At 72.0% G+C, this 57,502-nt stretch carries 52 protein-coding genes (1 of these 52 cut by a window edge); 25 read left to right on the forward strand and 27 right to left on the reverse strand.

The genetic code is table 11. The features are described 5' to 3' along the window. The 7 genes from AB0H21_RS14840 to AB0H21_RS14870 form a co-directional block, all read right to left on the reverse strand. Window positions 1–1,669, reverse strand: the 5' portion of a protein-coding gene (locus tag AB0H21_RS14840; RefSeq protein ID WP_358516437.1) for a glycoside hydrolase family 3 N-terminal domain-containing protein. It extends 74 nt beyond the left edge of the window; the window shows 1,669 of its 1,743 coding nt (coding positions 1–1,669); the start codon lies at window positions 1,667–1,669; its stop codon lies off the left edge, out of view. Window positions 1,670–1,955: 286 nt separating this feature from the next. Next, window positions 1,956–3,632: a phosphoenolpyruvate--protein phosphotransferase gene (gene ptsP, locus AB0H21_RS14845; protein ID WP_358516438.1), complete on the reverse strand. Its 1,677-nt coding sequence runs from the start codon at window positions 3,630–3,632 to the stop codon at window positions 1,956–1,958. 106 nt (window positions 3,633–3,738) lie between these two features. After that, window positions 3,739–3,996, reverse strand: a complete 258-nt coding sequence (locus AB0H21_RS14850; RefSeq protein ID WP_358516440.1) for an HPr family phosphocarrier protein — start codon at window positions 3,994–3,996, stop codon at window positions 3,739–3,741. A gap of 60 nt (window positions 3,997–4,056) precedes the next feature. After that, window positions 4,057–4,713, reverse strand: a complete 657-nt coding sequence (locus AB0H21_RS14855; RefSeq protein ID WP_358516441.1) for an HAD family phosphatase — start codon at window positions 4,711–4,713, stop codon at window positions 4,057–4,059. 111 nt (window positions 4,714–4,824) lie between these two features. Then, the gene (locus AB0H21_RS14860; protein ID WP_358516443.1) at window positions 4,825–5,277 is read right to left on the reverse strand and encodes a PTS glucose transporter subunit IIA; all 453 of its coding nucleotides are present in this window, start codon (window positions 5,275–5,277) and stop codon (window positions 4,825–4,827) included. A 92-nt stretch (window positions 5,278–5,369) separates the two neighbouring features. Continuing rightward, a complete protein-coding gene (locus AB0H21_RS14865; RefSeq protein ID WP_358516445.1) occupies window positions 5,370–5,606 on the reverse strand; it encodes a PTS glucose/sucrose transporter subunit IIB in 237 nt (78 codons plus the stop codon). Between the two features lie 40 nt (window positions 5,607–5,646). Next, the gene (locus tag AB0H21_RS14870; RefSeq protein ID WP_358516447.1) at window positions 5,647–6,681 is read right to left on the reverse strand and encodes an SIS domain-containing protein; all 1,035 of its coding nucleotides are present in this window, start codon (window positions 6,679–6,681) and stop codon (window positions 5,647–5,649) included. Window positions 6,682–6,837: 156 nt separating this feature from the next. Here AB0H21_RS14870 and AB0H21_RS14875 point away from each other — a divergent pair, with 156 nt between their 5' ends. The 3 genes from AB0H21_RS14875 (at window position 6,838) to AB0H21_RS14885 (ending at window position 9,616) form a co-directional block, all read left to right on the forward strand. Further along, on the forward strand, window positions 6,838–7,578 hold the full coding sequence (locus tag AB0H21_RS14875; protein WP_358516449.1) for a GntR family transcriptional regulator: 741 nt from the start codon (window positions 6,838–6,840) through the stop codon (window positions 7,576–7,578). 31 nt (window positions 7,579–7,609) lie between these two features. Then, on the forward strand, window positions 7,610–8,944 hold the full coding sequence (locus AB0H21_RS14880; RefSeq protein ID WP_358516450.1) for a PTS transporter subunit EIIC: 1,335 nt from the start codon (window positions 7,610–7,612) through the stop codon (window positions 8,942–8,944). Window positions 8,945–9,055: 111 nt separating this feature from the next. Continuing rightward, entirely contained in the window at window positions 9,056–9,616 is a 561-nt protein-coding gene (locus AB0H21_RS14885) for an Rv3235 family protein (RefSeq protein WP_358516452.1), read from the forward strand. Between the two features lie 159 nt (window positions 9,617–9,775). Here AB0H21_RS14885 and secA read toward each other — a convergent pair whose 3' ends face one another. Continuing rightward, window positions 9,776–12,577: a preprotein translocase subunit SecA gene (secA, locus tag AB0H21_RS14890; RefSeq protein WP_358516454.1), complete on the reverse strand. Its 2,802-nt coding sequence runs from the start codon at window positions 12,575–12,577 to the stop codon at window positions 9,776–9,778. Window positions 12,578–12,881: 304 nt separating this feature from the next. Here secA and AB0H21_RS14895 point away from each other — a divergent pair, with 304 nt between their 5' ends. Next, complete coding sequence (locus tag AB0H21_RS14895; protein WP_358516456.1) at window positions 12,882–13,163, forward strand: HGxxPAAW family protein; 282 nt, start codon at window positions 12,882–12,884, stop codon at window positions 13,161–13,163. 222 nt (window positions 13,164–13,385) lie between these two features. Next, a complete protein-coding gene (locus AB0H21_RS14900) occupies window positions 13,386–14,648 on the forward strand; it encodes a crosslink repair DNA glycosylase YcaQ family protein (RefSeq protein WP_358516458.1) in 1,263 nt (420 codons plus the stop codon). A gap of 78 nt (window positions 14,649–14,726) precedes the next feature. Here the strand turns inward: AB0H21_RS14900 and AB0H21_RS14905 are convergent, their stop codons facing one another. The 6 genes from AB0H21_RS14905 to mtrA all read right to left on the reverse strand — a co-directional run bounded on the left by AB0H21_RS14905 (window position 14,727) and on the right by mtrA (window position 21,841). Continuing rightward, window positions 14,727–15,431 carry a response regulator transcription factor gene (locus tag AB0H21_RS14905; protein WP_358516460.1) on the reverse strand — a complete coding sequence of 235 codons (705 nt, stop codon included), beginning with the start codon at window positions 15,429–15,431 and terminating at the stop codon, window positions 14,727–14,729. 140 nt (window positions 15,432–15,571) lie between these two features. Beyond that, window positions 15,572–16,234, reverse strand: a complete 663-nt coding sequence (gene raiA, locus AB0H21_RS14910) for a ribosome-associated translation inhibitor RaiA (RefSeq protein WP_358516462.1) — start codon at window positions 16,232–16,234, stop codon at window positions 15,572–15,574. 566 nt (window positions 16,235–16,800) lie between these two features. Beyond that, window positions 16,801–17,505 carry a ComF family protein gene (locus tag AB0H21_RS14915; protein WP_358516464.1) on the reverse strand — a complete coding sequence of 235 codons (705 nt, stop codon included), beginning with the start codon at window positions 17,503–17,505 and terminating at the stop codon, window positions 16,801–16,803. 106 nt (window positions 17,506–17,611) lie between these two features. Beyond that, window positions 17,612–19,384, reverse strand: coding sequence for an LpqB family beta-propeller domain-containing protein (locus tag AB0H21_RS14920; protein ID WP_358516466.1), 1,773 nt, complete (start codon window positions 19,382–19,384; stop codon window positions 17,612–17,614). Beyond that, window positions 19,374–21,128: an MtrAB system histidine kinase MtrB gene (gene mtrB, locus AB0H21_RS14925; protein ID WP_358516468.1), complete on the reverse strand. Its 1,755-nt coding sequence runs from the start codon at window positions 21,126–21,128 to the stop codon at window positions 19,374–19,376. The genes AB0H21_RS14920 and mtrB overlap by 11 nt, the downstream gene beginning before the upstream one ends. A 35-nt stretch (window positions 21,129–21,163) precedes the next feature. Continuing rightward, complete coding sequence (gene mtrA, locus AB0H21_RS14930; protein WP_114031473.1) at window positions 21,164–21,841, reverse strand: MtrAB system response regulator MtrA; 678 nt, start codon at window positions 21,839–21,841, stop codon at window positions 21,164–21,166. A gap of 306 nt (window positions 21,842–22,147) precedes the next feature. On the opposite strand from mtrA, the gene AB0H21_RS14935 reads away from it, so the two are divergent. From AB0H21_RS14935 to AB0H21_RS14970, 8 genes are all read left to right on the forward strand, one after another. Continuing rightward, a complete protein-coding gene (locus AB0H21_RS14935; protein ID WP_358516471.1) occupies window positions 22,148–23,812 on the forward strand; it encodes a hypothetical protein in 1,665 nt (554 codons plus the stop codon). Window positions 23,813–23,832: 20 nt separating this feature from the next. Continuing rightward, window positions 23,833–24,522 carry a DUF4129 domain-containing protein gene (locus AB0H21_RS14940; protein ID WP_358516473.1) on the forward strand — a complete coding sequence of 230 codons (690 nt, stop codon included), beginning with the start codon at window positions 23,833–23,835 and terminating at the stop codon, window positions 24,520–24,522. Further along, complete coding sequence (locus AB0H21_RS14945; RefSeq protein WP_358516475.1) at window positions 24,519–25,712, forward strand: DUF4350 domain-containing protein; 1,194 nt, start codon at window positions 24,519–24,521, stop codon at window positions 25,710–25,712. Before AB0H21_RS14940 ends, AB0H21_RS14945 begins: the two co-directional genes overlap by 4 nt. 68 nt (window positions 25,713–25,780) lie before the next feature. Continuing rightward, window positions 25,781–26,776: a MoxR family ATPase gene (locus tag AB0H21_RS14950; RefSeq protein ID WP_358516562.1), complete on the forward strand. Its 996-nt coding sequence runs from the start codon at window positions 25,781–25,783 to the stop codon at window positions 26,774–26,776. Beyond that, complete coding sequence (locus tag AB0H21_RS14955; RefSeq protein ID WP_358516477.1) at window positions 26,776–28,134, forward strand: DUF58 domain-containing protein; 1,359 nt, start codon at window positions 26,776–26,778, stop codon at window positions 28,132–28,134. The genes AB0H21_RS14950 and AB0H21_RS14955 overlap by 1 nt, the downstream gene beginning before the upstream one ends. Window positions 28,135–28,292: 158 nt before the next feature. Continuing rightward, window positions 28,293–29,273, forward strand: a complete 981-nt coding sequence (locus AB0H21_RS14960) for a metallophosphoesterase (RefSeq protein ID WP_358516479.1) — start codon at window positions 28,293–28,295, stop codon at window positions 29,271–29,273. A 102-nt stretch (window positions 29,274–29,375) separates the two neighbouring features. Continuing rightward, complete coding sequence (locus tag AB0H21_RS14965) at window positions 29,376–29,534, forward strand: hypothetical protein (protein WP_358516481.1); 159 nt, start codon at window positions 29,376–29,378, stop codon at window positions 29,532–29,534. 146 nt (window positions 29,535–29,680) lie between these two features. Beyond that, the gene (locus AB0H21_RS14970; protein WP_358516483.1) at window positions 29,681–30,091 is read left to right on the forward strand and encodes an NUDIX domain-containing protein; all 411 of its coding nucleotides are present in this window, start codon (window positions 29,681–29,683) and stop codon (window positions 30,089–30,091) included. Window positions 30,092–30,127: 36 nt separating this feature from the next. Here the strand turns inward: AB0H21_RS14970 and AB0H21_RS14975 are convergent, their stop codons facing one another. Next, window positions 30,128–31,117 carry a stage II sporulation protein M gene (locus AB0H21_RS14975; protein ID WP_358516485.1) on the reverse strand — a complete coding sequence of 330 codons (990 nt, stop codon included), beginning with the start codon at window positions 31,115–31,117 and terminating at the stop codon, window positions 30,128–30,130. Window positions 31,118–31,154: 37 nt separating this feature from the next. On the opposite strand from AB0H21_RS14975, the gene AB0H21_RS14980 reads away from it, so the two are divergent. Beyond that, entirely contained in the window at window positions 31,155–32,012 is an 858-nt protein-coding gene (locus AB0H21_RS14980) for an RDD family protein (protein ID WP_358516486.1), read from the forward strand. A gap of 182 nt (window positions 32,013–32,194) precedes the next feature. Here the strand turns inward: AB0H21_RS14980 and AB0H21_RS14985 are convergent, their stop codons facing one another. Both AB0H21_RS14985 and ahcY read right to left on the reverse strand, forming a co-directional pair. After that, entirely contained in the window at window positions 32,195–33,445 is a 1,251-nt protein-coding gene (locus tag AB0H21_RS14985; protein WP_358516487.1) for an adenosylhomocysteinase, read from the reverse strand. 93 nt (window positions 33,446–33,538) lie between these two features. Further along, window positions 33,539–34,966, reverse strand: a complete 1,428-nt coding sequence (gene ahcY / locus AB0H21_RS14990) for an adenosylhomocysteinase (protein WP_358516488.1) — start codon at window positions 34,964–34,966, stop codon at window positions 33,539–33,541. A gap of 112 nt (window positions 34,967–35,078) precedes the next feature. Here ahcY and AB0H21_RS14995 point away from each other — a divergent pair, with 112 nt between their 5' ends. Beyond that, entirely contained in the window at window positions 35,079–35,417 is a 339-nt protein-coding gene (locus tag AB0H21_RS14995; protein WP_358516489.1) for a MerR family DNA-binding transcriptional regulator, read from the forward strand. Window positions 35,418–35,555: 138 nt separating this feature from the next. Here the strand turns inward: AB0H21_RS14995 and AB0H21_RS15000 are convergent, their stop codons facing one another. From AB0H21_RS15000 to AB0H21_RS15020, 5 genes are all read right to left on the reverse strand, one after another. Further along, window positions 35,556–36,536 carry a cation diffusion facilitator family transporter gene (locus AB0H21_RS15000; RefSeq protein ID WP_358516491.1) on the reverse strand — a complete coding sequence of 327 codons (981 nt, stop codon included), beginning with the start codon at window positions 36,534–36,536 and terminating at the stop codon, window positions 35,556–35,558. 63 nt (window positions 36,537–36,599) lie between these two features. Next, on the reverse strand, window positions 36,600–37,721 hold the full coding sequence (locus tag AB0H21_RS15005; protein WP_358516492.1) for an SIS domain-containing protein: 1,122 nt from the start codon (window positions 37,719–37,721) through the stop codon (window positions 36,600–36,602). Then, window positions 37,718–37,897: a Trm112 family protein gene (locus tag AB0H21_RS15010; RefSeq protein WP_358516493.1), complete on the reverse strand. Its 180-nt coding sequence runs from the start codon at window positions 37,895–37,897 to the stop codon at window positions 37,718–37,720. The genes AB0H21_RS15005 and AB0H21_RS15010 overlap by 4 nt, the downstream gene beginning before the upstream one ends. Next, the gene (locus AB0H21_RS15015) at window positions 37,894–39,246 is read right to left on the reverse strand and encodes a phosphomannomutase/phosphoglucomutase (protein WP_358516494.1); all 1,353 of its coding nucleotides are present in this window, start codon (window positions 39,244–39,246) and stop codon (window positions 37,894–37,896) included. Before AB0H21_RS15015 ends, AB0H21_RS15010 begins: the two co-directional genes overlap by 4 nt. A 296-nt stretch (window positions 39,247–39,542) precedes the next feature. Then, window positions 39,543–39,908, reverse strand: coding sequence for a DUF3499 domain-containing protein (locus tag AB0H21_RS15020; protein ID WP_114031452.1), 366 nt, complete (start codon window positions 39,906–39,908; stop codon window positions 39,543–39,545). Between the two features lie 438 nt (window positions 39,909–40,346). On the opposite strand from AB0H21_RS15020, the gene AB0H21_RS15025 reads away from it, so the two are divergent. After that, entirely contained in the window at window positions 40,347–40,742 is a 396-nt protein-coding gene (locus tag AB0H21_RS15025; RefSeq protein WP_358516495.1) for a metallopeptidase family protein, read from the forward strand. A gap of 291 nt (window positions 40,743–41,033) precedes the next feature. Here AB0H21_RS15025 and AB0H21_RS15030 read toward each other — a convergent pair whose 3' ends face one another. From AB0H21_RS15030 to AB0H21_RS15045, 4 genes are all read right to left on the reverse strand, one after another. Continuing rightward, on the reverse strand, window positions 41,034–42,815 hold the full coding sequence (locus AB0H21_RS15030; protein WP_358516496.1) for a DUF5719 family protein: 1,782 nt from the start codon (window positions 42,813–42,815) through the stop codon (window positions 41,034–41,036). 116 nt (window positions 42,816–42,931) lie between these two features. Next, on the reverse strand, window positions 42,932–46,012 hold the full coding sequence (locus tag AB0H21_RS15035; protein ID WP_358516497.1) for a glycosyltransferase: 3,081 nt from the start codon (window positions 46,010–46,012) through the stop codon (window positions 42,932–42,934). A gap of 276 nt (window positions 46,013–46,288) precedes the next feature. Beyond that, window positions 46,289–46,531, reverse strand: a complete 243-nt coding sequence (locus tag AB0H21_RS15040; protein ID WP_184889896.1) for a WhiB family transcriptional regulator — start codon at window positions 46,529–46,531, stop codon at window positions 46,289–46,291. 285 nt (window positions 46,532–46,816) lie between these two features. After that, window positions 46,817–49,147: a hypothetical protein gene (locus tag AB0H21_RS15045; RefSeq protein ID WP_358516499.1), complete on the reverse strand. Its 2,331-nt coding sequence runs from the start codon at window positions 49,145–49,147 to the stop codon at window positions 46,817–46,819. Between the two features lie 215 nt (window positions 49,148–49,362). Between AB0H21_RS15045 and cofD the strand changes: the two genes are divergently transcribed. The 3 genes from cofD to AB0H21_RS15060 all read left to right on the forward strand — a co-directional run bounded on the left by cofD (window position 49,363) and on the right by AB0H21_RS15060 (window position 52,635). Continuing rightward, window positions 49,363–50,289: a 2-phospho-L-lactate transferase gene (cofD, locus tag AB0H21_RS15050; protein WP_358516500.1), complete on the forward strand. Its 927-nt coding sequence runs from the start codon at window positions 49,363–49,365 to the stop codon at window positions 50,287–50,289. Beyond that, window positions 50,286–51,563 (forward strand): coenzyme F420-0:L-glutamate ligase, encoded by a 1,278-nt coding sequence (locus tag AB0H21_RS15055; RefSeq protein WP_358516502.1) that lies wholly within the window; start codon window positions 50,286–50,288, stop codon window positions 51,561–51,563. Before cofD ends, AB0H21_RS15055 begins: the two co-directional genes overlap by 4 nt. A 508-nt stretch (window positions 51,564–52,071) precedes the next feature. After that, window positions 52,072–52,635, forward strand: coding sequence for a class I SAM-dependent methyltransferase (locus AB0H21_RS15060; protein ID WP_358516503.1), 564 nt, complete (start codon window positions 52,072–52,074; stop codon window positions 52,633–52,635). On the opposite strand, the gene AB0H21_RS15065 is transcribed toward AB0H21_RS15060, so the two are convergent. After that, on the reverse strand, window positions 52,603–53,352 hold the full coding sequence (locus AB0H21_RS15065; protein WP_358516505.1) for a methyltransferase domain-containing protein: 750 nt from the start codon (window positions 53,350–53,352) through the stop codon (window positions 52,603–52,605). The genes AB0H21_RS15060 and AB0H21_RS15065 overlap by 33 nt on opposite strands. A gap of 136 nt (window positions 53,353–53,488) precedes the next feature. Here AB0H21_RS15065 and AB0H21_RS15070 point away from each other — a divergent pair, with 136 nt between their 5' ends. The 6 genes from AB0H21_RS15070 (at window position 53,489) to AB0H21_RS15095 (ending at window position 57,494) form a co-directional block, all read left to right on the forward strand. Next, the gene (locus tag AB0H21_RS15070) at window positions 53,489–54,757 is read left to right on the forward strand and encodes a sensor domain-containing protein (protein ID WP_358516507.1); all 1,269 of its coding nucleotides are present in this window, start codon (window positions 53,489–53,491) and stop codon (window positions 54,755–54,757) included. Next, window positions 54,736–55,395: a response regulator transcription factor gene (locus tag AB0H21_RS15075; protein WP_358516509.1), complete on the forward strand. Its 660-nt coding sequence runs from the start codon at window positions 54,736–54,738 to the stop codon at window positions 55,393–55,395. Before AB0H21_RS15070 ends, AB0H21_RS15075 begins: the two co-directional genes overlap by 22 nt. A gap of 419 nt (window positions 55,396–55,814) precedes the next feature. Further along, window positions 55,815–56,642, forward strand: coding sequence for a helix-turn-helix transcriptional regulator (locus AB0H21_RS15080; RefSeq protein ID WP_358516511.1), 828 nt, complete (start codon window positions 55,815–55,817; stop codon window positions 56,640–56,642). Then, window positions 56,630–56,842 (forward strand): DUF397 domain-containing protein, encoded by a 213-nt coding sequence (locus AB0H21_RS15085; protein ID WP_358516513.1) that lies wholly within the window; start codon window positions 56,630–56,632, stop codon window positions 56,840–56,842. Before AB0H21_RS15080 ends, AB0H21_RS15085 begins: the two co-directional genes overlap by 13 nt. 113 nt (window positions 56,843–56,955) lie before the next feature. Then, window positions 56,956–57,159: a DUF397 domain-containing protein gene (locus AB0H21_RS15090; RefSeq protein ID WP_358516515.1), complete on the forward strand. Its 204-nt coding sequence runs from the start codon at window positions 56,956–56,958 to the stop codon at window positions 57,157–57,159. Between the two features lie 134 nt (window positions 57,160–57,293). Beyond that, on the forward strand, window positions 57,294–57,494 hold the full coding sequence (locus AB0H21_RS15095) for a DUF397 domain-containing protein (RefSeq protein ID WP_358516517.1): 201 nt from the start codon (window positions 57,294–57,296) through the stop codon (window positions 57,492–57,494). Window positions 57,495–57,502: the final 8 nt, after the last annotated feature.

A 57,502-nucleotide genomic window follows, 5' to 3' on the forward strand; every position in this document is an offset into this window, starting at 1 on the left:
TCAGCGAGGCGTCGCCGTCCGAGTAGACCGCGAGCGCCGCGTCGTAGCCGCGTAACCGCCCCAGCTCGTACGGCGCGCCCATGGACACCACGACGACCTTCGTGCCGGTGTCCACCATCGCGGCGAGCAGTTTGGTCTGGGCGGGGCCGGCGTCCTCGGTGGTGACGATCACGGTGTCGGCCTTGGCGGCGGCCGACCGGGCGCGCGCGATCTCGGACGCCGTGGGGGTGTCGCCCGTGGGCGCGGCCGACGCGTCGTCCAGCATGCCCGCCAGGCGCCTGCCCGCCGGGCCCGTGACCAGCACGTCGCCCGTCACCGGGAGCGCGTCGGCGCCCTTGACCGGCGTCACCGACCGGTCGGCGATGTCCTGGACGGTCTGACGGTGCTCCTTGGAGCGCAGGACACCGGCGGCCTCGTCCGCGTCCGCCGCCGGGGCGGTCAGGATGCCGCGCGACTCCTTCAGCGCCAGAAGGCGGGTGACCGACCGGTCGAGCCGGTCGGCCGAGATGCGACCGGACTTCACCGCCGCCAGCACGGCTCCGTACGCCGCGAGAAAGTCCGGGGGCATGAGCAACAGGTCCACCCCCGCGAGGATCGCCCGCACGGCGACCTCGGCGTCGCCGTACTTCTCGCGGACGCCTGCCATGTCGAGCGCGTCGGTGCAGACCACGCCGTCGTAGCCGATCTCGTCGCGGAGCAGGCCGGTGAGGATGGGCTTGGACAGCGTGGCCGGATCACCCGAGGGGTCGAGGTCCGGCATCACGACATGGGCGGTCATGACGATGTCGACGCCGCGCCGCGCGGCCTCCTCGAACGGGGGCGCGTCCAGCTTCTTCCACTGCGACCGCGAGTGGTGGATCACCGGCAGGCCGGTGTGGCTGTCGGCCTTGGTGTCGCCGTGCCCGGGGAAGTGCTTGGCGGCCGCGCCGACCCCGGCGTCGTGGAAACCCTGCACGGCGGCGCCGACCATTTCGGCCACCCGCCCGGGATCGGAGCCGTACGACCGCGCGCCGATCACCGGGTTCGCGGGGTTGACGTTGACATCGGCGACCGGCGCGAAGTCCAGGTTGACGCCGACCGCGCGCAGCTCTTCACCGGTCACCCGGGCGGCGGCGCGCGCGGCGTCCGGGTCGCGGGTCGCGCCGATGGCCATGCTGCCCGGCACGTCGGTGACCAGGGGGCTCAGCCGCGAGACGACGCCGTTCTCCTGGTCGGCGCCGATGATCAGCGGGATCTTCGACGCCTTCTGCAGGCCGTTGGTGAGCCGGACGAGTTGCGGGACGTCTTCGATGTTGCCCGCCCACGGGAAGAGGATCACGCCGCCGGGGCGGTATTTCGCGACGACCTCGGCCGGGCTGCCGACGCCGAACCGGGCCTTGTTCTCGGCCTGGGCGCCGTTCACCCGCGAGCCGTACAGAACGGGCATGAACAACTGGCCGACCTTGTCCTCGACGCTCATCGCGGCCAGCGCCGAGGACACGGCGGGGCTCGGGGCGGCGCTCGACGCCGGAGGCGCGCTCGGGGACGGGCTCGCGGGCGGAGCCCCGGCGGGCGACGAGGGAGGGGCGGTGGTGGGGCGCGGCGAGGACGCCTGCGGGTCGGCGGCGCCGCACGCGGCCGTCACCATCGCGATCACCAGGAGCGCAACCAGGCGCAGAGGTCCAGCCATGCGGTCAACCGTATCCGGGCCTTGACCGAACCGCTCCCGGCATTTGACCTACCGCCGCACATACCTCCGCGTATCGAGAGTTCGCCCATTGCGAACACATGAGCGAATGCAGCGCCCTGGAATCGCCGTCGGCGTCGCGGCGCCTCAGCTCGCGGCGCCTCAGCCTCACTCGCCGGCCCGGCCTGGCAGCCCGAGCCTCCTCCACACCTCGGACGCGCCCCCAGGGGCGGCCGGCCGAGCAAAGCCGGACGCCACGCGAGCCGTCCCGCACCGAGCCCGCGCGGCGTCAGACGGACAACTGGGCCAGGCCGGGCAGGTGGGCGCGGGCGGCGGCGCGGGCGGCCTCGGCGGTGCGGGCGGCGCGGGCGGCCTCGGCGGCGGACCGGCACTGGGCGAGGGTGTGGCGGGCGAGCGCCGCACGGGCCCACGGCAGGGCGGGCGCCCCCATCGAGAGCGACGACACCCCGAGCCCGGCGAGCACGCACGCCAGCGCCGGGTCCGACCCCGCCTCCCCGCACACGCCGCACGGCACCCCCGCCGAGGCCGCCATCGCGACGAGGTCGAGCAGGACGGGCCGCCACGGGTCCTGGAACCGCGTGAGCGCCCCGACCTGCCGGTCGGCGGCCAGGGTGTACTGGGCGAGGTCGTTGGTGCCGACCGAGAAGAAGTCCACGACCGAGGCCAGCTCGGCGGCCCGCAGCGCCGCGGACGGGATCTCGATCATGACCCCCGCGGACGTGAGCCCGGCCTCCTCGCAGGCCCCGGCGAACCAGGCGGCCTCCTCGGCGTCCGCGACCATGGGCGCCATGACGTGCAGCCGCGCCGAGGTGCCCTCGGCGGCCCGTGCCAGGGCGCGCAACTGGCCCATCATGACGTCGGGATAGGCCCGCAGGATGCGCAGCCCGCGCTCACCGAGGGCCGGGTTGGGCTCGTGCCCAGGAGCCGGCAGGAAGCCCAGCGGCTTGTCGGACCCCGCGTCGAGGACCCGCACGGTCACCGTCCCGCCCGGGAACGCCGTCAGAACCTCCCGGTACGCGGCCATCTGCTCCTCTTCCGACGGCGCGTCCTCACGGTCCAGGAACAGGAACTCGGTGCGGTAGAGCCCGACGCCCTCGGCGCCGTACCGCAGCGCGGCCCGCAGGTCGCGGGGTCCGCCGATGTTGGCCAGCAGGGCCACGGGGTGCCCGTCCGAGGTCGCCCCGGGCCCGCCGGAGGAGGCGGCGAGGACGGCCTCGCGCTCCTTGGCCACCAGGAGCGTCGCCGCGACCTCCTCCTCAGAGGGGACGAGGCCGACCGTCCCGGTGGTGCCGTCGACCAGGACGGGCGTGCCGTGGACGATCGAGGTCGCGCCCGCGCAGGCGACCACGGCGGGCACGCCCATGGCGCGGGCGAGGATCGCGGTGTGGCTGGTGGGGCCGCCCGCCTCGGTCACGAACGCGGCGACGATCTCGGGGGACAGCAGGGCGGTGTCGGCGGGTGCGAGGTCGCGGGCGACCAGCACGTACGGCTCCGACGGGTCGCCGGAGGGCAGGCCGGGCATCGGCAGGCCGGTCAGCTCGGCGATCACGCGGTCGCGGATGTCGTCCAGGTCCGCGACCCGCCCGCCCAAATAGCCGCCGATCTCGGAGAGGGCGTCCCGATACCGCATGAAAGCCTCGTACACGGCCCGCTCGGCGGCCGTCCCCGCGTCGATCAGCGCGGCCACGTCGGCGGAGAGCGCGGGATCCCGGGCGATCATGGCCTGCGCCGCGAGCACGTCCCGCACCTCGCCGCCCACGGCCTCGCCTCTGGCCTCCAGCTCGGCCGCCACCCGCTCGACGGCGGTCTCGGCCCGCGCCGTCTCGCCCACCGGGTCGTCGTTGTGCCGCGCCCCCGCGGCGGGCTCGGGCACGGCGCCGCCCATGACGTACGCGGGCCCGTACCCGGCGCCGGGGCTGACCCCCGCCCCCGTCAGCCTCTCCATCACTCTGACCGCACTTTCCGCGCTTCTCACAGAATCAGAACGCCGTCGCCGCGACGGTCGCGGCACACAGTCTCGGACATGGCCGCAGGACCGGAAATGCGGGGTGTCAGGGAACCGACACGATCGCGACCAGCTCGTCCAGGAGCCGGTCGGCGCCCTCGCCCTCGGCGTGGATCACGATCGCCTCCCCGTGCCGGACGTCGAGGGCCAGGATGGACAGGATGCTCTTGGCGCTCACCGGCGAGCCGCCCGGTTTGGCGACGGTGACGTCGATGGTGGCCTTGGCGGCGGTCTGCACGAACGTCGCGGCGGGGCGGGCGTGCAACCCTACCTGCGACTCCACGATGACCTTGCGCTCGGGCACGGTTCCTCCTTGGCGGGGCGGTCCAGACCACCCGTTCGGGATTCAGGGTACGAAAGCGGGTTATACCGGGAAATCGCCGTACAGCGGTAGCGGCCAGTCGACCCCCGCCAGGTCGGACACCACGAGATCGGCCGCGGACAACTCGCTCACGTGGTGCGTCGTGGCGACCCCGACACAGGTCATACCCGCCGCCTTGGCCGCGGCGATCCCCGCCAGCGAATCCTCGAAGGCCACACACTCCCCGGGACGGACGCCCGCCGCGCGGGCGCCCATGAGAAAACAGGACGGATCAGGCTTCCCGACCATGACGTCCTCGGCGGAGACGATGGTCCGGACCACGTCGCTCACCCCGACCAGTTCCAGGCAGCTCTCGGCCCACCACCGCCGCGCCGAGGTGACGAGCACCACGGGAAGGCCGTGGCCGTCGATGCGCCGGATCAGGTCGGCGGCGCCGGGCACGGGGGCGATCTCGGGAAGGCCCGGCCGGTCCAGGTAGGTGAACAGTTCGGCGAGCAGGTCCTCGGCGCGCCTGCCAGGGAAGAGCCCGGCCTTCTCGGCGAGGACGTCGGGCCCCCTGCGGCCCATGAACTGCCTGAGCAGGGTCTCGTCGTGGTCGACCCCATGGTTGGTCAGCAGAAGGCCCCACAGCACCAGGCTCCGGCGCTCACTGTCGATCAAGGTGCCGTCCAGGTCGAACAACGCGGCCTTCGCTCCCACGCGCCCGTCACTCCCCTTTGGTCGAGGTTTCACCGCTTCACTGTGAGCCAATCCAACATGCCTGGGTTACGCGAGATCTCCCCAGCCCCAGAGGAACACCGCTCCAGGGCCTCAGCTCCACAGGAAGAGCCGGTCGCCCGCCCGGACGGCCCCAGAAGAGGCGGCGAGCACGCTCACCGTGCCCGGCCGCGCGTCGAGGGCGACCACCGGGCACATCGGGGACCTGCCGCCCGCCTCGACCAGGGCGGGGTTCCAGGCGACGACCGGCCACCCGGCGCGCACCCGCTCCCCCTCGGCCGCCAGGACGCGGAACCCCTCGCCCCGCAGCTCCACCGTGTCGATGCCCAGGTGCACCAGCACCGCCCGGCCGTCGTCGCCCACGATCACATAGGCGTGCGGGTGGAGCTTGACGATCGTGCCGTCGATCGGGGCGACCGCCGTGCCCGGCTCCCTGGCCGGGTCGATGGCGGTGCCGTGCCCGACCAGGCCTTGGGAGAACACCGGATCGGGCACGGCTGCCAGCCCCACGACACGGCCCGCCACAGGAGCGAGAACAGTGGTCATGGCAGGCTCACCTTCCGGCGTCCCGGCGGTGGGGTTCAGGCGATTCCAGGCGGTCCGGGCGGCCTCGGGCGAGAGGCCGCCCCGGGCGACTCTCAGGTGATGAGGTCGTCGATGTCCGAGGCGATGGTGTCCGCGTCGGGACCCACCACCACCTGGACGACGTTGCCCGCCGCCATCACTCCGTGGACGCCCGCGGCCCGCAGGGCGGCGTGGTCGACCTTGGAGGCGTCGCGAACCTCGGTGCGCAGGCGCGTGATGCAGGGTTCGATGTCGATGATGTTGTCGGCTCCCCCGAGCCCGGCGATGATCGCGCGCGCGTCTGCCGCCATTTCGGACCTCCTCGATACGCCCGGGGCAACGCTAGTGACGCTAATCGGTCTGCGTCACCTTGTTGAGGCCCCGCGGGGAGTCCGGGTCGATGCCGCGGCGGCGCGCGAGCGCCTCGGTCACGAGCTGACCGGGGATGATCAACCCCATCGGGGCCACCCACTCGGGCAGCTCGGGCCCGTTGAGCGCCGCGGTGGAGGCGGCGGCGAGCTCGTCCCCGCCGCCGACGCCGAACGCGGACGCCCCGGCGCCGGTCACCCGCCGCGCGAGCGCGACCGTGCCCTGCAGCGTCGGCCCCTCGCCGGCGGCGACCAGCAGGGCGGGCGTGCGCTCGTCCACGACGGCGATCGGCCCGTGCAGCAGGTCGGCGTACGACAGGCCCATGGCGTGCAGGTAGCAGGCCTCCTTGAGCTTCAGGGCGGTCTCCAGCGCGGTCGAGAAGGCCATGCCCCGGCCGGAGACGACGACGCCGGACACCTCGGCCAGCCCGTCCACGACGGCGTCCAGGTCGCCGGGCTCGGCGATGAGCCGCTCGACCGCGTCCGGCACGCGCTGGAGGTCGTCGGCGTTCACGTCCGCGTCGAGCCCGAGCGCCAGGACGGCGAGGGCGGCGAGCTGGGTGGTGTAGGTCTTGGTGGCGGGAACGGCCTTCTCCTCGCCGGCCAGGGTGCACAGCGCGAGGTCGGCGGCCTGGGCCAGCGGGGACTCCTCTCCGCCGTTGGTGATCGCCACCGTGGCGGCGCCGCAGTCCTTGGCCCAGGCGAGCGTGTCGACGATCTCCTCGGTCTTGCCCGACTGGGACAGGGCGACCGCGAGCACGCCGCTCAGGTCGAGCTTGCGCTTGTAGGTGGTCGCGATGGAGGGGGCGGCCAGTGAGGACATCCGGCCCGCGTGGGCCTCGATCAGGTAGCGGCCGTACACGGCCGCGTTGTCGGAGGTGCCCCGGGCGATGAAGACGAGCTGCCGCGTCCCGCCCGCGAGGCCCTTCACCTCGTCGACCCTGGGAAGCAGGGCGTCGAGGGTGGCTCGCAGGGCGGCCGGCTGCTCGGCTATCTCGCTGCGCATGTTGGTCGTCATCCGTGCCCCGTCCTTCAGCTTCGGAGGCGAGATCGGGCCGTTATCGATCCGTCGCCGGTCCGTACGTTGACACTTATTTCTGGCTTGTGGTCTAGTCCGGACTAGACCAGTACAAACTTTAACGTATGCCGACGTTGAGATCGAGAGGAGAGGATAGTGGCGCAGATCGACCCTGACAGCCCCGTGCCGAAGTACTTCCAGCTTCGCGAGATCCTCCTCGACCTCATCGAGAGCAACGAGCTTTCCATCGGGGCGGCGATCCCCTCCGAGCGGGAGCTGTGCCAGCGCTTCGGCCTGTCGCGCATGACTGTACGCCAGGCGGTCGACCACCTCGTCTCCGAGGGGCGGCTTCACCGCGTCGCGGGCAAGGGCACGTTCGTGGCCCGGCCCAAGATCGAGATGGCGCTGCGGCTCACGTCCTTCAGCGACGACATGCGGGCCCGGGGCATGGAGCCCGGCTCGCGCGACCTCGACCGCCGCGTGGTCCGGGCCAGCGCCCACCTCGCGCGCGAGCTCGGCATCCCGCCGGGCGAGGCGGTCCACTTCATCGAGCGCCTGCGGACGGCCGACGGGGAGCCGCTCTGCATCGAACGGGCGCACATTCCTGTATCTTTCGCGCCCGATCTGGCATCGTTCGACCTGTCCGGCCGGTCCCTCTACGCGCTGCTGGAGACGCGCCACGGGGTCGTGCTGGACGCCGGAGAACTGACCATCGACGGGGGCATCGCCGATCCGGGCGACGCCGACCTGCTCAAACTGCCCCGCGGCGGGGCCGTGCTGCTGCTCCAGCGGCGGTCGTTCTCGGGCGGCGTCTGCGTCGAGTTCGGGGTGTCGACCTATCGCGCCGACCGGTACCAGCTCCGCACGGTGCTGGAGATCCCGACGCGGCGTAGCTGAATCCTCCCTTCCCATCCCTGGAGGAAAGCCGATGAGCTCCGCCTCGGCCGATGCGGGCCTCCCCGCGCCCCCGCGCCCCAGATCCGGCGTGATGGCGATCCTGTCGCGGATCGGCCGCTCGCTGATGCTGCCGATCGCCGCCCTCCCCGCGGCGGGCCTGCTCTTCCGGCTCGGCCAGGACGACCTGCTCGGACGCACCCAGAACGCCGCGCTGGACAAGATCGCCGAGGTGGTGGGCGGCGCGGGCGAGGCGCTCTTCGACAACCTCCCCCTGCTCTTCGCGATCGGCGTGGCCGTCGGGTACGCGCGCCGCTCCGACGGGTCGACCGCCCTGGCCGCGCTGGTCGGCTATCTCGTGTTCGACCGGGTGTCCAAGCTGCTGTTCTTCGACGCCTCCGGCTCCGCCGTGCACACCCGCGTCGCCCACACGGTCATCGGCGCGGACGGCAGGGCGTCTCAGGTGCTCGACCTCGGGCCGGGCAACCCGACCGGCGTGCTCGGCGGCATCGTGATCGGCCTGGTCGCCGCCGCCCTCTACCAGCGCTACTACCGCATCAAGCTGCCCACCTGGCTGGCGTTCTTCGGCGGGCGCAGGTTCGTCCCGATCGTCACGGCGTTCGCCGCGCTGATCCTCGGCGTGGTGTTCGGCGTGCTCTGGCAACCGGTCGGCGAGTGGCTGACCGGGTTCGGACGCTGGCTCGCGGAGCACTCCACCGTCGGCGCGGGCATCTACGGCGCCGCCAACCGGCTGCTCATCCCGCTCGGCCTGCACCACTTCCTCAACTCGATCGTGTGGTTCCAGGTGCCCGACTGCATGGTCGGGGGCCGGCACTTCGCGGGCGACCTCACCTGCTACCTGCAGGGTGATCCGGGGTCGGGCGAGTTCATGGCCGGGTTCTTCCCCGTCATCATGTTCGGCCTGCCCGCCGCCGCCCTCGCCATCTGGCGCGCCGCCCCGCCCCTCCGCCGCCGCGCCGTGGGCGGCATCATGATCTCGGCGGCGCTCGTGTCGTTCGTGACCGGCATCACCGAGCCGATCGAGTTCGCGTTCATCTTCGTCGCGCCGCTGCTCTTCGTCATCCACGCCCTGCTCACCGGCCTGTCGATGGCCCTGGTGGCGGCCATGGGCGGGCATCTCGGGTTCACCTTCTCGGCCGGGGCCATCGACGCGGCGCTCAACGCCACCAAGTCCAACACCGACAAGTTCTGGCAGATCATGGTGCTCGGCCTGATCTACGCGGTCGTGTACTACGCGGTGTTCAGCTTCCTGATCAAACGGCTGGACATCCTCACCCCCGGGCGCGAGCCTGAGCCGGACCCGGACTCCGGCGAGCCCGCCGCGCCACCGGGCGTCCGAAGCCCCTGACGTGGCCGGACCCGGCCGGCGCGGTATGGCGTGGCCGGGACCCGATCGGCGCGGTGCGGTGTGGCCGGTCCGTGACAACGCGCATCAGCCCGCCCGGGTGGGTGCTCCTTAGTGTCGTCCCGATTCGCCGACGACACCGGAGTGCCCGCGATGTCCCGTCTCTCCAGCCCGATCACCCTGCCCGCGCTGCGTACCGTCCCGCCGGCCGATCCGCCGTACGACGAGGAGCGCCGCCCCGGCTCGCCGGCGGCGGCTCCCCGTCCGGCGCAGAGCTCGCCGTCCGCCGCCCGCAGCGCGCCGCCACGCGAAGCGACCCGCCCCCTCACGCTCACCGCCCGCGCCGGCCTGGCCACCCGCGGCGGCGCCTCACCCGACGAGCGCGGGCTGCGCGGCCTCGGGCAGGCCATCGCCGAGGTGCTGGCGGGACGGCGCCCGCCGGGCGGCGTGGCCGAGCGCCTGACCGACCGGGCGTACGCCGAGCTGGTGCGCGCCGGGCGCATGATCGACGGCAGGCGGCCGCCCGTGGCCGCCGCCCCGCACGTCCACCTGCCGTGCGAGGGCGTGGTCGAGGCGTGCATGCTCGTCCGCTGCGGCGAGCGAAGTCGCGTGCTGGCGCTGCGGGTGGAACGCCGGGGCGTCCAGTGGTTGTGCACGGACTTCGAGACGGCGTGAACCCCAAGCCCAAACGCCCCGAACAGGGCGTTCGCCACCTTGTGGACCCCGGCTCTGTGAGGGCGTGACCGACCACACGACGGCCCCGTGACCTGTGCGGGTCACGGGGCCGGGCGATCGTGGCCCCTCGGCCGCCGGACGGCCGAGGAGCGGGACGGATCAGGCGCCGGCGTGCTTGGGGTCGCCGTGGCAGCGCTTGTACTTCTTGCCCGAGCCACAGGGGCACGGCGCGTTGCGCTCGACGTTGCCGTACGCCGCGCGCTCCTCGGCGGTGGTGTGCACCCGGGTCTGCTCGACCTCGCCGCTCTCGCCCGGCGCGCTGTAGATCATCTCGGTGGGACGCTGCGGGCGGCGCAACGCCTTGGAGATGATCGCCTCGGTCTCGCTGACCCCGGCGTCCTGCGGCACCTCTTCGACGATCGGGTTGTCCTGCACCTCGACCTCGAGGTTGAACAAGTAACCGACCGACTCCTCCTTGATGCCGTCGAGCATCGCCGAGAACATGTCGAAGCCCTCGCGCTGGTACTCGATCAGCGGGTCGCGCTGGGCGTAGGCCCGCAGGGCGATGCCCTCCTGCAGGTAGTCCATCTCGTACAGGTGCTCGCGCCACTTGCGGTCCAGCACCGAGAGGATGACCCGGCGCTCCAGCTCGCGCATGGTGTCGGAGCCGAGCGTCTCCTCGCGCTTGGCGTACGCGGCGAGGGCGTCGGCCTTGACCCACTCGGTGATGACCTGCGGCGTGAGGCTCTCGCGCTCGCCGCCGGCCTGGCTCTCGACGAGCTCCTCCGCCGTGCCCGTGATCGGGTAGAGCTGCTGGAACGCCTTCCACAGCTTGTCCAGATCCCACTCTTCGGCGAAGCCCTCGGAGGTGGCCGCCTGGACGTACCCCTCGACGACGTCGGTGACGAAGGTACGGACCTGCTCGTGCAGGTCGGCGCCCTCCAGCACGCGGTGGCGCTCGGCGTAGATCACCTTGCGCTGGCGGTTCATGACCTCGTCGTACTTGAGGACGTTCTTGCGGATCTCGAAGTTCTGCTGCTCGACCTGGTGCTGCGCCGAGGCGATGGCCTTGGAGACGATGCCGGACTCGATCGGCACGTCCTCGGGGATGTTCAGCCGATTCATGATCATCTCGACGCGCGCGGCGTTGAACAGCCGCATCAGGTCGTCCTCGAGGGACAGGTAGAAGCGGGACTCGCCCGGGTCGCCCTGACGGCCGGAACGACCGCGGAGCTGGTTGTCGATGCGGCGGGACTCGTGGCGCTCAGTGCCGAGGACGTACAGGCCGCCGAGCTCGGTGACCTCGTCGTGCTCGGCCTTGACGGCCTCCTTGGCCTTCTCGAGAGCCTCGGGCCAGGCCTTCTCGTACTCGTCCGGCGTCTCCGACGGGGACAGGCCGCGCTGCTGCAGCTCCAGGTCGGCGCGGAACTCGGAGTTTCCGCCGAGCATGATGTCGGTGCCTCGACCGGCCATGTTCGTCGCGACCGTGACGGCGTTCTTGCGGCCCGCCTCGGCGATGATCGCGGCCTCACGGGCGTGGTTCTTCGCGTTCAGGACCTCGTGCTGGACACCGGCGCGCTTGAGCATCTTGGAGAGCTTCTCGGACTTCTCGACCGAGGTGGTGCCGACCAGGACGGGCTGGCCCTTCTCGTAGCGCTCCTTGATGTCGGCCACGCAGGCCGCGAACTTGGCGTCCTCGCTCTTGTACACGACGTCGGCCTGGTCGCGGCGGACCATCGGCCGGTTCGTCGGGATCGGGATGACGCCGAGCTTGTAGGTCTGGTGGAACTCGTTCGCCTCGGTGGCCGCCGTACCGGTCATGCCGGCGAGCTTGGTGTAGAGGCGGAAGTAGTTCTGCAGGGTGATCGTGGCGAGGGTCTGGTTCTCGTCCTTGATCTTCACGGACTCCTTGGCCTCGATGGCCTGGTGCATGCCCTCGTTGTAGCGGCGGCCGTGGAGCACGCGGCCCGTGAACTCGTCGACGATCAGGACCTCGCCGTCGACGACGATGTAGTCCTTGTCCTTCTTGTAGAGCTCTTTGGCCTTGATGGCGTTGTTGAGGAAGCCGACGAGGTGGGTGTGCTCGGGCTTGTACAGGTTGTCGATGCCGAGCCAGTCCTCGACCCTCTCGACACCGGCCTCGAGGACGCCGACCGTGCGCTTCTTCTCGTCGACGATGTAGTCGCCGGTGCTCTCTTCGCCTTCCTTGCCCTCGACGCCGCGGCGGAGGCGGGGGACGATCTTGGCGAACTCCTGGTACCACTTGCCGGACTGCTCGCCGGGGCCGGAGATGATGAGCGGCGTACGGGCCTCGTCGATCAGGATCGAGTCGACCTCGTCGACGATGCCGAAGTTGTGGCCGCGCTGCACGCACTCTTCGAGCGACCACGCCATGTTGTCGCGCAGGTAGTCGAAGCCGAACTCGTTGTTCGTGCCGTAGGTGATGTCCGCGTTGTACTGGCGGCGGCGCTCGTCTGACGGCATGTTCGCCAGGATGACGCCGACCTCCAGACCCAGAAAGCGGTGGATGCGGCCCATCGTCTCGGCGTCGCGCTTGGCGAGGTAGTCGTTGACGGTGATGACGTGGACGCCCTTGCCGGAGATCGCGTTGAGGTACGCCGGCAGCGTACAGGTCAGGGTCTTGCCCTCACCGGTGCGCATCTCGGAGATGTTGCCGAGGTGCAGGGAGGCGCCGCCCATGATCTGGACGTCGAAGTGGCGCTGGCCGAGGACGCGGCTGGCCGCCTCGCGGACGGTCGCGAAGGCCTCGGGAAGCAGATCGTCGAGGGACTCGCCGTCCACATGACGCTGCTTGTACTCGTCGGTCAGCGCCCTCAGCTCTGCGTCGCTCAAACTCTTGAAGTCGGCCTCGATGGAGTTGACCTGCTCGGAGATCCGCTTCAGCTTGCGCAGAACCTTGCCCTCACCGGCGCGAAGGATCTTGTCGAAAATGGCTGGCACTTTTGTAAAGCTCCTCGCAGGTCTGTACCGCGGCCCGGCGGCCGGGACATGAGGACGTAACAGAGTTCCCCGTAACCATGGTAGGCGGTTTCACCACCGCGCACAGCCACCGTCAATGACGCTGTCGGGCTCGCCAGAGTTCCCGGCTTCCCCCACGCCGGACCGTTTACACGGGTTACACCGGTACGGCCTGCGGCGACCGGTGGTGACGTTGTATATCGTGCGACGGTAAGGGGAGGGAATCTTTGCCACGCGGCGCCCCCTCCCGACGTCACGCGAGTCTGAACGAGATCTAGGAGTCAGGATGGCCGAGAGCGCACCGGCGCCGGCACACGGCGGGCAGTCCCACGCGGGGCGTCCGACTTCATGGCTGGCCGTCACCGTGATCCTTCTGGGGTTCACCATCGGCGGGGTGGCCCTGTGCCTCGGCCCGAACTGGTTCCTGTTCTGGCTCGGCGGCGGCATCATCGTGGTCGGCGGCATCCTCGCCCTCATCTTCGACATCTTCTCGGACGTCATCGAGGACGCCCCCCGCGAGATCGCCGTCCAGGAGCACCACTCGCCCTTCGAACGGCACAGTGCCTAGGGCGCTCTCTCCGTTCGCAAAGGGCTTGGGCGCACTTTAGGCGGCGTTCTTCCACCGTCAAACGCAAGGGCTCGTTCCTCACCCTTGCGTTTGACGGCTCCAGAACACCGCCGCGCCCAAGCCCGCTGGGGCCGGGACCGCTTCCGCTCCATCACCCTTCGCGTGACAACCCTCACACCGGCGTAGGCGTTTTGTCGGTGGCAGGGTCTAGCATCAGGTTTCATGCCTAGTGGTCTTCCCGGTGCCGTGGCCGATCTGTCCGCCGACGACGCGCGCCGTCTCATCCTGCGTGCCCAGGGCTTCCTCGGCGCCGACTCCCGCCGGGGCGGGGTGGCGGCGGTGCTGCGCCGCCTGGCCGCCGTCCAGCTCGACACCATCTCCGTGCTCGCGCGCTCGCACGAACTGATCGCGTACGCGCGCCTGGGGGCCGTCGGCCGGGCCAAGGTCGAGCGGGCCTACTGGCACGACCCGGCGTCGGCCTTCGAATACTGGTGTCACGCCGCCTGCATCCTGCCGATCGACCACTGGCCGCTGTACGCCTTCCGCCGCCGCGCCTACCGCGACCGGCGCTTCCGCTGGCACGAGGTGCCGCCCACCATCGACAAGGTGCTCCAGCAGGTCAGGGACGAGGGCCCCCTCACCACCACCGAGCTCGGCGGAGCCAAGAACGGCGGCCCGTGGTGGGACTGGTCCGACGTCAAGATCGCGGTGGAGTTCCTGCTCGACATCGGCGAGGTCGTGTGCACGCGCCGCGTCGGCTGGCGCCGGGTGTACGACGTCGCCGACCGCGTCGTTCCCGCCGCCCTCCTCGAACAGGAGCCGACCGACGCCGAGTGCGTCGTGCGGCTGGCGCGCATCGCCGGGGCGGCGCTCGGCGTCGCCACCCGCGCCGACATCGTGGACTTCCTGCGGCTCCAGGGCGTGTACGCGACCATGCTCGACGACGCGCTGCTGGACGGCTCCGCCGGGCTCGTCCCCGTGCGCGTCTCCGGCTGGGGCGCCGCCCGGCGCTCCGGGAACGGGGCGGTCACGGGCCGGGACGTCGCGAACGCGTGGGCCGACCCTGCGGCGCTGGAGTCCGCGCCCAAGGGCCGCCATCGCACGACCCCGCTGTCGCCCTTCGACTCCCTGGTGTGGGACCGCGCGCGCACCGAGCGCGTGTTCGGTTTCACCCACCGTCTCGAGGCGTACGTCCCGAAGGACAAGCGGGTGTACGGCTACTTCACGATGCCGGTCCTCGCCGGCGGCCGCCTGATCGGCCGCGTCGACCCGGCCCGCGAGGGCTCGGCGTTCGTCGCCCGCCACGTCGCCTTCGAACCCGGCCCGACCGGCAGGGTTCCCGCGAGCGCGGTGGAGTCCATGAGCCAGGCCCTGCACGAAGCCGCCACCTGGGTCGGCTGCGACACCGTCCGAGTAGACCGCGTGACAGAGCCCGAGCTGACACTCCCCCTGGCAAAAGCCCTGGAGAGCCGGCAACCCCGCTAACCGACCACCTCGGCCCGACCGGGCTTGGGCGCGGCGCCCAAGCCCTGGGCGAGTGGAGCGAACCACACGGGCACAACCTTATGTGATCTCCAGAAGGCGCTCCCTGACCGCGTAGACCACGGCTTCCATGCGGGAGTGGAGCTGGAGTTTCTCCAGGATGTTGCGGACGTGGTTCTTGACCGTGTTCTCGGAGATGAACAGCTCCTTGGCGATCTCCCGGTTGTTCATGCCCTTGGCGACGAGGCGGAGCACCTCCATCTCGCGCTCGGTGAGCCTGGGGACGGGGAGCTGCGGCGGCCTCTCGGCCTCTTTGCGGCTCATGCTGGCGAACTCGCTGATGAGCTTCGCCGCCATGGCCGGGTTGATCAGTGACTGTCCTTCGTGGACGCCGCGCACGGCGTCGGGGACCTCGTCGATCTGAACGTCCTTCAGCAGGTAGCCCGTGGCCCCGGCCTTGATCGCCTCGAAGAGGTCTTCTTCCTCGTCGCTGACGGTCAGCATGATGATCCGCGCGCTCGGGACCGAGGCCTTGATGACCCGGGTCGCCTCGATGCCCCCCTGCCGGGGCATGCGCACGTCCATGAGGACCACGTCGGGCAGGAGGCGGTCGGCGATCTCGACCGCCTCCTGACCATCGCTCGCCTCGCCGACCACATCGATGTCCGGCTCCGCGGCCAGCGCCAGCTCCAGGCTCCGCCGGATCAGCGCGTGATCGTCAACGATCAGCACGCGGATCGGCTCGTCCCGCCCGGAGCGGTCGGCCGTTTCGTCGGTCTGCGTCACGCCTCCTCCTCGTGGGGAGCCAGATCGCGCCGGGTAGGTCGTCCCCTACCGCACGACGCTCCCGCGACCTGTCGGAACCGCCATCATTACATGGGTTTCCGGGTCGCGGGGGTGGTCGAGAGGATCTTCGAACGCCGCGGTTACTGTTCTACGAGCCGCAACACTCCGTATGCGTACCCGACACGTCGGTACACGACGCTGGGATGTCCGGACTCCTTGTCTCTGAACAGGTAGAAATCATGGCCGACGAGTTCCATCTCCAGCAGTGCCTGGTCGATGGTCATCGGGTCGGCGTTGTGGAACTTCTCGCGGACGACGAGGGGGCCGTCGCCGTCCATCTCGATCGGAACGATGGCTTCTTCGAAGCCGGACTCGCGCGGGGCGCGGCCGGCCTTCTCCCGGGCCTGCGGCTCGGCGGGAAGCGGTTCGGGCAGGGGCTCGTAGGTGTCCGCCAGGGCGGAGGTGAGGGCGGCGACCGATGGGGGGCAATGGTTGCCGTGGTGGACCTTCCGCCGGTCGGCGATGCGCCGAAGGCGTCCCTCGAGCTTGCCGAGGGCGATGTCGAGCGCCGCGAAGCGGTCGTCGGCCGACGCCTCGGCGCGGATCGCCGGACCCTTGGAGTGGATGGTCAGCTCGACCCGTTCCCGGTCCTCCGTCGCCCGCACGTTCGCTTCCTTGGACACCTCCACATCGACGCGTATGAGCTTGTTGTCCAGTCGTTCGATCCTGGCCAGCTTGGTCGTCACATGATCGCGGAACCGGTCACTCACACTGGTGTGCCGTCCCTTGACGATGATGTCCACTCAAAGGCCCCCCTTCGTATCGACTGCGAGGAGGACACCCGTCCGGCCGACCTGGTCTTCGTCCCCACATCCGCCTGCTGAGGGTCTCGCGGCTCTGTGCCACTACTGCCCTTCTCTTCTGACGGAGGACATCTGGACCTCCGGGAAGGCAGGACTTACCTCTAAGCCGCACCGTGATCGGTCGACAAAGAGTCGCCTTACGTGGGCCGTTTCGCCTGCGGCTGGCATCGGCTAGCCGGGCCGGCCCCCCTGCGGGGGTCGGTCCGGTGCAACCACGGACCCGAACGGGTGCCATGCTCAGACGCTAGTCGCTGTGGGGCCGAATGTCAGCCGCGGGGTCGGCCAAAGGATCACATTCAGTGATTTCCTTGAGAATCCGAGCCCGGGAGCAGACCCGGCGTTGGCCGTGCTCGTGCTCGGCGCCAGGGGGTTCCCATGTCGTGTGAGCTGCACCTTTCGCACTCGCCGGTACGCACTTGTGTCCGTGAGGGCAGCCCGGCGATTTGACGATTTCATTACTGTTCGTAATCTTTTTCAGTCTGATGTCGCCGGGCGTGTCGGGCGTGTCACAAATGCCTCCGGGTGGCGGCGAGCGCCACCGCGAGGGGGACCGCGACGCCTGCGGCGCGCAGCGCGCCCGCCGCCTCCGCGAGCGTCACGCCCGTGGTCACGATGTCGTCCACGAGCACCGCCACCGGGCGCCCGGGAAGGCCCCGGCGCGCGGCGGTGGCGGCCATGGCGCGCCAGGAACCGGGCCCCGCGACCTCGAAGGCCCCCGCGAGGTTTCCGGCGCGCTCGGACGCGCTCAGGCCCGCCTGGTCGCGCACGTGCCGGCGGTGCCTGAGCACCGGGGCCGCGACGACCGGGCAGCCCCGCGCCCGTAACCGGCGGGCGGCGAGCGCGGCGAGCCGCCCCACGGGGTCGTGACCGCGCCGCCGCACGGCCCGCGGCGCGCTCGGCACCGGGACCAGCAGCAGCGGCGTCGTGGGCAGCCCCGCGGCTGCGACGAACGTGGCGACCAGGCACGCCGCCAGCGCGGGCCGCAGGGCGGTGCGCCCGCGCTCCTTGTACGCGAGGATCACCCGGCGCGAAACGCCTTCATACGGGGCGGCCGCCCAGCACTCGGGCAGCCCCCGCGGCGCGAGGCCGGGCGTCCGGGGGAACGGGTCGGCGCGCATGCGCCCCAGGCACGAAGGGCACAGGACGGCGCCCGCCCCGCCGCACCCGGCGCAGCGCGGCGGAAGGATCAGGTCGAGGACGGTGGTCAGCACCCGCCCACCATGCGTCCCGGCACCGACGGAAACGCGGCGCCGGGCCGGGTTTTCCCAGGCCATGGCCGGTTCCGGTCACGGAGGCCCGTTCGTCCACAGGCCCGCGTCACCCCAGCGGGTACATCGGGGCGCTCGCGCCGTTCTTCTCCACGGGCGTCCACTGGCGCTTCTGCGTGTCCCACATCAGCACCTGGCCGTCCGAGGTGCCCGCGAGGACGGGCGCGGGGTCGGGCGCGGCGGTGATCGTCTCGATGCCGGCCGCCGACCTGGGCGTGTCGGTCACCCGCTGGGTCACCGACACGGCGGTCAGCTGCCGGTCGTTCTTGTTCTTGGTGAGGACCAGCAGCGTGCTCGCGTCGCGCCACGCGATGTCGGCGATCTGCCGCCCCGCCTCGGCGGGGAAGAGCGTGTGGACGTTCCTCACCTCCATGCGCGACCTGCTGATCGTGCCGACCAGCACCTGCTGGCCGTGCCCGTCGTCGGAGACGACCGCCACGCGGACGCCGTCGCGGGCCACGCGGAACGCCGTGACGTCGGTTCCCTCCAGGTCGGGGGCGCTGACCAGGATCGGGCTGCCCGGCTCGCGCGCCCGCAGGACCTGCGACCTGCGCGGACCGGTCCGGGAGACCGACCAGAGGTCGCCGTGCCGGTCCCAGGACGGCGAGGTGAGGCCGGGCGCCTCCATCCAGCGCTGCCACGAGTCGCCGGGCGCGGTGCCGGTGACCCAGATCCTGCCGCCGCCCTTCTCCAGGCCGGCCACCCGCGAGAAGCTCCTGTCTGCCACCGCGAGGGAGGTGAGCTGCCGCGCCGGGCCGGTGCCCGCGGTGAACGGCTCGTCCTTGTCCTTGTCGATGACGAACAGCCTGCCCTGCCGCAGGAACAACGCCTGGACGTTCGCGTCGACGACATTGGGGTCGTAGCTCTTGTAGTCGCGGGGGTCGATGATGAACGGCCCGCCGGGGAACTGCTCGCCGTTGACCCTGACCTCGATGCGCCGGGCCTCGGTGAGCGGCTTCAGCGTCCAGGACAGCTGGGCCGACAGCGCCCTCTTGTACCGCGCGACGCGGGCCGCGTCGACCACGTCGGAGGTGAAGTCGACGACGACGGTGTCCCCCTCGACGGTGACGTCGTTGACGTCCCTGTCGTCCACCTGGCCGCCGAACGCCGAGTCGACGGCGCCCTTCAGCGGCGTGGTCGGCCCCACGAGGAGCCGCTGGACCAGCGTCTTGGCCAGCCCCTGGTTGGGGTTGATCGGCAGCCACACCTGGTCGCTGACCAGGCCGTCCTCTTCACCCGCAGCGAAGTAGAGGTCGAAGGAGCGGTAGGCGCGCTTGAAGTCGTCGTTGGACAGTTGCAGCCCGGACGGGGCCGTGGAGATGCGCCACTGGCCGCGGACCCTCACCAGGATGAAGCCGAGGGTGAGATCGTTGTTCGCGGAGGCGTCGCGGGGCACGTAGTGGCTGTCGCGGTCCAGTTCGCCGAGCCTGATGCCCTTGAGCTGGACGTGCGCCTGCGTGAGGTCGTCCCCGCGCCCGTCGGTCGTCAGCTTGGCCTGGTCGTAGACCGTCACGGGGTCGAAGGGGCTCCAGGTGCGCTGCGCGTCGCTGGTGAGGTACTGCTTGGCGACGGTGCGCGTGGGGTCGTCGAAGCTCGCCGCGGCGGCCAGGAAGCCGCTGACGATCTCGGCGGATGTGGCGTTCGGCTTCGGGGGCGCGGGCAGTATGCGCACGTACGGCTGGCTGAGCGGGTCGTTCTTGCCGGGGTCGTGCGCGGTGAAGATGTTGCCCCCGGTCCGGACGGTCGAGCACGCCGAGGATGCGACCGCCAGGGCGGCCATGGCCAGCACGCAGAGCCCGGCCGTGGAGCGTCTAGTCGGCATCGAAGGCCCCCTCGACCGCGGGCGAAAGCACCGGGGTGGCGTGGCCGCGCCAGGTGCGCCGCATCTCGATCTCCGGCGGCACCAGCGGCAGCGGCGAGCCGCGCAGCTCGGCCCCCGCCTGGCGGGGCAGCGAGAGCCGGAACTGCGAGCCTTCGCCCGGCATGCCCCAGGCCTGCAGCCACCCGCCGTGCAGCATGGCGTCCTCGCGCGATATCGCCAGGCCGAGGCCGGTCCCGCCGATGGTGCGCGCCCGTGAGGGGTCGGCCCGCCAGAAGCGGTCGAAGACCATGTTCTCCTCGCCCGGTTTCAGCCCGACCCCGTGGTCGCGCACGGCCACGGCCACCGCGTCTCGGTCGGCGCCGAGGGCCACCACGATGTCACGGCCCTCGCCGTGCTCGATGGCGTTGAACAGCAGGTTGCGCAGGATGCGCTCGACGCGGCGGCTGTCCACCTCGGCCATGCACGGCTCTCCGGGAAGCCGCAGGTCGAGCCGGGTCGCCCGGCGCTCGGCGAGCGGCTGGGAGTCGCCCACGGCGCGCAGCACGACGTCGCGCATGTCCACCGAGTCGATGTCGAGCGTCGCGGCCCCGGCGTCGTACCGGCTGATCTCCAGCAGGTCGGCGAGCATCGACTCGAACCGTTCGAGCTGGTTCTGCATGAGCTCGGCCGCGCGCGCGGTCGCCGGGTCGAAGTCCTCGCGGCCCTCGTACAGCAGGTCGGCGGCCATGCGGACGGTGGTCAGCGGCGTGCGCAGCTCGTGGGAGACGTCCGAGACGAACTGCCGCTGCACCTGCGACAGCTCCTCGAGCTGGTGGATCTTCAGGGCGAGGTTGGACGCCATCTCGTTGAACGAGGCGGCCAGGCGCGCCAGGTCGTCCTCGCCGCGCACCTTCAGCCGTTCCTCCAGCCTGCCCGCCGCCAGCCGCTCGGCCGCCTGGCGGGTGAGCCGGACCGGCGTGACGACCTGCCGCGTCACCAGCGACGCCACCGCGGCCAGCAGCAGCACCAGCGCCACGCCGACCACGAACAACCACTGCTGGACGGTGGACAACGTCTTGACGTCGTCCGCCAGCGGGAAGAAGTGGTAGATCTCGTAGTCGTCGACGAGCGCGCCGAGCGCCAGCGCGGGCACCGCCTCACTCCGGCCCACGTAGTACAGCGGGGTGTACTGCGCCGGCGTCTCGCCGTCCTTGGCCCGGTGGACGCTGTCGCGCAGCTTCTGGGGCACGCTCCGGGAGTCGACGTCGTTGGTGCCGCGGTCATGCCCCACCACGTTCGGGTTGAGGATCACCACGCTGTAGCGGCCGTCTGCGCGCGTCGCGAGCGCGTTCGCGGCCTGGTCGACCTCGTTGGAGAAGCTCAGCTCGTCGTCCTGCGTGGACGGCGTCTGCTTGCCCGCGGCGGCGAGCGGCTGGTTGAGGTAGCTCTCGACCGTCGTCACGTTGGCCCGCACCTCGGCGGTCGCGGAGTCCAGCCGGCCCCGCAGGATGGCGGTGTCGATCATCTGCCACAGGAAGAAGCCCAGCACCGCGACCACCGTCATGGAGATCATGAGGGTGCTGGTGACGACCCTGAGCTGGAGCGAGCGCCGCCAGACCCGCCGGACCCGGCCCGCCGCACGGCGGGCGCGCCTGCGGACGCCGCGTACGATCTGGCGCGGCGTCCGCCGTGTCTTCTTCTTCGGCTTGGGCCTTCCCCCCGGGCGTGCGGGGCCGGAGGAGCCGGGAAGGGTCTCGGTGGCCATGGAAGATCCAGGGGTCACGGCACGGCTGGGCCTGCCTACGCCGGGCCGGCCTTGTAGCCGACACCGCGGACGGTGACCACGATCTCCGGGTGCTCAGGGTCCTTCTCGATCTTGGCGCGGAGCCGCTGGACGTGCACGTTGACCAGGCGGGTGTCGGCCGCGTGGCGGTAGCCCCACACCTGCTCCAGCAGCACCTCGCGGGTGAAGACCTGGCGCGGCTTGCGGGCGAGCGCGACCAGCAGGTCGAACTCCAGCGGGGTGAGGTTGACGGTCTCCTCCTCCCGCTTGACCGAGTGGCCGGCGACGTCGATGGTGATGTCGCCGATCTGCAGGACCTCGGGGGTCGGCTCGTCGGTGCGGCGCAGCCGGGCGCGCACGCGGGCCACGAGTTCCTTGGGCTTGAACGGCTTGACGATGTAGTCGTCGGCGCCGGACTCCAGGCCGAGAACGACGTCGATCGTGTCGCTCTTGGCGGTCAGCATGACGATGGGCACGCCCGACTCGGCGCGGATGCGGCGGCAGACGTCGATGCCGTCGGCCCCCGGCAGCATCAGGTCGAGAAGGACCAGGTCCGGCCTGGTATCACGGAACGCGTCCAGCGCCTTGTCGCCATCTGACACGAACGAAGGCTCGAAGCCCTCCCCCCGAAGGACAATGCCGAGCATCTCGGCGAGAGCGGCGTCGTCGTCGACGACCAGCACGCGTCCTTTCATGGCCCCTCATTCGTTCTGCACAGGTTCTAGAAGGTTGTGGTGAAACCAGGTAGACCGACCGAAGGTTACCCGCGTGTCCTCGCGGGAGGATAAACGATCGAACATTGACGTCACCAAAATCTGAATTTTAGGCGCACGTTACTCAACCCGCCAATGATCTGGCTCGACGAGCCTGCCATGTGGCGTGGCGCGGGAGTGCAGGACCCCTCCCCAAGTCTGCGTCAAGTGGCCGGTATTAGGCCATCCCGCGGTGTGATCACTTCGGTGAGAACCCCGAAGAGCCGCGCGACATGCCAGGATTGGGATATGTCAGACGGTCACGGCTCCGCGCCCGGCACCCCCGAGGGCTGGGCGAGCGACCAGCCTCCGCCGTACACCGGCCAGGCAGGGACGCCGTGGACGTCCCCCAGCGCGGCGGGCGGCAGCGCCTCCGACCAGGCGTGGCCGGGGCAGGTCCCCCCAGGTCAGAGCGCTCAGCCTCAGGACGGGCAGCAGCCGTACGCGTCCCCGTCCGGGCAGCCCGGCTACGGGCAGCCCGGTCATGGCCAGGACGCGTACGGGCAGCAGCCGTACGCGCAGCAGTCCTACGGGCAACAGCCGCCCGGGCCGACGTACGGGCCGGCGTACGGGCAGGGCATGTACGGACAGGGCGCGTACGGGCCGGGGTACGAGCAGCAGCAGGCATACGGCCAGGGCGGCTACGTTCAGGCCCCCGGCTACGGAGGGCGGCAGGGCTTCATGCCTCCCCCGGCGGCGCCGCGCCCCGGCATCATCCCGCTGCGGCCCCTGGGCTTCGGCGAGATGCTCGACGGCACCATCAAGCTGATCCGATCGAACCCGAAGGCCACGCTCGGCCTGTCGGCGATCGCCGCCGCCATCGGCACCCTGCCCCTGGCGATCGGCCAGGCGATCTACTACCGCTCGGTCGGCGACCTGTTGGCGGACCCCACCTCGTTCCAGCCCAACGTGCCCACCGGCGGCCTGGTGGCCCAGTTCGGCGGCGCGCTCCTGTCGTACGTCATGCAGTTCCTCCTGGTCACGATGCTGACGGGAGTGCTGACGCGGATTCTCGGCCGGGCGGTGTTCGGCGGGCGGATCACCATCGGCGAGGCCTGGCGGCTCACGCGGTCGAGGGTGCCGGCGCTGTTCGGGCTCGCGCTGCTCACGGGGCTGATCCTCGCCGTGCCGATGGTCGCCCTGATCCTGCTGGTGGCGGCCCTGGCGGCCGCAGGGGCGAGCGCCGGGCTCATCGTGCCGGCGGCGTTCCTGCTCGGCGTCTGCTACCTGGTCTACTGGGCGATCACGACGACGCGCCTCGCGCTCGCACCGGCCGCGGTGGTGCTGGAAAGGCACGGCGTGATCGCGTCGATGGCCCGGTCGTGGTCGCTGGTCAGGGGCGCCTTCTGGCGGACGTTCCTCATCCTGATCGCCACGCTGCTGCTCGGCGTGCTGATCGGCAGCCTGCTGGCGACGCCGGTCAGCGTCGTGTCGTTCATCGTGTCGTTCGGCGCTCCGGGCAGCTTCGGGGCGATGGTGGTCACGACCGTGCTGTCCATCGTGGGCGGCATCCTCAGCTCCATGATCACCTACCCGCTGCAGGCGGGCGTCAACGGGCTGCTCTACGCCGACCGGCGGATGCGCGCCGAGGCATTCGACCTGGTCCTGCAGACCGCCGCCGCGGATCAGCAGCGGCCGGGGTGGGTCCCTGCCGCCGCCGACGACCTGTGGCACCCGGCCCACGCGGCCGGCGTCCCCCATGACCAGGCCGGGCCGTACGCCCAGTACGTCCAGTATGCGCAGAACCCCCACCAGTACGCCCAGTACGGGCAGGACGGCCAGAACATCCCTTACGGCCCCGGCCAGAGCACGCCGTACGGGCCCCCTCAGTACGGGCCCCCTCAGTACGGGCCCGGACCCGGAGCGCCCTACGGCCCCGGCCCGGCGGGACCCCAGGGCCCCGGAGCGCCGTGACCCTTCCTATGATCATGTCCGTGACCGGCGCCGTGCCCTGGCCTCCAGGCCTGCCGACCCTGCTGAAGATCTTCGACGACATCGGCCGCGACGAAGCGCGCCGCAAGGCCATCGAAGAGCTGCTCCGGCCCGAGTACCAGCAGGAATCGCTGCTGGACCGCGTGGTGAGGATCATCGGCGAGTTCTTCGACGGCCTGCTGGACAGCGCGCCCGGAGGTGTCCCGGGGGGCGTCGTGGCGCTCGCCGTCATCATCGTGCTCATCGCCGCGCTGGCGGGGCTGGTCGTCTGGCAGGCGAGGAAGGCGACGCGCGGCCGGCGCGCGGCGCAGGACGGCCTGTTCGGCACACGGGAGCTCACGGCGGACGAGCACCGGCGGGAGGCCGAGCGCCTGGCCGGCGAGTCCCGCTGGGCCGAGGCCGTCCGCGAACGGCTGCGCGCCATCGCCCGCGACCTGGAGCAGCGCGCGCTCGTCGCGCCCCAGCCCGGGCGCACGGCGGACGAGCTGGCGGCGGCCGCGGGCGCCGAGCTGCCAGGGTTCGCCGACCGGCTCGCGCGGGCCGCGCGGCTGTTCGACGACGTGACCTACGGCCAGGACCCCGGATCGGCGCAGGACTACGCGACGATGACGGCCCTCGACGACGACCTGCGCGCCGCCCGTCCCGCGACGCTCGCGACGGCGGGCGCGCGGCCCCCGGAGGCCGGCCGATGAGCACGACGAGCACGATGAGCGCTCCGCGCGCGTCGGACACCTCGGCCCCGGTGTCGGTCACAGCCCGCGGCCTGTGGCGGGGCGGCCGCGGCTTCGTGGCGCTCGGCCTGCTGGTGGTCCTCGTCGCCGTGGCGACCGCGCTGGTCACCGGCACCTCCACCGAGGGCCGCCGCCTGGACCCGGCCGACACGACGCTGGAGGGCTCCAAGGCCCTCGCCCGGCTTCTGGCCGACCGCGGTGTCCGGGTCGAGCGGGTCACCACCGTGGACGAGGTCGAACGGCTGGACGGGCCGGACAGCCAGCTCCTGGTGTACGACACCTGGTCCCTCGCCCAGGACGACCTGGAGCGGCTCGCCGGAACCCAGGCCGACCGGCTGATCATCGGCGTCAACTCCGGCCTGCCCCTGCTGGCCCCCGGCATCACGCCCAGATCCGCGGCGTCCCTGCGCTCCCGGGAACCGGGCTGCGCGCTGCCCGCCGCCGCCCGCGCGGGCAGCGCGTACATCGGCGGCGTGACCTTCGACGTGCCCGGCCGGGGCGCCCTCGGCTGCTACGCGGGGCCCGAAGGGCCGAGCCTGGTACGCACGTTCGGCCCGCTCACCGGCCCGTCCACGGTGACCGTCGCCGGGGACGGCTCCTTCATGACCAACCAGCGGCTCGGCGAGGACGGCAACGCGGCGCTCGCGCTCAACCTCGCCGGGGCCAAACCGGTGCTGATCTGGCTGGTGCCGGGCGACACGCCGGCCGCCGTGGGCACGGGCGACGCCACACCCGCCGATCTGATCCCGGCCGGGGTGATCTGGGGGGTGGTCCAGCTCGTCATCGCCCTGCTGGTGGTGGCGCTGTGGCGGGGCCGCCGCCTCGGCCCCGTGGTGGTCGAGAAGCTGCCCGTGGTCGTCCGGGCGGCCGAGACCGCCGAGGGGCGAGGCCGCCTGTACCGCGCCCGCCGCGCCCGCGACCGCGCCTCCGCCGCGCTGCGGGCGGCGAGCGCGTCCCGGCTCACCCCCCGGCTCGGCCTGCCCGCCGACGCCACCCCGGCCGAGATCGTCGCCGCGGCCGCCCTGAAGTCGGGGCGGGACGCGGTCTGGGTCCGTTCGGTCATGTACGGCCCGATACCGGCGGACGACGCCGCGCTCGTCGCCCTGGCGGGCCACCTGGACACCTTGGAAAGGCAGGTACGAGAGTCGTGACCACTCCTCCGCCCGGAGGCCCGTCCCGGCCATCGCCCGACTGGCCCACCACGCCCGTGCCCCCTGGGCTGCGGCCCCCGGCCGAGGCGGCCCCCGCGCCCGTCCAGGGGACGCGCGAGGGAGACCTGGCCAGGGACGCGCTCGGAGCGCTGCGCGCCGAGGTCGGCAAGGCCGTCGTCGGGCAGGACGCCGTGGTGACCGGCCTGGTCATCGCCCTGCTGTGCCGCGGCCACGTGCTGCTGGAAGGCGTGCCCGGCGTGGCGAAGACGCTGCTCGTGCGCACCCTTTCCGCCACGCTGGCCCTGGATTTCAAGCGGGTGCAGTTCACCCCCGACCTGATGCCCGGCGACGTCACCGGCTCGCTGGTCTACGACGCGCGGACGGCCGAGTTCGCCTTCCGCGAGGGCCCGATCTTCGCGAACCTGCTGCTCGCCGACGAGATCAACCGCACCCCGCCGAAGACCCAGGCCGCTCTGCTGGAGGCCATGGAGGAGCGCCAGGTCACCGTGGACGGCTCCCCCGTCAAGCTGCCCGACCCGTTCGTGGTGATCGCCACGCAGAACCCGATCGAGTACGAGGGCACCTACCAGCTTCCCGAGGCGCAGCTCGACCGGTTCCTGCTCAAGCTGACGGTGCCGCTGCCGCCGCGCGACCAGGAGATCGCGGTGCTCGAACGCCACGCGCTGGGCTTCGACCCCAAGGACCTCTCGCACGTCAAGCAGGTCGCGTCGGCCGCCGACCTCGCCGCGGGGCGGGCCGAGGTCGCCAAGCTGCACGTCGCGCCCGAGGTGCTCGGTTACGTCGTCGACCTGGCGAGGGCCACGCGCATGTCGCCCTCGCTGCAGCTCGGCGTCTCTCCGCGCGGCGCGACGGCACTGCTGGCGGCGGCCCGCGCCTGGGCGTGGCTGTCGGGCCGCTCCTACGTCACGCCCGACGACGTCAAGGCGCTCGCCAAGCCCGCCCTGCGCCACCGCGTGCAGTTGCGCCCGGAGGCCGAACTGGAGGGCGCCACGGCCGACGGCCTGCTGGACGGCGTGCTGGCCTCGGTCCCGGTTCCCCGCTGATGGCGCTGACGGGCCGCGCCGGGCTGATCGCCGCGCTGGGCGCGATCGTCGTGGTGGTCGCGCCGCGGCCCGTGTACGCGGTGCTCGGCCTGCTGCTCGTGCTCGGCACACTGGTCGTGGTGGACCTGCTGTTCGCCGGCGGCGTGCGCCCGCTGCGCTTCCGGCGCGGCGGCGAGCGGCTCGTCCGCCTGGGCGAGTCGGTGGCCGTCGAGCTGATCGTGGAGAATCCGGGACGCCGCCGCGTGCGGGGCGTGCTGCGCGACGCGTGGCCTCCGTCGGCGGGCGCGAGCCCCCGTCACCTGCGCCTGGACGTCCCCGCCGGGGAGCGCCGCCGCCTGGTCACGATGCTGACGCCGACGCGGCGCGGCGACCGCGAGGCCGTCACGGTGACGGTGCGCTCGGTCGGGCCGCTCGGGGTGGCCGCGCGGCAGGGGTCTCACCGCGTGCCGTGGACGGTGCGCGTGCTGCCGCCGTTCCTGAGCCGCAAGCACCTGCCCGCCAAGCTGTCGAAGCTGCGGGAGCTGGAGGGCGTGCACCCGGCGCTGGTGCGCGGCCAGGGCACCGAGTTCGACTCCCTGCGCGAGTACGTCGTCGGCGACGACGTCCGGTCGATCGACTGGCGTGCCACGGCGCGGCGCGCGGACGTCGTGGTCCGGACGTGGCGGCCCGAGCGCGACCGGCGGGTGCTGATCGTCCTGGACTCCGGCCGCACCTCGGCGGGCCGCGTGGGCGCCTCGCCCCTGCCGCACCTCGCCAGCCCCGCTCCGGCGCCCGCCGTCCCCGCGAACTCCGCCGGGTGGCCGCGCCTGGACTGGTCGATGGACGCGGCGCTGCTGCTCGCCGCCCTCGCCACCCGCGCGGGTGACCGGGTGGACTTCCTCGCGCACGACCGTGTCGCCCGCGCGTGGACGTCCGGCGCCTCGCGCACCGACTCGCTGTCCGCGCTGGTCAACGTGATGGCCCCCATCGAGGCCGAGCTGGTGGAGGCCGACGCCGAGCGCATGGTGGCCACCGTCATGTCCCGCGCCAGGCGGCGCTGCCTGGTCGTCCTGCTGACGGACCTGAACCCCGCCGCCATGGACCAGGGCCTGCTGCCCGTGCTGCCGCAGCTCACCGCGCGCCACCTCGTGCTCGTCGCCGCCGTCGCCGACCCGCGCGTGGCCGAGATGGCGGCGGGCCGCGGCACGGCCGAGACGGTGTACGACGCGGCGGCGGCCGAGCACCTGCGCGGGGAGCGCGCCCGGCTGACGGCCCGCCTGCGCCGCCACGGCTGCGAGGTCGTGGACGCCACCCCGGACGACCTGGCCCCGGCCCTGGCCGACGCCTACCTGGCCCTGAAGGCCGCCGGCCGCCTCTGACCCTGGCACCCCTGAAAGGCCACCCGCTTCCTCCTCGGCCCGCCCGCCTGACCTGCGTCCGTGAGCGGCGGAGATGATCAGAGTCGTTGGGCGAGGGTTTCCTGGGGCGTCGGTTCGGTGTCATCGAACCGTGGCGGCCACGGGCGAAAGATTGCCTTATGCGCAAATCACTGCTCGCTTCAGCCCTGGTCGCCGCGTCGCTGACCGCCGGGATCGCCTCGCCCGCCCTGGCCTCCGGGTCCGGTCACGGTGACGAGCGCGGCCGTGGGCCGTCGTTCACCTTCGCCCTTCTCGGTGACACCCCCTACGGCCCGGCTCAGGAAGCGGCGTTCCCGAACCTGGTCAAGGACATCAACTCCGACAAGGACGTCAAGCTCGTGCTGCACGCGGGTGACGTCAAGAGCGGGTCCACCTCCTGCGATGACGCCCACCTGACCGCGACGCAGAAGCAGTACCAGACCTTCGAAGACCCGTTCGTGCTGACCCCGGGCGACAACGACTGGACCGACTGCCACCGCAAGGCGGCGGGCGGCTTCCTGCCCACGGAGCGGCTCGAAGCGGTGCGCCGGATCTTCTACCCGGTCCCCGGGCGCACTCTCGGCCGCCACCCGATGCGGGTGGAGACCCAGGCCTACGACCGCCGCCACCGCGACTACGTGGAGAACACGCTGTTCACGGAGAAGGACGTCGTCTTCGCCGCGGTGCACGTCGTCGGAAGCGTCAACGACCTGGCCCCGTGGGACCAGCTGCCCGGCGGGGACCGGCCCGAACTCCGGCTGGCCGAGTACGAGGCGCGCAAGGCCGCCGCGCTCGCCTGGATCGACCACGCCTTCGACACCGCCCGCCGCACCCACGCCCCCGGCGTCCTGCTCCTGATGCAGGCGGAGCCCACGGCCACCCAGGGCTTCACGGAGATCCGCGAGCGCATCGTCCAGCGGTCCCGCGCGTACGGCAAGCCGGTCCTGCTCGTCCACGGCGACGAGCACATCCAGGAGGTGGAGCCGAACTACGCGGGCGTGCCGAACCTGACCCGCCTGGAGACCTTCGGTGACACCGCGAGCCAGTGGCTGCGCGTCACCGTCAAGCCGAAGTCCCCCGAGGTCTTCTCCTGGGAGCAGCGGACCGTCCCGGCCGCGTGACCGGTCCGTCGGGCTGCGGTTGCAGCGGCCTCCAAGACCGGTCCAAGCGCGGTCCGATTGTCTAAGGGGGTCCGCAGCACCGCGACCCTTTTGGAGATGAACATGCGCAAGCTCGTCCGCCGCGCGGCCATGACCGCCGCGGCCGTCGCCATCGCCGGCACCGCCCTCGCCGCCACCAGCGCCCCCGCGAACGCGATGGCGCCCGAGTGGTACCGCTGCTACATCGGCGGGCACGGCTGGATGTGGTGCATGGACGTGTGATCCCATCCGGATCGGCGCAGGCGCCGCTCCGGCGCCTGCGAGCACGGGCGCCCGTCACGGTATCCACCGGGTACCGCGACGGGCGCCCTTCGCGTTCACGGGTATGTGCGGTTGGGGGCGGGGTGGTCGTTCGGCTATAAGGGACCATGCTGAGGAAGTGGGTCCGGCGGCGGCGGGCGCGGTTCATGGTGGGGGTCACCGGGGTCGTCCGGGACGGCGCGGGGCGGGTGCTGCTGCTGAAGCACCGGTTCTGGCCCGAAGGGCGGCAGTGGGGATTGCCCAGCGGGTACGCGAACAAGGGGGAGACGTTCGAGGAGACCTTCGCCCGGGAGGTGCGGGAGGAGACCGGGCTGGAAGTCCGGGTCCGGCGGATCGCGCACGTGAAGAGCGGGTTCCAGATGCGCATGGAGGTCGCGTACGAGGCCGAGCCGGTCGGCGGGACGATGCGGGTGAACTCGTTCGAGATCCTGGAGGCCGGGTGGTTCGACCCGGACGATCTGCCGGACGACATCCAGCCCGAGCACCGGCTCCTCGTCTCACATGGCGGACGGGTCTGAGCGCCGACGATGATCAGCCCCCCGGCGTCGCGCCCGTCAGCTCGACGGGGCGATGTCGGGGGCGCGTTCGACGTCGCCGCTCTCCCCCGCCCGCAGGGCGCGGCGGCCGAAGTACACGATGTACGCGAGGAACGCCGCCTCGGCCACCACGCCGATGCCGATGCGCGCCCACGTGGGCAGCGGGGACGGCGTGACGAGGGCCTCGATCAGGCCCGACACCAGCAGCACCACGACCAGCCCGAGGGCGACGCTCACCACGGCGCGGCCCTGCTCGGCCAGCGCCTCGCCGCGCCTTCGCGGCCCCGGGTCGACGGCCGTCCAGCCGAGGCGCATCCCGACGGCGGCGGCGAGGAAGACGGCGGTGAGTTCGAGCAGGCCATGCGGGGTGATCAGGCCGAAGAACACGTCGAGCTTGTCCCGGGAGGCCATCAGCCCGGCGGAGACGCCGACGTTCTCGGCGTTCTGCCACAGCACGTACGGAATCGGAACGCCGAGCACCACGGACATGGCGATGACCTGCATGGACACCCAGGCGTTGTTGATCCAGACCTGACCGGCGAACGCCCCGGCCGGGTGATCTGAGTAGTAGTTCGCGAAGTCCTCCTCGACCAGTCGCCTGATCTGCTCAGGGCCGGCGATGGCCGCCTGGACGTCCGGGTTCCGCGCGACCCAGTAGCCGACCACGGTGGAGACGAGCAGGAACACCGCGGACGTCGCCACCCACCACCAGCGGGCGCGGTAGGCCACCACGGGGAAGGACACGGTGAAGAACCGGGCGAACTCCCGCCAGGCGGGCGTGTGCGCGCCGGTGACCGCCGACCGTGCCCGCGCCACCAGCGCCGACAGGCGGCCGACCAGCAGCGGGTCGGAACCGGACCGGACGATGGACAGATGGGTCGCGACCCGCTGGTACAGGTCGACCAGCTCGTCCACCTCAGGCCCGGTCAGCGACCCGCGGTGCCGCACCAGGGTCTCCAGCCGATCCCAGGTCGGCTGGTTCGCGGAGACAAACGCGTCGATGTCCACGCGGAGAGCCTATTGTCCCGGTGGATAGGGTGGGGGCGTGGCTGATGTCGTGACCGGTGAGGCGGTCGTCGTCGAGGTACGGGTCGCGCAGATGCCGAGCCGCGCGCTCGCGCTGGCGATCGACATGGCGGTGCAGCTCGCGGGCCTCTTCGGCATCAGCCTGCTGCTCGGCATGGTGACGTTCGTCGCCGAGGAGGCCGTCGCGGTGGCGATGGCGATCCTGATGAGCGCGCTGGTCGTCGTCGGCTACCCCGTGATCTTCGAGACGCTGAGCCGCGGCCGCAGTCTGGGCAAGCTGGCGCTCGGGCTGCGGGTCGTGAGCGACGACGGCGGGCCCGAGCGGTTCCGGCAGGCGCTGTTCCGGGGGCTCGCGGGGCTCGTGGAGTTCTGGTTCTTCTTCGGCGCTCCCGCGCTCATCAGCTCGCTGGTCTCCGAGCGGGGCAAGCGGCTGGGCGACATCTTCTCCGGCACGATCGTGATCTCCGAGCGCGGGCCGCGCCAGTCTCCGCCGCCGCAGATGCCGCCCGCGCTGGCCGCCTGGGCGACGACGCTGGAGCTGTCCCGGCTGCCCGAGGGGCTCGCGGCGACCGCGCGGCAGTACCTGTCGCGGCTGCCCCAGCTCTCGCCGCAGGTCAGGCACGAGATGGGCGTGCGGATCGCCGCGCAGTTCGCCTCGTACGTCTCCCCGCCGCCTCCGCCGGGAGCGCCGGCGTGGGCGTACCTCGCCGCCGTCCTGGCCGAGCGCCGCCGCCGCACCGAGGTACGGCTGGCGCGCCAGATGCGTCCCGCCGCCGCGCCGCCACAGGGATTTCCCGCCCCGCTCCCACAGCCCGTTTTCACGGGCTCACCAGGGACGACGACGCCCACGCCGGGCGGCTTCACGCCTCCCGCGTAGGTTTTTCGCCAAGCCGGTGCATACAACGCCGAACGAGGGGCACTGAGACGTCCGGCGAGCCACTGGGGCATTGGTTCGCCACGTGGGAACGGGTATGGCCCGGCGCGCGCGGGAGAGGTCGCGCCGGCCATACCCACCCCAACTCCCTATCGTGCGGGCCTCACGGCAGGAGCGCGGGCGCCTCAGGAGCCGAATCGCCAGGACCGCAGATAGTCGGTCTGGGCGGGGGTCAGCGCGTCGATGGCGATGCCGGCCGCGGCGAGCTTCAGCCGCGCGACCTCCGCGTCGATGTCCGCCGGCACGTCGTACACGCCCGGCGCGAGCCGCGCCCGCTCGGCGGCCAGCCAGGCGACGGCGAGCGCCTGCGCGGAGAAGGACATGTCCATGACGGCCGCGGGATGGCCCTCGGCGGCGGTCAGGTTGACCAGGCGGCCCTCCGCGAGCAGCAGCAGCCGCCGCCCGTCGGCCAGGACGTACTCGTCGGTGTGGGGCCGGACGCCGAGGCGCACGTCCTGCGCCATGCCCTCCAGCGCGCGCACGTCGATCTCGACGTCGAAGTGGCCGGCGTTGGCGAGGATCGCACCGTCCTTCATCTCGGCGAGGTGCTCGCCCCTGATGATGTCGCGGTTGCCGGTGACCGTGATGAACAGGTCGCCCGTGCGGGCCGCCTCGGACATCGGCAGCACCTCGTAGCCGTGCAGGCTCGCGTCCAGCGCCTTCACCGGGTCGATCTCGGTGACGATGACCCGCGCCCCCTGGCCCCGGGCACGTTCGGCCACGCCGCGCCCGCAGAAGCCGAACCCCGCGACGACGACCGTGCGGCCCGCGATCAGCGTGTTGGTGGCGCGCATGATGCCGTCCAGCGTCGACTGGCCGGTGCCGTACCGGTTGTCGAACATGCGCTTGGTACGGGTGTCGTTCACGGCGACCATGGGGAACCGCAGGGCCTGCTCGGCCGCCATCTGGCGCAGCCGGATGATGCCGGTCGTGGTCTCCTCGCAGCCGCCGCTGACCCCGTCGAGCAGCTCGACGCGCTCGGTGTGCAGGGTGTTGACCAGGTCGCAGCCGTCGTCCAGGACCAGGTCGGGGGCGATGTCGAGCGCCTCGTTGATGTGCCGGTAATAGGTGTCGCGGTCCACCCCGGCGCGGGCGTGCACCGCGATGTCGTACGTCCGCAGCGCCGCCGCCACATCGTCCTGCGTGGACAGCGGGTTGGACGCGGCCAGGGCGATCGCGGCGCCCCCGGCCTTCAGCGTGCCGACCAGCACGGCGGTCTCGGCCGTGACGTGCAGGCACGCGGCGACGCGCAGACCCTCAAGCGGGCGCGTCGCCTCGAACCGCGCCGCGACGGCCCGCAGCACCGGCATCGAGCGCATGGCCCAGTCGATCCGGCGTTCCCCGGCCCCGGCGAGCGACGCGTCCTGCGCTTCCATTTCCGTTTCCTCAGGTGGTGCGTTTCGTGGCGAAGGGTCCCCGCGCGAACCCGCGCGGGGACCCGAGGCCGTACAAGCGGTGGAGCCGCCGGATCAGTAGCGGTAGTGGTCCGGCTTGTAGGGGCCCTCGATGTCCACGCCGATGTACTCGGCCTGGGCCTTGGTGAGCTCGGTCAGCTTGACGCCGAGCGCGTCGAGGTGCAGGCGCGCGACCTTCTCGTCCAGGTGCTTGGGCAGGACGTAGACGCCGATCGGGTACTGCTCGGTCTTGGTGAACAGCTCGATCTGCGCGATCACCTGGTTGGTGAAGGAGTTCGACATCACGAAGCTCGGGTGGCCGGTGGCGCAGCCGAGGTTCATCAGGCGGCCCTCGGCGAGCACGATGATGGCGTGCCCGTCGGGGAACGTCCAGGTGTGGACCTGCGGCTTGACCTCGGTCTTCACGATGCCCGGCACGCGCGCGAGGCCGGCAATGTCGATCTCGTTGTCGAAGTGGCCGATGTTGGAGACGATCGCGTTGTGCTTCATCCGGCTCATGTGGTCGGCCGTGATGATGTCGAAGTTGCCGGTGGTCGTCACGAAGATGTCCGCGATGCCGACGACGTCCTCCAGGATGGTGACCTGGAAGCCGTCCATGGCCGCCTGCAGGGCGCAGATCGGGTCGATCTCGGTGATGATCACGCGGGCGCCCTGACCGCGCAGCGCGTCGGCGCAGCCCTTGCCCACGTCGCCATAGCCGCACACCACGGCCACCTTGCCGCCGATCAGGACGTCGGTGGCGCGGTTCAGGCCGTCGATCACGCTGTGGCGGCAGCCGTACTTGTTGTCGAACTTCGACTTGGTGACCGAGTCGTTGACGTTGATGGCCGGGAACAGCAGCGTGCCGCTCTTGAACATCTCGTACAGGCGGTGGACGCCGGTGGTGGTCTCCTCGGTGACGCCCTTGATGCCCTGCGCCACGGTTGTCCAGCGGCCCTCGGGGGTCACCGTGCGGCGGAGCAGGTCGAGGATGATCTTCCACTCTTCGGGGTCGCCCTCGGCGGCCGTCGGGACGGCGCCGGCCTTCTCGTACTCGGCGCCCTTGTGGACGAGCAGGGTGGCGTCGCCGCCGTCGTCGAGGATCATGTTGGGGCCACCGCCGCCGGGCCAGCTCAGGGCCTGCTCGGTGCACCACCAGTACTCTTCCAGCGTCTCGCCCTTCCAGGCGAAGACGGGCACGCCCTTGGGGTCGTCCACGGTGCCATCGGGGCCGACCACGGCGGCGGCGGCGGCGTGGTCCTGGGTGGAGAAGATGTTGCAGCTCACCCACCGGACGTCCGCGCCGAGGGCCACCAGCGTCTCGATCAGCACAGCGGTCTGGATGGTCATGTGCAGCGAGCCCATGATCTTCGCACCGGCCAGCGGACGCGACTCGGCGTACTCGCGGCGGACCGCCATGAGGCCGGGCATCTCGTGCTCGGCGAGCTGGATCTCCCTGCGGCCGAAGTCGGCGAGCGCAAGGTCGGCGACCTTGAAGTCCATCGTGTGTTCCCCTCAACCCGGATCATTGCTTCTCTGCGAGTGTAAGAGTCGGTCAGCCCCCAATGCATCCCCAGAACTGCGAAACTGACAAAAGAATGTAAGACTTCTCTCTATGCGAATCACGGAGGCGGCGAAACGCCTGGGTATGTCTCCCCGGATGCTCCGCTACCGGGAGGCCCTCGGGCTGCTGCCCGCCACGCGGAACAAGGGATCCCACCGGCGGTTCGGGCCCGACGAGCTCGCCGCCGTCACGCAGGCGATGGAGCTGGAGCGGCGCTTCGACGTCTCCCCCGCCGAGCTGGCCTTCGGCCTGCGCGTCCTCAGCGAGCCCGCCGTCGCCCAGGCCGTCCGTGAACTGGGGTTGCGCATCGGCCGCATCCACGCCCCGCGCCGCGCCCTGGACTTCGAGAAGGAGAAGGCCCTGCGGCTCCTGCGCCCTCAGGGACGCTGACCCGCGGGCCCGGTTCGGGCGGCGACGGCCTGCCGGAGCCGTGGCCGTCCGCGGAGGGCACCGACCGGGCGGACGTCCATGCCGGCCCGGCGCCGGGTCGAACCCGTTTCCCCGCGGAGTCGATCGCGTTGAAAGGCGTCAGGAGCGGTCGGCGGGGGCGGGCTCGGAGGACCTGGCCGCGCCGGGAGCGCCGTTCTCGGCGGCCCTGTCCGCGCGGTACAGATCGGGCTCCAGGTAGATGACCCTGGCGATCGGCACGGCCTCGCGGATGCGCCGCTCGGCCTCGTCGATGCCCTTGGCGACCTCGGCCGCCGTGTCGTCGTGATCCACCGCGATCTTCGCCGCGACCAGCAGTTCCTCGGGGCCGAGGTGCAGCGTGCGCAGGTGGATGACCCGGGTTACCCGGTCGCTCGACTCCAGCGCGTCGCAGATCTTCCGCTCGGCCTCCGGCGCCGCGCTCTCGCCGATGAGCAGGGACTTGGTCTCGATCGCGAGGATCACCGCGATGATCGCCAGCAGGATGCCGATCATGAGCGTACCGACGCCGTCCCAGACGCCGTCGCCGGTGACGACGGCCATCGCCACGCCGAACAGCGCGAAGACCAGGCCGAGCAGCGCTCCGAAGTCTTCGAGCAGCACGACGGGAAGCTCGGGGGCCTTGGCGCGGCGGATGAACGCGAACCAGGACTCCCGGCCCTTGACCTCGGAGGACTCCTTGATCGCGGTGCGGAACGAGAACCCCTCGGCAATGATCGCGAAGATGAGGACGCCGAAGGCCCAGCCGGGCGCCTCGACGTCGTGCGGGTGCATGATCTTCTCGACGCCCTCGTAGAGCGAGAACACCGCGCCGATCGTGAACAGCACGACCGCGACCACGAAGGCGTAGAAGTAGCGCTCGCGGCCGTACCCGAACGGGTGCTTGCGGTTCTCGCGCTTCCTCGACTGCCGGCCGCCGAGCAGCAGCAGGGCCTGGTTGCCCGAGTCCGCGACCGAGTGCACCGACTCGGCGAGCATCGAGGAGGAACCCGTGAACAGGAACGCCACGAACTTCGCCACCGCGATCGCCAGGTTCGCCCCCAGCGCCGCGATGATCGCCTTACTACCGCCGCTCGCGCTCACCCGCTGTGTCCATCCATCCGTCCGGCTGACCTTCCATAACCGCCAAAGCGGTCACGGCAGATCTTATTGGGAAATTCTCGACTTGAGTTCGACGATGGCGCTCACCGGTGCCGGATCGATGCCGAACCCGAGGGCCAGATACACGCTTCCATAGTCGGCCAGGCCGACCAGCGACGCCAGCCGTTCCAGAGGATGCGCGCCCTCGGCGGTGATCTCGCTGACCGGAACGCCCCGATCGCGCGCGATACGTACGGAGTTCACCCGGCGCTTGCCGACCTGGGGATGCTCGTCGAGATCGCGCAGGACGAACAGCCGCAGCGTGGGCGACGACGAGTCGCCGAAGATGTCGCGCTCGGCCAGAGGACCGTCGAGCGCCTCGATCTGGTCGTGGTTGGCCTCCGGGATCTCACCCCAGATGGCCGGATACTTCGCGTTCACGTTGAGCTGGGACGCCAGCCGGCGCGCGGCCGCCGTGGTGATCGGCGACGTGCCCCAGATCATCGGAATCGTGCCCGCCAGCTCCATGGCCAGCGTCTTGCCGGGGTTGATGAACGACTCGCTCGACGGCCGGCAGCGGTGCGCGATGTCCTCCAGGCGCGTGGCCGCGGCCTCGACCGCGTCCTGGCCGATGTCGGCCAGCCTGAGCGCCGACGCCATCGCCAGCAGCGGCATCGTCGTGCCCCACAGGTTCGCCCGCGGACCGCCCACGGCCCCCGCGACCGGCACGATCGGCAGGTGCAGCCCGGACGACTGCTCGGCGATCGCCGCCAGCGGCGAGCCCGGACGGCCGACGGTGACCAGGCGGCTGCCGCGTCGCACGGCCTCCAGGGCCAGCGCGGTCGTCTCCTCGGTCGCCCCCGAGGACGACACCGCGACCACCAGGTCGGCGGCCCCCACCCAGCCCGGCAGCCGGTAGGACCGCACGGTGACGATCGGGATCGGGACCCCGCCGCCGCACACGGCCGCGAGCATGTCGCCCGCGAGGGCCGAGCCGCCCATGCCCGCGACGACCAGCGCCCTCGGCCGCCCCTCGGCGGACAGCCTGGCCACGCCGGCCTCCAGCGCCGCCCGGTGCGAGGTGCGCACCTGCGCGCCGGACGTCGCCACCGAGGGCAGCATGCCCTCCGGGTCGCCCTCGGTCAGGAAGGCGACGTCATCCAGCCGTTCGGGCTCGAACGAGCTCACGCCTTGCGCGCCTCGTCGACCAGCAGCACCGGGATGTCGTCCCGGACGGGGTAGATCAGCCCGCAGGTCTGCGAACCGCACGCCAGCTCGTCGGTGTCGGGCACGACGTTGAGCGCCGACCTGCAGTTCGGGCAGGCCAGGATGTCGAGCAGCCAGTCGTCGATCTTCACGGTCAACTCCTCACGGCGGCGAGGACCTCGTCACGGACCGCCGCCATCTGCTTCTCGCCCGACGCCTCGGCGTTCAGACGGAGAAGCGGCTCTGTGTTGGACGGACGAAGATTGAACCACCAACCCGGCCCCGAGACGGTGAGTCCGTCGAGATCGTCCATCTCGACGCCCTCACGGCCCGCGTAGGCGTCGCGGACCCGGGCGACGACGGCGGACTGGTCGCCCACGGTGCTGTTGATCTCGCCGGAGGCGGCGTAGCGGGAGTAGCGGGCGAGCATGTCCGACAGCGGGACGTCCCGCTCGCCGAGGGCCGCGAGCAGGTGCAGCGCCGCCAGCATGCCCGAGTCGGCGAACCAGAAGTCGCGGAAGTAGTAGTGGGCGGAGTGCTCGCCTCCGAAGACCGCGCCCGTGCGGGCCATCTCGGCCTTGATGTACGAATGCCCCACGCGGGTGCGGACCGGGACGCCGCCGTGCTCGGCGATGATCTCGGGGACGGCCCGGGAGGTGATCAGATTGTGGACCACCCGCGCGCCGGGATGCTTGGCCAGCTCCCGCACCGCGACCAGCGCGGTGATCGCCGAGGGCGAGACCGACTCGCCGCGCTCGTCGACCACCCAGCAGCGGTCGGCGTCGCCGTCGAAGGCAAGGCCGAGGTCTGCGCCCTTGTCGAGGACGGTCTTCTGTAGGTCGCGCAGATTGTCCGGCTCCAGCGGGTTGGCCTCGTGGTTGGGGAACTCGCCGTCCAGCTCGAAGAAGAGCGGGATCAGCTCGACGGGAAGGCCCGCGAACACCGAGGGGGCGGTGTGGCCGGCCATGCCGTTGCCGGCGTCCACCACGACCCTGAGCGGCCTGATGCCCGACAGGTCGACGAGACCGCGCAGGTGGGCGGCGTACCCGTCGAGCAGGTCACGCCGGACCACCGTGCCGGCGCCCGAACCGGACACGCCCGTGGCGAGCAGCTCGGCCGCGCGGTCGCGGATGTTCGTGAGGCCCGTCTCGGCGCTCACCGGGACCGCGCCGGCGCGGCACATCTTCATCCCGTTGTAGCGGGCGGGATTGTGACTGGCCGTAAACATCACGCCCGGTAACCCCAGGCTTCCGCTGGCGTAGTAGAGCAGGTCGGTGGAGCCGAGCCCGGCGTCGACCACGTCGGCGCCCCTGCCGGTGGCCCCCCGGGTGAAGGCGGCGGCGAGCGGGCCGGACGAGGCGCGCATGTCGCGGGCGACGACCACGGAGCCGGCGCCAAGGACCTCGACGAAGGCGGCGCCGACGGCCTCGGCCGTGCGCTCGTCCAGCTCGCCGGGCACAACGCCGCGGACGTCGTACGCCTTGAAGATCTTGGCCAGGTCGCCCACAGCCGCTCCGCCCCTAGTCACGTCTTTTCGGATCGAGCCTACTGCGTTCTGTCAGGGTGCCTGACGAACCCGCGGACGGAGCCGCCCGCCTTCCCCGGCGCGCCCCGGGCGGCGAAGTGTCCTTTCGGGACAAGGACACGGCCGACCTCGGTGAACCTTTCGGAAAACCGGGCAAAGCCCCGGATCGGACGTAGTACACGATCTCGGACCATCGCCCCCCGCCCGGCCGACGATCCGGCGTTCACCCCGCAAGACCCCGCATTTCGGACAGAACCCCACCGGTTCGCGGCGTCCCGTCAGCGCTCGCGGTTCTGCTGGGCCGAGCGAAGGACCCGCAGGTGGCCGCGCCGCCCGACCTCGACCCCCTGCCCCACCGGCTCCCCCGACGAGGGCGCGGGCCTCGCGGCCTCGCGCACGGCGTTGGCCAGGGCCTCCAGGTCGTCCGTGCTCGGCTGGCCCGCCTCCGACGGCAGCCGCACGACCTCCCACCCACGCGGGGCCGTCAGCCGCTCCGCGTGGTCCGCGCACAGGTCGTAGCAGTGTGGTTCGACGTACGTCGCAAGCGGGCCGAGCACCGCGGTGGAGTCGGCGTAGACGTACGTGAGTGTGAAGACGGCAGGCTGCCTGCAGGCGGTACGGGAACAGCTGCGGACGGGGCTCACGGAGGGACCGTATCCGGTCCGCGTTGACATTGCCACCACCCGGCACCTCTTAACGAGCGTGTCGCCACAATTCGGACACTTGCCTTCCATTTACGGCCCCTATGACCTGTGTTTATGGCCGTACCTATGGCCGCGCCTCCGGCACGGCGGGTTCTGGGCGCACTTTAGGCGGCGTTCTTCCGCCCTCACACGCGAGGGATCGTTCCTCACCCTCGCGCGTGAGGACTCCAGAACACCGCCGCGCCCCGAACCTGCCTATGGCTGAGCCTCCGGCACGGCGTGTTCGGGGTGGGCCGGAGGGCTGGACGGGATCATGGAGGGCGGTGGCAGGAGGGGCGTACTTACCCGGGCACGATCTAGGCTTGCTGTGTGAGTTCGGCCCCTGGCGGGAAGCCCCGCCCTAACGGTCCGCGGCGGCGGGACCGGCATGGCCGCGGTATGCGCGGTCCGCTGGCCCCGTCGAACGTGCCGATCGCCCGCGCCCGCAGCGAGCGCTTCGACGACTTCGTGCTGGACGCGGTCGACCGGCTCAAGCCGAAGTGGGGCGGGCAGCTCTCGGCGGTCGAGTTCGCCGTCGAGGAGGTCCCGCCCTCCGACGAACTGCTCGACGGGCCCGGCAGGCTCTCCTCCGACCCGATCCCCTTCGGCCGCGCCCAACCGGCCGCGGGCGGCTCCCCGGCCGTCGTCGTGGTCTACCGCCGTCCCCTGGAGGCCAGGGCGCGCGACCGCGACACGCTGGGCGCGCTCGTGCACGACGTGGTGGTCGAGCAGGTCGCCAACCTTCTGGGCCTGTCCCCCGAGACCGTCGACCCCGGCTACGACGACCGCCACTAGGCCGCCGCCGTCACAGCGGCGCCGCGCCGACGCGTGTTCAGCGCTGTCTAGCCAGGAACCTCGGGTGTTCACACCCGAGAGGAACGGTTTCCCTGCTTGTGGTTTCGGTGTTGCTCTCGGTGATGCAGTGACGGGATTGAACGCACCCGGTTCGCTGGGGAACGGCTCTCCGATCCGTTATCGGCACTGCGACACGCGGCATGGCTTGCCATGCCGGGCAGTGAGTCACGCTGCCGTACGCGGCCCGGACCGTCGACGCCATCGACGGCGAGGAGCTGCAAGCTCGGTCGTTCACGACCGAGAAGCTGACGGGAGGACGACGTCCGTCGACTCGGCGATCGGCGGCACCACGGCGGAGGTCCGGGCGAGGGCCAGCGGCTGGGTGGTCAGGTACAGGCCGTCGGGGGCCCGCTCGTCCAGCACGCGCCCGCCGTACACCGGGCCCGAGCCGGGCAGCGGCAGCACGACCACGCTGTAGTCGCCCCGCCCGCCGGGGGCCGCCAGCTTGACCTCCTTGGTGCGGGACGCCGGGATGTCGACCTCCACGGGCGCGGGCGCGGCCCCCTTCACGGGCAGCGTCTGCACGCGCACCTTCCCGGCGGCGCCCGGGGCCGAGAGGATCAGCCGCGAGGAGATCTTCTTTCCGGCGCGGTTGTCGGCGACCACGCTGCCGATGTCGATGGGCGGCGCGCCCGCGCTGAACGCGACGTCCTGCTTGCTGCCGGTGCCGGTCGCCATCACGCCCGCCACGATCGGCACGTCCGCGCTCAGCACGATCGCCGCCGGCTGGCCGCCGATGCCGGTGGACAGGTCGAGCGACGCGGTGGACCCGGCGGGCACGTCCAGCGTCTCGCGGTTCTTCATGGCGTAGAAGCCGTCGGCGGTGAGCGCCTTCACCCGCACGACGGTGTCGCGCTCGCCCGGCGCCGTGACGTAGAGCTCCCGCAGCCCGCCGCCGCCGGGGATGCCCGGGACGACGATGCTCTTGGCGGGCGCGGCCGCGGCGGGCAGCCAGTCGACCCCCTTGCCCGCGCCGAGCGCGGCCCGCGCGGACGCCGCCACCCGGCCGCTGATGGTGCGCACCTCGACGGCCATGATCAGCGGCGAGGGCGCGAGGTCGCGCATCCGGATCGCGCGGTGTTCGCCGGGTTTGAGCACCACGCCGTTGCCGGATTCGCCCACGACGGGCCCCTCGCCGGCGTAGACGAGCACGGTGACGACGGCCTGCGCGGCGTCGGCGTTCGTCAGGTAGAGCGTGACGTCGGCCGTGGAGGGCCCCGGGCCGACGAACCAGGCGCTCGCGCCCGGCTCGGCGCACCGTACCGAGGCCAGCCCGCGCGCCGCGCCGTCGGTCACCCGGCTGGTCTGCGCGGCCTCCAGCCCGGCCGCCATCGCGCCGGTGCCCGAGATCTGCAGCGGCGCCGCCTTGGCGGGCACCTCCTGTTGCCAGAGCGCGCCGGGCCGGTCGAGCACGGCCCTGGCCCTGCCGTCGCCCGCGGCGTCCAGGCCCTGCGGGTCCACCGTGTTCTTGGAGACCTCCGCGACGGTGGCCCGTCCCGTGCCCTGGCCTCCGGGCGGGGTGACGGCGCTCACGCGCGCACCCCCGGGGTCGGGGCAGACGGCGGTGACGGACTCGACGGCGACCCTGCCGGGGACGGCGGCGGGCGCGGCGACGGCGGCCGGACGGGTCACGAAGGCGACGCCGAACAGCGCGGCCAGCGCCACGAGGACCAGCGCGAGGAACGTGAACCGGTTCTCGATCAGCCCACGGCCGCCGCCCGGTGCCGTACCGCCGTCGGCGCCCGCGGACGCACGCCCGCCGCCCCGGCCTCGCCGTGATCCCTCCGCCCGGCGGGTGTCCGCTTGAGCCTGCCGCCCTGCCTTGGCGTCGGCCCGCCTGGACCCGGCGCGCCTGCCTCCGGCCCGGCCCGGGACGGTCGCGCCGTCCGGCGGGCCGCCGATGGTCTCGCCGTCGATCGCCCGGCCCGTGCGTCCGTAGCGCGACTCCGAATCCGCGCCCGGCGCGTCCTCCTGGGCGGGCGTCGGCCTCAGCCCCGCGAAGGGCTCGGGCACGCCTCCCCACGGCGGCGTCGCCCCACCATGACCGGCACCGTCCCACGGCGGCGTCGCCCCACCCGGGCCGGTGCCGTCCGGTCGCTGGTTCGGGTCCCTCGGTGGCTGCCACTGGGTCACGGGACCAGCACCCCCTCGGGCTCGCGTTCCACGGGCGCCTCCGCGTAGTCCTCCGCGACCTCGGTGCCGCGCGAGCCGGGCGAGGCGAACACGAGCACGAGGGCGACGAGCCCGAGCTGGGCCCACAGCCACACGTCGTGCCAGAACGATTCGTGGTGGATCGTCACGCGACCGCCCACGGCCGGCACGTCGTAGCCCTGTGCCCACCCGTCGACGGTGCGCCCGGCGAGCGTGGTGCCGCCCGCCGTGGCCGTCCACCCCCCGGCGGGCTCGGCCAGGACGAGCGTGCGCCCGGCGGGGCCCGCGGGGACGGTCGCCGTCACGCCGCCGCCCGGTGCCTCGGCCGCCGCGACGGGCGTGCGCCGCCCGTCCTGGCCGAGCAGGTAGGCGCGCCCGAGGGGCCGGGTCATGTTCCACAACCCTCCGTCGGCGGACAGGTTGACCCGCGTGAGCGCCGGGTCGGAGTCCAGTGCCCGACGCACGGCCTCGTCGACCGGGGCGGGCACGGCCACGAAGCGGACGCCGTAGGAGGCGAGTGTGAGCGCGTCGTCGCCGCCCCGGCCGGACACCACCCCGGCCACGATGTCGGTGAGCCGGGCGCGCATCTGGGCGGACACCGGCAGGTCGGTCTCGCCGAGCAGGGGCGAGCGGCCGCGCAGCGCGGTGAAGCCGATGCGCCCGCCGGGCTCGGAGCGGATGACGATGGTCGTCTCGGCGGCGTCGCCGGGGGTGGTGCTCGCGGCGGCGAAGTCGCTGACGACGGCGGGAACCCCGCGCTTGAGCGGCCCGGTCACGCCGTCCTTGACCCACAGCCCCGCGACCAGCAGCGGCGTCGCGGACGCCACGATGACGACGAAGGCGGCGGCGACGCGGCGCAGGCCGCCCGTCCTGCCGAACTCCAGGACGTGGTGCCCGGTGAGGGCGGCCGCGGCGATCAGGCCGGTGGCCGCGAAGGCGAGCGGCACGCCCGGCCAGGCGGCGGCCCCCTCGACCGGGACGCGCGCGACGACGATCGCGACCAGGACGCCGAACAGGGCGACGCCCCAGCCGACGATGACGACCATCTTGTGCCGCCGGAACAGGAGGGCGGCGAGCGCGGCGGTGATCAGGCCGCCGGTCGCCCACACGGGCGGCACGCCGGGCCCGCCCGGGCTGAGCAGCAGCAACGCGTCGGCGGGCAGGCGGGGGTCGGCGAGGCCCGGCCGGTGCAGCCCGGCCTCCAGCAGGATGCGCCCGGGGTGGGAGGCGATCTGCGCCAGCCACGGGAACAGCAGAAGGATCGGGACGGCCATCGCGATGCCGAGCGAGAGCCCGACGCCGCGCCGTACGCCGCCGAAGGACACGGCGGCGAGCCCGGCGAGCAGCGCGACCAGCACGTACACCAGCGGCGCGAACGCGGTGCCGACGGCCAGCAGCAGCCCGAGCGCCCAGGCGGCGCGGCGGGCCACGCGACGCTCGGCGGTGAGGACCCGTGAGGCGAGCGCGGCGTACGCCGGGAGCAGGACGAAGACCACGGCGGTGCCCAGCCGTCCGCCCGCGACGGCCCCGGTGGCGACCGGCAGCAGCGCGTACGAGGCGGCGAGCCAGACGCGGGCGAGCGGGAACGAGATCATCGACCGGGTGGCGATGTAGGCCGAGACGCCGGCCAGGGGCACGCAGCCGAGCAGCAGCACCGAGACGGCCAGCCATGTCTTGCCGAAGAAGAGCGCCGACAGGGCGGCCACGATCGCGACGTACGGCGGGGGCCAGCCGTCGGAGCCGAGCCCGGCGGCGTGGTAGCCGGAGGTGTAGAAGTGCCAGAGGTCGGAGGCGCCGCCGACGACGGGGACGAGCGCACCGCCGCCGAGCAGGCCGCCGGTCAGCAGTGAGCGCTCGGCGACCGCGGTGACCGCGATCAGCGCGAGGCACAGCAGGACGCCCGGGTTGCCGAAGACGCGCTGCATCAGCCCGGCGTCGGTCAGAAGCTCGTCGCCCTCGTCCTCCTTGGAGTCGGAGATGACGGCGTGGTGGCGGCCCGCCGAGTCGATGGGCCCGGACCCGGACAGGTAGCCCTGAACCATGTCGGCGAGCCGCCGCACGGCCATGCTCGACGGCGTGAACAGCCGTTTGACGTCTGGATAGCCCTGTTTTCGCCCCTTCTTGCGTGCTTTCCGCGCCTTCATGAGGCGGAGCGGATGGGCGAGCACGGAGACGAGCGCGACGATCTCGTCCAGCGCGTTGGCCGGCTGTTTGGCGAGCAGCAGCAGGAGCGTGCGGAACAGGGAGACGACGGTGTTGCGCAGCAGCGACCACACCAGCGAGCGGAACGGCAGGTTCGCCATGATCACGAACATGGCGTTGCGCCGGTCGAGCCTGCGCGGGTGGTCGGTGCTCGCGGTGACGCGGCGGCGGCGGCGCGCGGCGGCCTCGGCGTGCCAGGCGACGGCGGCGGTGACGTTGAGGACGTGGTGCCCGGCGGAGGTCGCGCGCCAGCACAGGTCGAGGTCGTCACGGAAGAGCGGCAGCGCCGGGTCCAGGCCGCCTAGGGCCTCCCAGACGTCGCGGCGGATCAGCATGCCGGCCGTGGAGACCGACAGCACCTGTTTCACGCCGTCGTGCTGGCCCTGGTCGTACTCGCGGGGCTCCAGGCCGGTGTCGCGGCGGCCCGAGCGGTCGACGGTGACTCCCGCTTCGAGCAGGAGGCGGCGGTCGAGCCAGTCGCGCAGTTTCGGGCCGAGGATGGCGGCCTTCTCGTCCTGCGCCGCGGCCCACAGCAGGGCCTCCAAAGCGTGGCGGTCGGGCACGCAGTCGTCGTGGAGCAGCCAGATCCACTCGTCGGCGCCCGCCCGGGGCAGGCGTTCCAGCACCGCCGCGACGGCCTCGCCGAAGCTCGTCGAGCGGGGCAGGGACATCACGCCGTTGGCGCCGAACGCCTCGGTGAGCAGCCGCCCGCTGCCGTCACGGCTGCCGTTGTCGACGCCGACGAGCCGGTCGAGGGGCCGCGACTGCCGCAGCACACCCTGCAGCGTCTCCTTCAGCCAGCGGGCGCCATCGTGGGCGACGACGATCGCGGTGACGGAGGCGCGCTGCGGGTGCACGGAGGTGGTGTCCTTGCTGGCTCGTGTGGCTTGCGCCGATCACGATACGGCACCCCGGGCATGACCGGTCCGCCACTCCGCCAAACCGGCAGGAGGCCCGTCCGCGGCGGCGCGGGTGGCACGGTCCAGGGATGGCGGGAAGCGGCGGGGCCGCGTCACGTGCCGCCGATCGGCCCCCTCACCGGCGTCAGGTCGTGGCCCCCCTGGCCGTGACCCTCCGCCGTGACCATGATCGTCGTGCACATCGGCGCAGCACTTCTGCAGTAGTAGTAACCCTCAGCCGGCCTCGCGCTTGATGCGGCGACGCTCGCGCTCGGACAATCCTCCCCAGATGCCGAACCTCTCGTCGTGCTGGAGCGCGTATTCCAGGCACTCGGCCCGGACCTCGCAGGACCGGCAGACCTTCTTCGCCTCGCGGGTCGAACCACCCTTCTCCGGAAAAAACGCCTCCGGGTCCGTCTGCGCGCACAGTGCGCGCTCTTGCCATCCCAGCTCTTCCGCGCCGAGCATCTGTGCCATGACCAGGTCGGTCACTGCACACCTCCTGCTGATCGCCCGCCCGCCCCGCAACGGAGCCCCCCTTTTTGAACACCTTCCTCAATACCCAGCGAGTGAAAGGTGTAACAACACAGTTGTAATTACACGCGTGTGCCGCGTGTGGCGTCAAGCAGCAGGACAGTATCCGGGGAAAGGCGGGCTCCGCCCCGGTACGCGGGCCTCGGCGGATATGCGGACTCACGCGCATATGCCGCCCGGCGTGCGGGGATCCCCTGCGGTCTCGAGTGATCCCCGATCTTCAATCGCTCAGCGGTCGGAACCGTACCAAGGCGACCCCTGGTCCACACCCGACCCGGCTTGATCTCTACCGGCGCTTTCCTCGGGCCTTGCCGAACGGTCCGGAGTGTAGATCGCCGTGGGGGCGATCGCCTCGTCCGTACGACCCTGGTTCATGCCCGGCGGCATCGGCGCGTTCAGCGGGTCGTTGTGGTACGCCGCCTTCGCGTCGACCCGGACGGTCCTCTCCGCGGGCGGGCCCTCCCAGGCCGGCTGGTACGCCTGGTCCTGGGGCGCCACGTACGGCCGAGACTCCCCGGCGGGACGGGCGTACCCGGTGGTGTCGGCGGCCGTCTGCGGGTGGCCGAACGGGCTGGTGCCGTAGGAGCCGTAGTCGGGCGTCCTGACCGGGTGCGTCCCGGTGCCCGGGTAGTCCGCGGACTCCGGCGTCGCGCTCTGCGCCTGCTGGTAGCTCTGGGCCTGCTGGTAGGCCTGGCGGAGCTGCTGCTGGCGCGGGTCCGCCCCCTCCGCGTACAGCGGGGACGGGTCGGGCGCGCGCCCGTAGTCGGAGGAGGAGTAGCCGCCATAGGAGGGCGCCGCGTCCAGCGGGCTGGTCTGCGGCCCCGTCGGGGTGTAGGACGCGGGGGCGTCCAGCGGGCTGACCTGCGGGGCGGTCTGGCCGTACCCCTGGTCGAGCGGGCTGACCTGCGGAGCGGTCTGACCATACCCCGGGTCCAGCGGGCTCGGCTGCCCGTACCCCGGCCCCGGGTCCTGCTGCGGGCCGGTCTGACCGTACGCCGATCCCTGGTCCTGCGGGGTCTGACCGTAGGTCTTGTCGATCGGGTTGGTCTGCGGCCCGGTCTGACCGTACGACGGGTCGAGCGGGCTCACCTGCGGACCCGTGCGTCCGAACGCGCCGGCTTGCTGGGAGGTGGCCTGGTCGGCGGAGGTCGGGGCGGAGAGCGGCTGGGAAGGCAGGGCCTGGCGGGCGCCGGTCGTGAAGGCGTCGGCGTTGTTGAACTCTCCGCCGCCCGAGGGCGCGTACGGGGAGGCGGCCTGCGGGGCGTACGACCCGCTCGCGTGCGACGGCGCCGAGGACGGGTCGTACACCGACGCGGCCGGCTGTCCGAACGCCCCGGTGCTCGGGGGCTGCTGCGCGTCCGGCTGCGGGGTGAAGGACTTCTCCTGCCTGATCGTCGGGGTGTAGGTGTCCAGCGGCTGGGAGTGCTGAGGCGCGTACGGGTCGCTTTGGGGCGCGTACGAGTCGCCGGCCGGCTCGCCCGCGGGGGCGTACGACGGCTGGGGCTGCTCGCCGAAGCGGGGCTCGGCGTGCGGCGCGAAGGACTGCTCCGCCTGCGGCGCGTAGGAATGGTCGGCCTGCGGTGCATAGGAGTGGTCGGCCTGCGGGGCGAACTGCTGCTCGGGCCTCGGGGCGAACCGCTGGTCGCCGGGGTGGCCGGGGTACGGCTGCTCGGCCGGGTGCTGCTGCTCGCCCGCCGGGGCCGGGGGCTGCTCGGCCTGGGCGGCGTACTGCGGCTGGTAGGGGTCGGGCGCGCCGTGCCGGGGCTGGGACTCGGCGGGCCGCCCCTCGGGGCCGGGGCCTTGCTGCGGAGCGTGGGGACCGGGCGGCAGCGCGGGCAGCGCGGAGGCGACGGCGGGCGCGGAGACCGGGGCGCTCCCGGCGGGCGCGGAGGCGGGGGCGTTCCCGGGCGCGCCGGCGAAGCCGTTCTGGGGCGGCGGGCCGTAGGACGGCTGCCCGGCGGGGCCGTAGGCGTTGTCCCCCTGGGGGCCGTGCGGGCCGTTCGGCGGAACGAAGTTCTCTCCCTGAGGGCCCTGCGGCGGGACGAACCCGCCCGTTCCGGGCTGACCGGCGAAGCCGGGCTGGGGGGCGTACTCGCCGGGACGCGCGCCGAAGGCCTCCTGGCGGGGACGCGCGGCGGAGGGCGCGGCGGCCGGAACGATGGAGAGCAGGTACACCGCGCCCACGGCGGCGAGCGCCAGGGCGGGCAGGCCGCTCACCAGGTTGCCCAGCAGGCCGGACCCGCCGACGAGGGCGCCGACGAGGGCCAACAGGCCGAGCAGCGTGGCGAGGGCCAGCGCGGCGGCGGCGATCAGGTTGACCAGGCGGGCGTGGGCGAGCGGCTCACCGAAGCGCGTGGCGAGGACGACCGCTCCGACGGCGAGCGCGACGTTGACCGGGGAGATCACCGTGTACAGCGTGAGGGCCGCCTGCGTCGCGAACGGGACGCCGCCGGTGCCGACGACCAGGTTCCATGCGCCGGTCAGCACGTTGGCGCAGACCACCACGAGCATGATCCATGCCGCCGGCTCCCGTAGCCGTCCAGGCTCGACTTTGACCACAACTACCCCCCAATGGGTCCATACGGCACCTCGCAGTTTTGCACATGCGCCTAGATTCGGGGCGGCAGTCTCAAGAACCTCAATTAGCACATAAGGCACCGATCAATGCCTTTAACGCCAATCTCACCACCTATGACCTGGGCTTTCGCCGCCACCACCGACGACGCGCCCGGGCCGGGATCACGCGAGAAGACGGCAGTGGAACACTTGACAGCATGCGCATCGTGTCCCTGGCCGGTGGAATCGGCGGCGCCCGCTTTCTGCGGGGCCTGCGAGCCGCGGCCCCCGACGCCGAGATCACCGTCATCGGAAACACCGGCGACGACATCACCCTCTTCGGCCTCCGAGTGTGCCCCGACCTCGACACCGTCATGTACACCCTCGGTGGCGGCATCAACCCCGAGCAGGGCTGGGGCCGCGACGGCGAGAGCCACGTCGTCAAGTCCGAGCTCGCCGCGTACGGCGTGGAACCGCAGTGGTTCGGCCTCGGCGACAAGGACTTCGCCACCCACATCGTCCGCACGCAGATGCTGGGCGCCGGCTACCCCCTCTCGGCGGTCACCGAGGCCCTGAGCGTGCGCTGGAACCCCGGCGTCCGGCTCATCCCCATGACCGACGACCGCGCCGAGACCCACGTCGTCATCGAGGACGACCAGGGCAGGCGCGCGATCCACTTCCAGGAGTGGTGGGTGCGGCTGCGGGCCTCCGTCCCCGCCCGGCAGATCGTCCTGGTCGGCGCGGAGGACGCCAAGCCCGCGCCGGGCGTGATCGAGGCGATCCGCGACGCGGACGTCGTCGTGCTCCCGCCCTCCAACCCGGTGGTGAGCATCGGCACGATCCTCCAGATCCCCGGCATCCGCGACGCCCTTGAGCAGAAGGTCGTCGTCGGGGTCTCCCCCATCATCGGCGGCGCCCCGGTGCGCGGCATGGCCGACGCCTGCCTCACCGCGATCGGCGTCGAGACCACCGCCCAGGCGGTCCTGGAGCTGTACGGCTCGCGCCTGCTCGACGGGTGGCTGGTCGCCGAGCAGGACGCCGGCGTCGCGCTGGACGGGGTTCGCGTCCAGGCCAGGCCGCTGCTCATGACCGACCTGGACGCCACCACCGACATCGCCCGCGCCGCGCTGGAGCTCGCCCGATGACCCACCAGAATATCGAGATCCGCCCGGTACCCGGCCTGCCCGAGGTGCGTCCCGGCGACGACCTCGCCGCGCTGATCGCCGCGGCGGTCCCCGGCCTCGCCGAGGGCGACATCCTCGTCGTCACCTCCAAGATCGTGAGCAAGGCCGAGGGCCGGGTGCGGCAGGGCGCCGACCGCACCCAGGCCATCGCCGAGGAGACCGTGCGCGTCGTCGCCCGGCGCGGCGACACCGTCATCTCCCAGACCCGGCACGGCTTCGTCATGGCCGCCGCCGGGGTGGACGCCTCCAACACCGAGCCCGGCACCGTCCTTCTTCTGCCCACGGACCCCGACGCCTCGGCGCGCCGGATCCGCGCGGGCCTGCCGGTGAAGGCCGGGGTGATCCTCTCCGACACCTTCGGCCGGCCGTGGCGCAACGGGCTCACCGACGTCGCGATCGGCGCGGCCGGCGTCCGCCCGTTCGCCGACTTCCGCGGCATGTCCGACGGCTACGGCAACCCGCTGATGGCCACGCTCACCGCGCTGGTCGACGAGATCGCCGCCGCGGCCGAGCTGGTCAAGGGCAAGCTCGACGGGGTGCCGGTGGCCGTCGTCCGCGGCCTGTCCCACCTGGTGACCGACGAGGACGGTCCCGGGGTGCGCCCGCTGGTGCGGCCCGCCGACGAGGACATGTTCCGGTACGGCTCCGCCGACGTGGTGTTCGCGCGCCGGACGATCCGGGAGTTCTCCGCCGAGCCGGTGGACCCGGCGTCCGTCAGGCGGGCGGTGAACGCCGCGATCAGCGCGCCCGCCCCCCACCACACCACGCCGTGGCGCTTCGTGCTGCTGGAGTCGGCGTCCACGCGTGAGAAGCTGCTGGACGCCATGCTGGAGGCCTGGGTGCGCGACCTGCGGGCCACGGGCTTCACCGAGGAGTCGATCGCGCGCCGGGTACGACGCGGCGACGTCCTGCGCCGCGCGCCGTACCTCGTGGTGCCCTGCCTGGTGATGGACGGCTCGCACACCTACCCCGACGATCGCCGCAACACCGCCGAGCGCGAGATGTTCGTCGTCGCCATGGGGGCGGGCGTGCAGAACCTGCTGGTGCAGCTCGCTGTCGAGGGACTGGGCTCGGCGTGGGTGTCCTCGACGATGTTCTGCCGCGACGTCGTCCGCGAGGTGCTCGACATCCCGGGCACATGGGACCCGATGGGCGCCGTGGCGGTGGGCCACGCCGCCGCCCCGCCCCGCGACCGCCCACCACGCGAAGCCGCCGACTTCATCCTCACCCGCTGACCCACACTGGGCCCGTCATCCACCTGGTCACCCTCGCACCGGCTTTCACCAGCTCCGTCTCGATCGGAGAACCACACGGCGGCCAGGATGGCGGGCCAGCGGGCCGTGGGCGGCGGGTTTTCCCACGTGCGTGTGGCCAGGACGGCCGGTCGGCGGGCCGTGGGCGGCGGGTATGCCCGCGTGCGTGCGGCGAGTTCGCGCGCACGGGCGGCGGCTTCGCGCGTGCGGGCGGCGGGTTTCCCATGTGCGTGTGGCGGCCAGGACGGCCGGTCGGCGGGCCGTGGGCGGCGGGTATGCCCGCGTGCGTGCGGCGGCTTCGCGAGTACGGGCGGCGGCGGCTTCGTGCGTGCGGTGCCCACTCATGATCGCCCGGTGTGCTCCCCTCCCGCTCGTCGCAGTGCTCCTCATCCGGCGCCGGGTCGGCGAGGAGTGGTACGGCGAATCCGGCGCCTCTGTACGGTGGGTCACCCGGTGAACGCTCGTGGACGGCGCATAGGCTCTGTGGATCATGGACACCGATCACCCGCCCCTGGTGGCCGAGGCCACGGCTCGGGCCCGTGCCGAGGCGTTCCCGTACTCGTGCGACCCCGTCACCGGCCGGCTGCTCGCGGTGCTCGCGGCCCGAGTCCCCCCATCGGGTCACATCCTTGAGATCGGGACGGGGCTCGGCGTCGGCACCGCCTGGATCGTCTCCGGCCTGCTGCCCCGTACCGACGTCACTGTGATCACCGCCGAACTGGACGCCGCCCGCTCCGCGCGCGCCGCCGAGGGCGACTGGCCGCCCTTCGTGCACTTCCGCGTCGGGGAGGTGCCGCCGCTGGCGCTCGGCCCGTTCGACCTGATCTTCGCCGACGCCGCCGCGGGCAAGCATGAGGGGCTGGAGGCGACGATCGCCGCCCTCGCCCCGCGCGGGACGCTGGTGGTGGACGACATGCGGCCCATGCCCGACTGGCCGGCCGACTTCGCCGAGCGGCAGCACGGGGTCAGGCGCGCGCTGTTCGCCCATCCCGACCTGGTCGCGGCCGAGCTGTCCGACGGCTCAGGCGTGATCCTCGCCACCCGGCGCGGGTGAGGCGGGCAGCGGCCTGCGGCAGACGTAGGCCAGGCCCGGCGGGATGTTGCGCCAGACCGGGCCGGTGATCAGGACCTCCTCGAAGGCCCGGCCGAGACGCCGCCGGAACTCGTGGGCGCCGCGCAGGAGCAGCGCGGGCAGGTACGTCACCGTCGTGAACGCCCCGGCCGGGGTGAGCACCCCGCCGATCTCCTCCAGCATCCGCACCTGGCGCGGGACCGGGAACAGCGACCAGGGCAGCGTGCTGACGACCGCGTCCACCCGGCCCACCCCTGCCGAGGCGAGCAAAGCCCCGAGGTCGGCGGCGTCCCCGTACAGGACCTCCAGCCAGGGCCGGGTCCGGCGCAGGTGGTCCACCATCGCCGGGTCCACGTCGACGGCGATCTGCCGACCGCCGGGGGCGATCCTGCCCCGGATCGCCTCGCTGATCGGCCCGGTGCCCGCGCCGAGCTCCACCACGACCGGCGTCCCCGAGGAGGGGACGATCGTGGTGAGCGCCCGCGCCAGCGCGGGAGAACTCGGCGCCACGGCCCCGACGACGCGCTGCCGGCGCAGCGCCACCCCCATGAAGGCCCGCAGGTCCGCGGCACGACCACCCGTGGCCTCCAGGTCTTTCGTCTGCGTGCCGACCCGGCCCGCGCCCCCGACGTCCCGGCCCGCGCCCTCGGCGTCCCCGCCCGCGATCGTGTCCGGAAGGAGCCGCGCTGTCTCGTTCATGACCGGCAATCAGACCGCCGCAGTCGCCCGGCGCGCAGGGGGGCGGCGCCTAGTCTTGGGGGTATGGTCGGCCCTACCCCCAAGGTGGGCCGGGCCACCTGTCAAGGCGTCGTGAGCAGGCCCTACCGTCGTGTGGGTGCGACCTCGACATGCCTGGCGGACCCTCGCCCGGTGGGACCTGATCATCTCGGCCTGGCCGTGGCGCGCGATGGCCTACCTACTGACCGGCGTGGCCGTCGGCGGCGTCGTGCTCGTGCTGTTCCTGACCTCGCTGGCCGCGGGCGCCGTCCTGACGCTGGTGCTGATCGGCATCCCGATCGTGCTGGCCATGGGGCTCTGCGGCGTCCCGGTCGCCGCGCTGGAGCGCCGGCGGCTGCGCCTGATCGACGACGAGCCGGTCCCCACCCCGCACCTGGACCCGAAGCGGCCCGGCCTGTGGGCCTGGGTCGAGTGGCGCTACAAGGAGCAGGCCACATGGCGCGAGCTGGCGTACACGGGGCTGCTGGTCGTGGTGCTCTGGCCCGCCGAGCTGGCGGTGGTCCTGTACGGCCTGGTGATACCGACGACGATGATCTTCACCCCGTACGGCGTCGCGGAGGTGGGCAGCCTCAACGTCCTCAAGGTGTGGCTGGTTGACACCTATCCGGAGGCATTCGCGATGAGTGCCCTCGGCGTGCTCGGGCTGGCCCTGGCCGCCTACCCGCTGACGGCGCTGGCGATGGGCCACGCCATGCTGGCCCGGCTGCTGCTGGCCCCCCGCGACGACGAGCGCGGCGAGCGGCTGGCCGAGCTGACGCGCTCGCGCACCCGGCTGCTGGAGGCGTTCGAGTCCGAGCGGCGGCGCATCGAGCGCGACCTGCACGACGGCGCGCAGCAACGGCTGGTCTCGCTCACCATGACGCTCGGCCTGGCCCGGGTGACGCGCGGCGAGGAGGCCGCGGAGCTGGTCGGACAGGCGCACGAGCAGGCCAAACTCGCCCTGGCCGAGATCCGCGACCTGATCCGGGGCATCCACCCGCGCATCCTCACCGACCGCGGACTGCCCGCCGCCGTGGCGGACGTCGCCGACCGGTCCCCCGTGCCCGTGGAGGGCTCCGTCGAGTGCCCGCGCCTGCCCGAGGCGATCGAGTCGGTCGCCTACTTCGTGGTGTGCGAGGCGCTGGCCAACGTCGCCAAGCACAGCCAGGCCCGGCTCGCCACGATCGACGGCCAGGTGGACGACGGGCTGCTCGTCGTGGAGATCCGCGACGACGGCGTGGGCGGCGCGGACGCGACGGCCGGCACGGGCCTGGCCGGCCTGGCCGACCGCGTCTCGGTGGTGGACGGCAGACTCATGCTGTCCAGCCCGCCCGGCGGGCCGACCCTGCTACGTGTGGAGATCCCGTGCGCGACGACGGCCGCCTGACGGTAGTGATCGCCGAGGACGGCGTCCTGCTGCGCGAAGGGCTGTCCGGCCTGCTGGCTCGGTTCGGCCACCACGTGGCGGCCTCCGTGGGCGACGCCGAGTCCCTGATGGCCGCCGTGGCCGAGCACGCCCCCGACATCGTGGTCACGGACGTGCGCATGCCGCCCGGCTACGCCGAGGAGGGGCTGCGCGCCGCCGTGGCACTGCGGGCGGCGAACCCGCATCTGGCCGTACTCGTCCTCAGCCAGTACGTCGAGCAGACCTACGCCTCCGAGCTGCTGGACTCCGGAGACGGCACCGGGGTCGGCTACCTGCTGAAGGACCGCGTCGGCGACGTCGAGGAGTTCGTCGACGCCCTGCGCACGGTCGCGGGCGGCGGCACGGTGGTGGACCCGGAGGTGGTCAGGCAACTACTCCGCCGCCGCCGCGACCCGCTGACCCGGCTCAGCCCGCGCGAGCGCGAGGTCCTCGCCCTCATGGCCGAGGGCCGCTCCAACACGGCCATCGCCCGCGCCCTGGTCGTCTCTGAGGCGGCCGTAGGCAAACACATCGGCAACATCCTCACCAAACTGGACCTCCCCCCCGACCAGGACGCCCACCGCCGCGTCCTCGCCGTCGTCACTTACCTACGCGGCTGACCCCGCTCTGCGCAGCTGACACCGCCCGATTCCGGCGCCGGAAGTGCAGGTTCGTGGCAGGAATTGCCGGCGGCAGGCATCCTGCCCGGTCCTCCCACACCGACACCAGGGGCGACGCCGCTCCCACATTGCCGTCCAAGGAGATATGGAGAGCGGCCGACCCGCGCCCAATACATCGCACAGCTTTAAAAGGGATATCGATACTTTCGGTGGGATGTCCGGTTTTTCGGGGGTTACAGAAAGCTGTTGGACGCGATTTCCTGTGGCACATGGGATACCGTTTCCTAGCCGGTTCTTGATTCTGCCTTCCAAGAGTGCTCCCAGGCTCTACTGTCCGTAAGCGAATACCGACGACGACCTTGTAATGGCGCGGTCGTCTCCCGTTGCATTCAGTTGCATTCCGTTGCGTGGAGGGTCAGGTGCCAAAACCGCAGACGACCAACCCGGAGTCCTCCCCGGCAGCCCGTTTCGGCTACGAGCTGCGCAGGCTCCGCATGGAAGTACACATGACCCAGTCCCAACTGGGCGGCAAGCTCGGCTACACGGGAGCCGCGATGGGCGCGATAGAAAGAGGACTACGCCTCCCGCAGCAACGAGAACTCGTCGAACAGTGCGACGAGGCCCTCGGCGTCAACGGCGCCCTACTCCAGATCTGGGAACAGTGCCGCTCCGACGGCAACCAGCGCTGGTTCTACCCGTGGCTGGAGGCCGAGCAGCAGGCTCTTACTCTGCGCACCTGGCAGCCCCTCCTCGTCCCCGGCCTCCTCCAGACACCCGACTACGTACGGGCCATCTTCCTCGGAAAGGCCGGCATGACGTCCGAAGCGATCGACAAGGTGGTGGAGGCCCGAATCGATCGACAAGCCATCTTCAGGGGCGACCATCCACCTAGGATGTGGGCAGTCCTGGACGAAGGCGTCTTCCAGCGGCCCATAGGCGGTACGTCCGTCATGGAGGGGCAGATGAAGCACCTCTTGACGATGGCCGAGCATCCATGTATAGCGATCCAGATAGTCCCACTCGCCGTGTCCTGCACCGCAGGATTGTTGGGCGGTTTCATCCTCGCGCGGCTACGAGACGGTCGCGAGGTCGTATACCTAGATTCCGCCGGTAAGGGACAGGTAACTGCCCAGGGCAAGGAAGTGCGAGATATTCAGATACGCTACGAAACAATACGCACGTTCGCACTTCCGCATGACCTCTCACTCGATCGGATCAAGGAGTGGATGATTAAATGGACGACCTGACTAGTGCCAGGTGGGTCAAGTCCTCGTACAGCGGCGACAACGGCGGAGACTGCGTCGAGCTTGCCGCGCTGTCCAGCCTTGGCATGGCGGTTCGTGACAGCAAGCGCCCCCACGGGCCGGTGCTCCGCGTCCCGATCGCCGAGTGGGCCGCGTTCCGCCGAAGCCTCAAGTCCGGCGACTTCGACACCCTGACAACCTGACCCTTGTTGTGAGCGGGACCTGCCGCCACGGCGGGTCCCGCTGACCAACCACAAAACGGCGGTATCCCAGCGAGACACCAGCCCCTCGATTCCGGACACGGAGACGATGCCACATGGACGATCCGACCGCCGCCAGATGGGTCAAATCCTCGTACAGCAGTGACAATGGTGGTGACTGCATCGAAGTGGCCACGTTGTCCGTCGAGGGCGTCGTGCTTCGTGACAGCAAGCGTCCGAACGGGCCGGTGCTCCGTATCCCCGCCACCGAGTGGGCCGCATTCCGCAACAGCCTCAAGTCCGGCGAACTGAGCGCCTGACCTTGGAAACCACCTGACCCCATAAGACAAGCGGGACCCGCACCCCCAGTTCGGGTCCCGCCGACCAGCCACAAGACGGCGGTATCCCAGCCAGACATCCAGACCCTCGATTCCGGACACGGAGACGATGCCACATGGACGACCTGACCACCGCCAGATGGATCAAGTCCTCGTACAGCGGCGATGAGGGTAACTGCGTCGAGCTTGCCGCGCTGCCGGGTAAGGACATGGCTGTCCGCGACAGCAAGCGCCCGCACGGCCCCGTACTCCGTTTCCCCGCCACCGAGTGGACCGCATTCCGCAACAGCCTCAAGTCCGGCAAGCTGAGCACCTGAGCTTGGAA

This window comes from Sphaerisporangium sp. NPDC051011 (genome assembly GCF_040653595.1).
In the GTDB taxonomy this organism is placed as follows: Bacteria; Actinomycetota; Actinomycetes; order Streptosporangiales; family Streptosporangiaceae; genus Sphaerisporangium.

Coding starts and splice junctions, on each gene's coding strand:
- ahcY (WP_358516488.1), bottom strand. CDS start 34,966: ATGGACTTCAAGGTCGCCGACCTTGCGCTCGCCGACTTCGGCCGCAGG.
- AB0H21_RS14960 (WP_358516479.1), top strand. CDS start 28,293: ATGCGCAAATCACTGCTCGCTTCAGCCCTGGTCGCCGCGTCGCTGACC.
- AB0H21_RS14860 (WP_358516443.1), bottom strand. CDS start 5,277: ATGACCACTGTTCTCGCTCCTGTGGCGGGCCGTGTCGTGGGGCTGGCA.
- AB0H21_RS14920 (WP_358516466.1), bottom strand. CDS start 19,384: ATGCCGACTAGACGCTCCACGGCCGGGCTCTGCGTGCTGGCCATGGCC.
- AB0H21_RS14985 (WP_358516487.1), bottom strand. CDS start 33,445: ATGGAAGCGCAGGACGCGTCGCTCGCCGGGGCCGGGGAACGCCGGATC.
- AB0H21_RS14900 (WP_358516458.1), top strand. CDS start 13,386: ATGCCTAGTGGTCTTCCCGGTGCCGTGGCCGATCTGTCCGCCGACGAC.
- AB0H21_RS14935 (WP_358516471.1), top strand. CDS start 22,148: ATGTCAGACGGTCACGGCTCCGCGCCCGGCACCCCCGAGGGCTGGGCG.
- ptsP (WP_358516438.1), bottom strand. CDS start 3,632: ATGGAGAGGCTGACGGGGGCGGGGGTCAGCCCCGGCGCCGGGTACGGG.
- mtrA (WP_114031473.1), bottom strand. CDS start 21,841: ATGAAAGGACGCGTGCTGGTCGTCGACGACGACGCCGCTCTCGCCGAG.
- AB0H21_RS15085 (WP_358516513.1), top strand. CDS start 56,630: ATGGACGACCTGACTAGTGCCAGGTGGGTCAAGTCCTCGTACAGCGGC.
- AB0H21_RS14995 (WP_358516489.1), top strand. CDS start 35,079: ATGCGAATCACGGAGGCGGCGAAACGCCTGGGTATGTCTCCCCGGATG.
- AB0H21_RS14970 (WP_358516483.1), top strand. CDS start 29,681: ATGCTGAGGAAGTGGGTCCGGCGGCGGCGGGCGCGGTTCATGGTGGGG.
- AB0H21_RS15060 (WP_358516503.1), top strand. CDS start 52,072: ATGGACACCGATCACCCGCCCCTGGTGGCCGAGGCCACGGCTCGGGCC.
- AB0H21_RS14870 (WP_358516447.1), bottom strand. CDS start 6,681: ATGACGACCAACATGCGCAGCGAGATAGCCGAGCAGCCGGCCGCCCTG.
- AB0H21_RS14965 (WP_358516481.1), top strand. CDS start 29,376: ATGCGCAAGCTCGTCCGCCGCGCGGCCATGACCGCCGCGGCCGTCGCC.
- AB0H21_RS14955 (WP_358516477.1), top strand. CDS start 26,776: ATGGCGCTGACGGGCCGCGCCGGGCTGATCGCCGCGCTGGGCGCGATC.
- AB0H21_RS14880 (WP_358516450.1), top strand. CDS start 7,610: ATGAGCTCCGCCTCGGCCGATGCGGGCCTCCCCGCGCCCCCGCGCCCC.
- AB0H21_RS15090 (WP_358516515.1), top strand. CDS start 56,956: ATGGACGATCCGACCGCCGCCAGATGGGTCAAATCCTCGTACAGCAGT.
- AB0H21_RS15095 (WP_358516517.1), top strand. CDS start 57,294: ATGGACGACCTGACCACCGCCAGATGGATCAAGTCCTCGTACAGCGGC.
- AB0H21_RS14865 (WP_358516445.1), bottom strand. CDS start 5,606: ATGGCGGCAGACGCGCGCGCGATCATCGCCGGGCTCGGGGGAGCCGAC.
- AB0H21_RS15065 (WP_358516505.1), bottom strand. CDS start 53,352: ATGAACGAGACAGCGCGGCTCCTTCCGGACACGATCGCGGGCGGGGAC.
- AB0H21_RS15040 (WP_184889896.1), bottom strand. CDS start 46,531: ATGGCACAGATGCTCGGCGCGGAAGAGCTGGGATGGCAAGAGCGCGCA.
- mtrB (WP_358516468.1), bottom strand. CDS start 21,128: ATGGCCACCGAGACCCTTCCCGGCTCCTCCGGCCCCGCACGCCCGGGG.
- AB0H21_RS14945 (WP_358516475.1), top strand. CDS start 24,519: ATGAGCACGACGAGCACGATGAGCGCTCCGCGCGCGTCGGACACCTCG.
- cofD (WP_358516500.1), top strand. CDS start 49,363: ATGCGCATCGTGTCCCTGGCCGGTGGAATCGGCGGCGCCCGCTTTCTG.
- AB0H21_RS15055 (WP_358516502.1), top strand. CDS start 50,286: ATGACCCACCAGAATATCGAGATCCGCCCGGTACCCGGCCTGCCCGAG.
- AB0H21_RS15025 (WP_358516495.1), top strand. CDS start 40,347: ATGCGCGGTCCGCTGGCCCCGTCGAACGTGCCGATCGCCCGCGCCCGC.
- AB0H21_RS14895 (WP_358516456.1), top strand. CDS start 12,882: ATGGCCGAGAGCGCACCGGCGCCGGCACACGGCGGGCAGTCCCACGCG.